Source organism: Amycolatopsis sp. NPDC031561 (genome assembly GCF_055580625.1).
In genome coordinates, this window is record NZ_JBVILA010000018.1 from 1 (window position 1) to 56,134 (window position 56,134).

The window sequence follows — 56,134 nt, forward strand, 5'->3', positions numbered from 1 at the left end:
AGATCAGTACGCTACCAACCACTGACCAACCCAAAACTGTCCGACATGTGCTGAAACACATCTGTCCGTGAGGCCCTGAAACAGGACAGACGGTTAGAACCGTCCTTACCACTCACGAGTTTTCATGGGCGGCAGCGGTACAGGTCTCCCGGCCCCTCCTCGGCGCCGTACGCCGTGGGCGGCACGGCGACACACGTCATCCGCACGAACTCGTACTGGCCCTTTTCCTCCGGCAGAAGCAGGACGTGGGCGACTTCGCCGCGTTCGATCCACTCCCGGAGCCGGTCCGGCGCCGGTGCCGGATCGCGGTTGGTGAAGCCCGCCATGCCGATCACCACCCGGTCGGTCGCCATGATGAACGGCGCGGCGGTATCGGCTGTCTCGACTGCGAGGGCCACCCGCGTGTCACCCGACTCTCGTTCCACATAACCGAGAAGTGCCTTGCCGGTTTCGTCGAGAGTCCCGGCCGAAGCCCGGTAGTCACGGGCGCCCCAACCGCCGAGGAGCCCCCTCAGATCGTCGCGGATGGCGGGTTCGAGGTAGTCCGTCTGCAGGGAAACCGGGCCGGCGGCCGGGAGCATGGGCAAACCGGCGGAATATCCGACGCTCGTCGCCGTCGACCAGACCACCGGCGCGGCCGAGATCGCCACGAGCCCGATCGCGAACCCAGGAACGGCGACGCGGCGCGGTCCGAGCTTGCCGAGGACGAGGAGACCGACGGCCAGTGCCGTCGCGGCGGCCACGACGATTCCCGTCCAGCCGTTCCACTCCGGCGCCCGGTTCACCAGGAGCCAGGCCCAGAAGCCGAGCGCGGCGACGACCGTGGGCAGCAATGGCCACCAACGCCCCTCCGCCCGGTATTGCCGCCACAGAGTGGCCAGGGCGGCCGCGGACAGCGCGGCGATCGCGGGCGCGAGTTCCGCGGTGTAGTACAGCAGCCAGATTCCGCGCATGAAGCTGAACACGGCGACGCACGCGAGAAGCCAGCCGCCCCAGAGCACCCATCCCGCCACCGTCCGGCGCGGCGGCCGCCTGCCGAGGATCACCAGGACGACGGCCGCCAGCACCGCCGCCAGCGCGAGCGGCAACAGCCAGCCCGCCTGGCCGCCCAGCGACGTCCCCAGCAGCCTTCCCGGCCCGGGATCGCTCTGGTAGAAGGACTTCCCGTGCTCCTCGGCGTAGCTCGCCGCCGCGGCGAAGTCCTGGCCGACGATCCGGCCCAAGCCGTTGTACCCGAAGACGAGATCACGGGCGGAGCCGTCGGCGCTGCTGCCGATGTACGGCTTCGGGCTCGGCCACAGGTCCACCACCACGACCCACCAGAACGACGTGACGGCGAGGACTCCGGTGGCCAAAGTGGTCGTCAGCGCCTTCGCGCGGGCTCCCGACGACGAGCCCACCAGGTAGGCCAAGGCCAAGGCGGGCAGGACGAGCCACGCCTGGACCATCTTCGTGGTGAACGCGCAGCCGAGGAACACCGCGGCCAGCAGCATCCAGCGGCGTTCGCGTCCGGAGTCGTCGATCGCCCGCGTCACCGCGTAGGCCGCGCTCACCAAAAGCAGGAACAGCAACGGATCCGGCATGTTGTCGCGGATCACCGCGACGACGATCGGTGTGCAGGCGAACAGCGCGGCGGCGAGCAGCGCGACCCGTTCACCCTGCCAGCGCCGGACGGTCAGGAACAGCACCCAGACCGTCGCCACGCCTTCGAGCACCTGCGGCAGTATCAGCGCCCAGCCGTGGAAACCCAGTGCCTGAACGGAAAGCACCTGGACCCACAGTCCCATCGGTGGCTTGTCCACCGTCACCACGCCGAGCGGGTCCACCGAGCCGAAGAGGAAACCGGTCCAGCTGCCGGACATCGAGTCGACAGCGGCGCTGTAGTACGGATAGCCGTAGCCGAGTTCCCAGATCCCCCAGCCGTACCAAGCGGTGGTGACGAGAAGGATCGCGGCCAGGGCGAGCCGGTGTCCTCTGCCGGGTGAACGGGCTGGGACTTCTGCCGGAGTGTCCACGGAAGGGGAAAGGGAAGTGCTCATGTGTGGTCGAACCCTTACCTGGAGTTAGTTAGGTAAGGCATAGCTAACCATAAAGCAGACGAAAAAGGCCACGAGCTGAGGGCTCGTGGCGTTCTTCGTCGTGCTGGTGATCAGACGGCCTCGGCGCGGGTTTTCCGGCGCAGGACGTGATAGGCGACCGCGAAGGCGACGCCCACGCCGACGATGATCGCGGCGAACACCGGATGCATGTCCTTGGAGAGGCTCTGTGCGCGTTCGGGGCCGATCGCCCAGAGGGCCAAGGGTGTGGCGTAGGCGGCGGTGAGGGCGATCGCGCCCCAGCGGAGCGCCTTGAGGCGGGCGTCGCGCAGGGTGCCGATCAGCACGAGGGCGACCGGGACGATGGCGATCATCGCGAACTGGCCGAGGACCATGACCGGGACGGCCCAGGCCGAGATGATGACGGAGCGCGGGGCGCGGCGAACGGTGGTTTCGCGGTCGAGGGTCTGCGTGGACATCGTTTCTCCTAGGGGTTTCGGGCTGGCTCGGGTGTGGTCAGCAGTGGGATTCGGCGGCGGCCTTGAGGTCCTTCAACCAGGCTTCGAGACCCCAGCCGAGGAACTGGGTCGCGGTGGGGACGTCGGCCTCGACCTGGGCGCCGGACCAGTTCTCCTCGGTGCGGACGAGCACGCCGCCCTTGACCTCGGTGAAGTTCCAGACGTGGATGCCGTTGTCGATGCTCAGGCCTTCGCCGGCCGCGGGCCCGCTCCAGCGGATGCACTTGCCGCGCTGGAGCTGGTGGACGGTCGAGGTGATCGACAGCGTGGTGGCGGGCGTCGTGGCGGTGGCCGGTGCCGGGGTGGTCCAGCGGAACCGGGAGTTCGTCCGGAGTGGGCCCCAGTCCAGGCGCTTGGAGCTCAGCACCGGCTCCTGCCAGGACGGCCAGCGCTCGACGTCGGTCTGCAACCGCCAGATCTTGCTCAGGGGAGCCTTGATCAAGGCCTCGGTCCGGTAGTGGATCGGGGCCTTCGTGTCGATGGTCTTGCCCTGGCAAGACAGCGGCGCGGGGGAGGCGGGGGTGGCCGCCTGAGCGGGGGTGACGGCGCCGCCCAGGAGTCCGATGGCCAGCGGGAGGGCGAGCACCGCGGCGCGGGCGGCGATGCGGCGGCGGGTCTTCGGGGCGGGCTGGGTGTCCGTCATGGTCCTTCTCCTTGTCCGGGGCGGCTGGTTAGTGCCGCTTGCGATAGTTAGAAGCTATAACCATAAACGCGTGAGTGTCAATAGGAAAAGTGATAACCTCTAACTAGACGCGGCGACGAGCTCGGAAGGAGTGGCCGATGAAGACCTCACGTGAGCGCTACCGGACCCAGGTGCGCGTGGAGATCAAGCAGTACGCGTGGGAGCAGCTGGCCACGACGGGCGTGTCGGCGCTGTCCCTCAACGCGATCGCCAAGCACGTGGGCATGAGCGGCCCGGCGCTGTACCGGTACTTCGCCAGTCGCGACGACCTGATCACGGACCTCGTCCGCGACGCCTACCGGAGCCTCGCCGATGTCGTCCAGGTCGCCGCCGAGTCGGGAGGCGTGGCCGAAGTCGCCCACGCCATCAGGGAGTGGGCACTGGCGGACCCGCAGCGATACCTGTTCGTCTACGGCACGCCCATCCCCGGCTACCGCGCGCCCGGCGACACCACGAAGATCTCGAACGAGATCATGGCCGTGCTCGTCGACGTCCACTCCGCGTGTCCCGAGGAGAGGCCTGCGACGCCGTTCGACGTCCATCTCGAAGGCCATCGCGAGTGGGCGGGCGATCCGTCGGTGCCGTCGGCGGTCCTCCGTCGTGCAATGACGTTCTGGACCCGGCTCCACGGCATCCTGTCCCTCGAACTCGCTGGTCACTTCGACGGCATGGGATTCGATCCCGCCGTGCTTTTCGCCGCCGAACTGGACGCCCTCTCCGCTCGCGAGTAGTCCACAAAGGACGGTTTCCGCTGAGCGGTGCATCCCGGACCGCTTTCCCGCTGTGTGAACGTTTTCGGTGCTCGCTGTGCTAACTTCCGGGGCATGCGCGGAGGATCCAGGGTTCCTTTCGGCCGGACGCTCGCGGTTGTCGCGTCGGCGCTTCTGGTCTCGTTGGCCGGCCCCGGAGCCGTCGCGAACGCGTCCGGCGGGCATCCGCCGCGGCACGGCTGCGAATGCGCGACCCCGTCGATCGACCGGTTGCAGCAGTGGCTCGCGTCCGGTGAGGGCACCACGGTTCCGCCGACCGGCAGCCTGCTCGTCCGCGAGCGCGGTGGCTACGCGGCCAAGGTGGCGTTCCTCAACGCCGAATGGCACGTCGTGGTCGTCTGGCTGGGGAATCAGTTCGAGGCGCAGGCCGATCTTTCGAAATCCGCCGGATTCTGGATGACCTACAGCGCGACCGACGACCTCTACGTCCAGCTTCGCCCCGCCTCGCACTGGAGCGGCGGCGACAAGTGGCTCACGAAGGTGCCGTCGACGGGCGGGAAGCTCGTGAAAAAGTTCTTCAGCTTCGCGTCCGACGCGTGGACGACACTGCCCGAGCTGGGCAAGCCCGCGTACTCCTTCGCCTCGGCCCTGACCGAAGCGCGCGGTCTGGTCTTCGTCGGCAAGACCCCGAACCAGCTCGATTTCCGCGGCCTGGCGATCGATCGGTACCGGCCGCCCTGCCTCTGAGCGCACCGACCCACCTGAAATGCCAGGTGAGGCCCTATTCGATCGTGCGGCGGTACGTCGTCGGTCCTCCTCGGGCGCATCGTCCCTTGTGGACGGTTAGCTGCCCCGTCGCACGGTGTGACCGATTTGTCCTGTACTGTGAACTTTCAGCCGCCTCCGCACGACCGATCCGAGGAGTACCCCTGATGAGCCTGTTCGACTCGCTGAAGGAGAAGGCCGCCGAACTGCTGGGTGGCGCGGGCGACAAGGTCAGCGAACTGACCGGCGTCGACCTTTCCGGTGCCGCCGACCAGGCCACCCAGTCCGCCGGAGACCTGGCCGAGACCGGCCAGGGTCTCGCCGAAGGCGCCACCGCCGCGGGCCAGGGCGCCGTCGACTCGGCCACCGCGGCCGGTCAGGGCGTCGTCGACTCCACCGGCGCCTTCGGTGACGCCGCCACCGGACTGGCGGGCGGCGTGATCGACCCGAACGCCCGGGGCTGACCGCCCCCGGTCTCCCCGGTATCCGCGACTCGCGGATACCGGGGATCCGTCATGTCCGCGTCCTCGCGGTGTGATCAGGCGCACTTTCCGCCGGGCCTCCGGTGCGCCGCCGTCCCGGCAGGCCCCGCGCCCCGCCGTCCGCCGCTGTCGAACACGAGGACGTCGGAGCTGGCAGGCGTGGATACTCCGGCGGGACGACGGCCGGGTTTCGGCATGACGATCTTCCGTTTTCCTTGCCCAGCAAGGGGATTCTCGCCGGATCGGCGAAAAGGGAAACGGTTGTGGTAACCCGGTGGCCGACGGGAATCTCGGTTCGTGATCGTCAAACGACTGAGGCCGATCGGCCTGTGCGCCGTGCTGACCGCGCCCGCGCTCGTCCTGCGGTTCTCCGGCGCCGAACCGGGCGCGGTGGCCGGTCTGCTGCTGTTCGGGCCGGCCGTCGTCGCGGCGTCGTTCCTCCTCGCCTGGGCCGCGGAGGCCGCGCAGGTGGACATCTCCGGCGGGCTCGCGATCGCCGTCCTGGCCGTCGTCGCGGTGCTTCCCGAGTACGCGATCGACCTGTATTTCGCCTACACGGCGGGCTCGAATCCCGAATACGTCGCCTACGCCGCGGCGAACATGACCGGCTCCAACCGGCTGCTGCTCGGCCTCGGCTGGTCCACCGTCGTGCTGATCGCGCTCGCCGTCGCCAAGAAGCGCGGCGGTGCCACGGTCCGGGAACTGGTCCTCGATTCGCCGTACCGGATCGAACTCGGTTTCCTCGCGATCGCTTCGATCGTCGCGTTCGTCATCCCGGGGACCGGGCAGATCTCGCTGGTCCTCGGCTTCGCGCTGCTCGGTTTCTTCGTGTTCTACCTGTGGAAGGTCTCCCGCGCCGAACCCGGGGAACCGGAGCTGGCCGGCCAGTCCGCGACCCTCGGCGGCCTGGCCAAGCGGCCTCGCCGGATCCTGGTGACGGCGCTGTTCGTGTTCGCGGCCGTCGTGATCCTCGCGAGCGCGGAACCGTTCGCACACAACCTGATCTCCGTCGGGACCGAACTGGGCATCGACCGGTTCCTGCTCGTGCAATGGCTCGCGCCGCTGGCGTCGGAGGCGCCGGAGTTCATCGTGGCGATCCTCTTCGCGTTGCGCGGCAAGGGCGACGCGGCGATCGGCACGCTGATCTCCAGCAAGGTCAACCAATGGACGCTGCTGGTCGGCAGCCTGCCGATCGCCTACGTCCTCGGCGGCGGAGGAACCGCGCTGCGCCTGGACGCCCGCCAGATCGAGGAATTCCTCCTCACCGCCACCCAGACCTTGCTCGGCGTCGCCGCCCTGCTCGCGTTGCGTTTCCCTCGCTGGGCCGCCTGGACCCTGCTCGGCCTGTTCGCGGTGCAGTTCGCGCTGCCGGGCCAGACCGCGCGCTACCTCCTGTGCGGGGTCTACGCGGTCATCGCGCTCGCCGCCCTGATCCGCAACCGCCGCCACCTCCTGCCGACCCTGGCGGCGCCGTTCCGCCGAATGCCCATCAGTGAGGAAAAGGATGCCCGCCCGCGGGCCGTTCGACGCTAATCTGGTGGAAACTGACTGATCTGCGGGGGAGCGGACATGGTCGGCATCTGGATAGGGCTCGGGATACTCGTTCTGGTGATCGGCGTCGCCGTGGTCACCGACCTGCGCGATCGGGGGCGAGGCGGAACCCGCAAGATCAGGCTCCCGGGCTGGGCCTCGCGGCGCGCGGACTACACCGAGAACGACCTGGTCCACGGGCGATGGGTGGAGAAGTCGCCGCGCGAGCAGGAAGAAGAACTCCGGCGCCGGTACAAGTCGGGCGACGAATGAGCCGGACCTAGCCCGCGCCTACGCGGCGGTCCTCGTCCAGCGCCACGCGTCGCGCAGGACGGCGATCAGGGCTTCGTCGTCGGCGAAGGTTGGGTCTTCGCCGATCGGTAACCAGGTCCGGTCGACGACCTCGCCGCGCTGGCTGCGGACCACGGAGATCCCGGGATACGACAGTGCCGCGCGGTCGCCGGCGGTCACGTGCCGGGGCTCCCAGCGCAGCTGGACAACGCGATCAGTGCTCATCGACCACAACTTTCCGTACTTGCGTACTGGGTAAGTCGTCTGTCGGGGCCCGCGCGTTTCACTGCCGCCTCGTGAGTGGTAGGGACGGTTCTAACCGTCCCTACCACTCACGAGTCACTGGAGACCGGCGAACCGGCTCAGCGTCTCCTCGCGTCCCAGCGCCTGGGTGATCGAGTGCAGGTCCGGGCTCCGGGTCGATCCCGTGATCGCGATGCGGATGATCTGCGAAGCCTCGCGGATGGAGCCGGGGAAGCCCTCGGGGTTCTTCTTGAGTTCCTTGGCGTTCTTCGCGAAACCGTGCTTCGCGGCCACGTCGCGGATCTGCTGGAACCACTCCTGGCCGTCGTCGAGCTGCTGGTAGTTCCCGACGAAGTCGCGCACCACGGCCTGGACGACGTCGCGGTCGACGCCGAGGGCGGTGATCCGCTCGTCGTCGGGGCTCTCGACGGCGGCGTGCAGCTGCGGGAAGAAGAAGCCGTAGACGGCGCGGAACTCGCTCCACTTCTTCAGGTCCTTGCGCGGGTTCTCGGCCCCGTCACGCTCGACGGCGAGCGCCCGGATCGCGAGGTCGGGCTCGGCGTCGAGGACGGTCCGCAGCGCGGGGTCGAACCGCTCCGCCCAGGCGCGGACCTCTTCGAGGATCTCGGCGCCGGACAGCGTGGCGATGTGGTCGGCCGAGATGTCGTCGAGTTTGACCAGGTCGACCAGCGGACCGGCGACACCGCACTCGTCCAGGTTGATCGGCTCGGACAGGGCCTGGTCGAGCGGCATTTCGGCGAGACGGCCGTTCGCGAGGCCGCGCAGGTAGTAGAGGACGGCCTTGGTGGGGTAGCCGGACTCGATGTAGAAGTCGACGCTCGCTTCCGGGTCCTTGCGCTTCGACAGCTTGCGCTTGCTGCCGCCCTCCTGCTTCATCAGCGGCGCGATGTGCGCGTAGGTGATGGGCTCGAAGCCGAGCGCGTCGAACAACTGCTGGTGCGTGGGCACCGACGAGATCCACTCGTCGCCGCGGATGACCAGGTTGACGCGCATGAGGTGGTCGTCGACGGCGTGCGCGAAGTGGTAGGTCGGCAGCCGGGGGCTCTGGTCGGAGCTCTTGAGGATGACGACGTCGTTGCGGTTGGCCTCGGCCTCGAGCGGGCCGCGGATGGCGTCGGTGAACCGGGCGCGGGCGCCGGTGTCGTCCGGGGCGCGGAACCGCACGACGTACGGGTCGCCTGCGTCGAGCTTGGCCTGGACGTCGGCAGGCTCGGCGTCGCGCCAGATGGCCCATGAGCCGTAGTAACCGGTCGGCAGCTTCGTCGCCTGCTGCCGCGCGGTGATCGCGGCGAGTTCGTCCTTGGTGGCGAAGTCGAGGTACGCGCGGCCGTCGCGGAGCAGGTGACGGACGTAGGTCAGGTAGATCTGCTCGCGCTCGGACTGCTGGTACGGGCCGTAGTCGCCGCCGCGGTGGATGTCCTCGTCGGCGGCGAGGCCGAAGTAGGCGAAGCCGCGCTCGAACTGCTCGATGGCGCCTTCGACCTCGCGGGACCGGTCGGTGTCCTCGACCCGGACCAGGTAGCGGCCGCCGCTGCGGCGGGCGACGTCCTGGTCGATGGTGGCGACGTAGACGCCGCCGATGTGGACGAATCCGGTCGGCGAGGGGCCGAAACGGGTGACCCGGGCGCCCTCGGGGAGCTCGCGGGCGGGGTAACGCTGTTCCCAGTGCTCGGGTTCGGGCAGGTCGGCGGGGAAGAGGGCGTCGATGACTGCTCGGTCCAGCATGGCGGTTCAGATCTCCCGGCGTCGTGGTGCATGGCTGTTTTCGCCACCGAAGAGCCTAACCGTTCGGTCTCCCGGCCTGGTGAGGGCGGTCTCGAAGTGGTGGGGAAGCCGAATCGAGACGTGCTTTTCCGTCGGTGTGTCCCGGTAAAATGGGCCTCGCCGGACATTCGGGGAGGAAATCGGTGACCACCGATCGCTCGCTTCGTGAAGAACCCCAGCTCACCATCGGACCGAAACCCTCGGCGTTCTTCCTGCGCCGCCGCTTTCTCCGCACTTTCGGGCCCGCGCTGGCCCTCGCCGTGAGCGGCCTGGTCCTGCTGCTCCTGACCGGGACGGTCGTGGTGCCCTTTCAGCAGACGCTCGTCCTGCGCGGCAAGATGGGCTCCAAATCGGATCTTTTCGAAGACCCGAGGATCCAGGAAATCCTGATGCGCCATCACATCCGGGTCCATGTGACCCGGGCGGGCTCACGGGACGTCGCCTCGCACGACCTCAGCCAGTACGACTTCGTGTTCATGTCCGGCGAGCCCGCCGCGAGTCTCGTCCGGCGGTCCAGGGCGAACCAGTGGACGGGCAGCGCGCGCCAGCCGTTCACCAGCCCGATCGTCCTCGCCACGTATCGCCGCTACGCGGAAACGCTGGCGCGCAGCGGGATCGCGTCGAAACCGCCGGGACAGGACCCGTTGTACTACACGCTGGACACCGAGAAGTTCATCCAGGCGATGAAGGGGAAAGCGACCTGGGACTCGCTGGGCGTCGGTGACTTCGGCGCGGCGAACGGGAACCAGGTGCTCGCGCAGACCTCGAACATCTGCGATGCCAATTCCGGTGCCACGTATCTGATCTTGCTGGCGTTCCTGGAGAACGGCCGCCATGTCCCGGTCGTCGATCCGCAACCCGCAGGCGCGCCCGCCGGACCGCCGAACCTGTCGAGCGCGAAGGAACTGGCCGGCCGGGTCAAACCGCTCGTGGCCGCGCAGGGTTTCCCGTCGGCCGACCTGTCGGAGTCCTACGCGAACCTGGCCGAGGGGGACAAACCGATCGTCGTCATCTACGAGCACCAGTACCTCGCCATGCAGTTGCGAGCCAAGGAGCAGAGCGGGCAGCCGGACCCGGACCGAGTCCTGCTGTACCCGAAGGACAACATCCTGACGAAGCCGCAGTTCCTCGCCCTGAAACCGGAAGCGGAACGACTGGGCGAACTGATCACCTTCGATCCCGAGCTGCAACGCCGCGCGATGGAGCTCGGGTTCGGCGTCGCGACTCCGGCGGGCAGCACGAAAAGCGCGCGGCTGTACGACTTCCTGCGTGAGCAAGGCCTGCCGACCCCGGAGATCGCGGACAACGACAGCACCACGCCGCTGCCGGACAACCTGGTGCTGGAAGAGATGATCAAGACCGTCGGGGACTGCCCGTGAAGCGGGCCCTGGTGTTCTTGTGCTGCCTGCTCCTGGTGGCCGCCGCATGCACCGGCGGTGGGGAAAAGGTGAAACTGCGCGTCCTGGCCAGTCCCGAACTCGCCGATCTCGGGCCGCTTCTCGGCGACCTCCGCGAGGAAACGGGAATCGAACTGGAAATGGATTTCCAGGGAACCGTGAACGCGAGTACCGCGCTCATCCCCGGAAGGGCCTCGCACGATCTCGCCTGGCTTTCCACCGACCGGTTCTTCCAGCTCGACTTCCGGCGGGCCGCGGACAAGGGCGAACGGCCGCTCGCCACCAAGACGATGATCTCGCCGGTCGTCGTCGGGATGACCCCGGCGAAGGCGGCGGAACTGCGCCGCGGCAAACCGGACGGCAAGCTGTCCTGGGCGGACCTCGCGGACGCCGCCGCGAGCGGATCGTTCCAGTTCGCGATGGCGAACCCCGCCACGGCGACCAGCGGGCTCATCTCTCTCGTCGGGGTGGCGACGGCGGCCGCGGGCACCGGGGCGGCACTGCGGCTCGAGGACGTGAAATGCGACAAGCTGCAGGGCTTCCGCACCGGGCACACGGTCACCGCGGACACGGCGGCCGCGTTGGCCGACCGGTTCGCCGAGCACCAGGAAGTCGGCGCGTTCATCGGCTACGAGTCCACTTTGCTCACGCTGAACGGCAGCGGCAGGCTCAAGGCACCGCTGGAACTGGTATACCCGCGCGATGGCATCGTCCAGGCGGACTACCCGATCCTGCTGCTCGACCCGGCCAAACGAGAGGCGTACGACAAGGTCGTGTCGTGGGTCAGAAGCCCGGCGACACAGAAGAAACTGATGGAAAGAACCCTCCGGCGTCCGGTCGTCGGTGACGTGGCGCTCGATGCGAGGCTGCCCGCCTCGACCGGGAATTCGCTGTATTTCCCCGACGATCCCGCCGTGGTGGACGAACTGCTCGGCGACTACGCCGATCCCGCGGGCTGGAAACCCGGGCGGGTGATCTTCGTGCTGGACTTCTCCGGTTCGATGAAGGGATCGCGGATCGCCGCGCTCAGGGCGACTTTCGCCGGGCTGAGCGATTCGGGCGGCGGGTTCGACCGCTTTTACCGCGGCGAGCGGCTCACGGTCCTCCGGTTCGGCGGGAAAGTACTGGGGGACAAGGAGTTCACGATCAACGGGCCGCAGGATCTCGACGCGCTGCGGGCCTTCATCGCCACCGAAGACTTCGATGGCACCACCGCTGTCTGGTCGGCCCTCGGCGAGGCGTATGCGAAGGCCGGCGCCCATCGCCGGGCGGAACCCGGCCAGAACGTTTCGATCGTGCTGATGACCGACGGCGAAAGCAACGCCGGGCCGGGCATCGAGGAATTCCTGCGCGCGCCAAGGGAATCCGGCGTGCACACGTACACCGTCCGGTTCGGCGAGGCGAATCCCGCCGAACTCGCCCGCGCGGCCGAGGCCACCGGTGGCCACATGGTCGACGCGAACTCGACCTCCCTTCTCGACGCCTTCAAGGAGATCCGTGGCTGCCGGTAATCTGTGGTGGGAAGTCTGGGGACTGTGGCTGGCGGTCTGGGTGCTGACCTTGGCCGCCATCGTCACCACGATCGTGATCTTCGTGAAGCATTGGCGCCGCGCGCGTTCCGACGGCGATCAGGGGATGATCCGGGGGATCGGGTTCTACCTGCACACGAAGTCCGTGATGGGTCTCTACCAGTTGCATCGCTACAACGAGGCGCTGGAACAGGAGGTGGAGAAACGCCGGAGCCGGGGCTGGCGGTTCTGGGGATCGGGTGGATTCGGTCCGCTGAAAGGGGAAGCGGAGCGCACCGACACCGACGAGGAGTTCCGGCGGTACATCCGCAAGGCCGAACCGATCACGGTGATCGGCATCGTGATGAAGGTGCTGGAGAAGCACCACGACATCATCTACGTCGATCTGGCGAAGCAGGAACTGGTCCACAATCGCGCGCTGGTCAAGGAACTCGGCTGGGCGGACGGTCCGGAGAACACCCGGCAGCTCAAGACGCGGCTGCGTGGCGTCGAGGCGTTCGTCTCGGTGAAGGGACTGTTCCGCAAACGCTCCGAGACCGAAGACGAGACGGTTTTCGTCGCACCGTACGGAAACCCGGACGATTCGGACCAGAGCAGGCGGATCCGGTTCACCTGCTTGACCGGCGATCTGCGGGACACCGCGCCCGCCGGCGCGTTCCGGGCGCGGTGCCTGGGCAAGGTCGAGGACTGGGACCCCGAAACCGGGGAACTCGTCGTCCACCCCATCGCCATCTTCAAGTAACCCCGCCACGGCCGAATGGAGCAGACGAAAGCCACACGTCGTCCATGGCGCTTCGCACTGTCGGCCCATGGCCCCGAACCTGCACGATTTCGGTACACCACCGCAGGTTCGACAGGGGAGACTTCCAATGAAGACCGCCGTTTCCGACGAAATCCGTTCGTTCTTCGCCGACTCCGGTGTCGACTTCACCGCGGCCGGGCAGGCCGAAGTCGACGTCGTGATCGATCACTTCGACAACTGGAAGAACACGTCAAGCGGAGGGGCCTTCGGCTGCTTCACCGGCGCCTGCTGTCTCATGGCCTGAGTGTTCCGAGCAGAAGCAGCCGACACCCTTCGGGATCCAGTCCCGGCCCTCCCAATCGGGATGGCGTTCGATCATCAGCGCTTCGACCTCCGCGGCGATCGTCTCTTCGGTAAGAGCCGAGTCACGCCGTGTCCAGGTCTCGTCGCGCAGCAGTTCGAGGTACTCGCGGACGTCGGTCAGGATCCGGCGTCCGGAGACGTCGCCGTGGCCGGGGACGACGAGGTCCGGCCCGGCGGCGGCCAGCCGTCGCAGCACTTCGATCCACCGGAGTCCCGAGACGTCGGTGTCGTACGGCGGGAACCACGGGAAGATCGCGAACTGGCCCGTCTCCACCAGATCCCCGGTGAACAGCACACCCGCGTCGGGGACGGTCACCACCTGGTCGCCCTTGCTGTGGGCGCGGCCGGTGGCCTCCAGCCGGACGACCCGTCCGCCGAGATCGAGGTCGTACCCGTCGTCGTAGACCACGTCGGGAGCGACCAGTTCGACACCATCGAGGTCGCGGGCGACCGGTGCGCCGAGGCCGCGGAACATTTCGAGGTAGCCCGGTCCTTTGTGGACCAGGTCCGCGGCCTGCGCGCTGTTGACGAGGTAGGTCGCCTCGTCCGCGAAGACCTGGGCGCCGAACGCGTGCTCGGGGTGGAAGTGCGTCGTGGTCAGGTACAGCCTGCGGCCGCGGGCGTGCTCGGCCGCGAAGGCGAGCACCTTCGCGGCGTTGCGCGGACCCAAACCGGTGTCGACGACGAGCACCGAGTGCGAGCCGCCGATGACGCCGATGTTGGGGACGAGGTCGATCCCGAGATTCGGGATCACCACGAGGTCGCGGGCGATTTCGCGGGCCTCGCCGGGGTTGACGGAGGGCTCGTGGGTGAGTGGTTCGAAGGGCATGATCACACTGTCCCGCCGGTGCTCGCCCGCCGTCCAAGTCCGATTCCGGCGTACCGATACCGGCTGGGTATCATCGCCGGTGATGGAACTCCGTCTGCTGCGCTACTTCGTGGCCGTCGCCGAGGAGAGACACTTCGGCCGGGCCGCCGCGCGGCTGCACATGACGCAGCCGCCGCTGAGCCGGGCCATCCAACAGCTGGAGAGCGACCTGGGGGTCGTGCTGCTGCTTCGCTCGGCCGCCGGCGTCGAGCCCACCGCGGCCGGGACCACCCTGTACGCCGAGGCCCGCACCCTGCTGGACCAGGCCGAGCGGGCCCGCGCTCGGGTGGCGGCGGTGGCAGGCCCCGCGACGCTCACCGTCGGCACCCTCGCCGACGGAGCGGGGGAGGCGGGCACCCGGCTGGCCGAGGCGTTCCGGCGGCGTCATCCCGAGGTCTCGATCCGGTTCCGTGAGGCGGATTTCACCGATCCCACCACCGGTTTGCGCGCCGGGCTGGCCGACGTCGCGTTGACCCGGTCGCCGTTCGACGAGACCGGCATCAGCGTCCGCGTCCTGCGCTCCGACCCGGTCGGGCTCGTTCTGCGCACCGGGGACCCGCTCGCCGGTCGTGAATCGCTCCGGCTGGCCGACGTCGCCGACCGGCCCTGGTTCCAGCTGCCGGACGGGACCGACCCGCTGTGGCGCGCGTACTGGAACGGGGCGGCGCCCGTCGGGGAGCGGCGCGCCGGGCCGGTGGTGCGGACGGTCGGCGAATGCCTTCAAGCCGTCCTGTGGAACGGCTCGGCTGGAATCGCGCCGCTCGGTCACGCCCTGCCCGAAGGGCTCACCTGGGTGCCGCTGGCCGACATGCCGCCGAGTCCGCTCGTCGTCGCGTGGGTGACCGGGCAGGAGAGCCCGCTGATCCGCTCGTTCGCCCGGATCGCCGTCGAAAGCCACCGTTGAGGGTGGTGTGAAACCGCCTGGCCCGGGGAATCAACGGGCATGCCGGAAACACCTTCAGAATCCGACGACACGACCGTCGACGCCGTCGGAAAGCTGGTCGCCGCGCTCGAAACGGTCGAGCAGGCGCGGGGACATCTGTACGCCTTCCATCACCTGACGGGAAGCGCCGACTTCGCCCTCGACGAGGCCGCCGAGGCGCTCCGGGAGGCCGGGCACCCTGAGTGGGCCGAGCGGATCCGGACCGAGCTGATCGGGCTCAACGTGCTGCCGGAGCGGTGGACCTTCCAGCTGATCGAGGAGTACGACGACGGCTACTACGCGGCCTTCCGCGAGATGACCCGGGACGTCACCGGTGACCTGACCGGTGGACGGCGGCATCTGCACGAAGAGCGGATCAAGCGGCGTCGGCGTACCGAGGGACGGCCGGGACACGAGATGGGGCGGCCCAGCGGCTAGAAGATCGACCAGCCGGTCAGGGTGGTGAACCGGTCCAGCGCCGCGACGCCCGCGACGGAGTTGCCGCGCGCGTCCAGTCCGGGGCTCCACACGCAGACCGCGCACCGGCCGGGGACGATCGCGACGATGCCGCCACCGACGCCGCTCTTGCCGGGAAGCCCGACGCGGTAGGCGAATTCGCCCGCCGCGTCGTAGGTGCCGCAGGTCAGCATCACCGCGTTGACCCGCTTGGCCGCGCTCAGCCCGAGCAGCCGGGTGCCGTCGTTGCGGACGCCGTGGCGGGCGAGGAACACCGCCGAGCGCGCGACGTCACCACAGTTCATCGCGATCGAGCACTGGCGCACGTACTGGTCGAGGACCTCGGGCACCGGACGGAGCATGTTCCGGTAGGACGCCATGAAGTACGCGAGCGCGCGGTTGCGGTCGGCGTGCCCGGCCTCGGAGGCGGCGACCTCGTCGTCGATCCCGATGTCCGCGCGACCGCTTTCCTCGCGGAGGAAGCGAAGCAGGGTTTCCGCCGCGTCGCCGTGGTGGGCCAATTCGTCGGTCACCACCAGCGCGCCGGCGTTGATGAACGGATTGCGGGGGATTCCGTCCTCGTTCTCCAGCTGCACCAGCGAGTTGAACGGGTTGCCGGACGGCTCGCGGCCCACCCGCGTCCACACGCCGTCGCCGTGGGAGAGCGCGAGCGCCAGGGTGAAGACCTTCGACATGCTCTGGATGGAGAACGGCGTCTCCCAGTCGCCGGCCCCGTGCACCGCACCGTCCACTTCGGCCACCGCGATGCCGAACCGCCGGGGATCGACCCTGGCGAGGGCGGGGATGTAGTCCGCGACGGCGCCGCGGCCGATCTCGGGCGCGACGTCGTCCGCGATCAGGTCCAGCAACGCCGCGAGGTCCACGGCCGTAGCGTAGGAGGCCGTCTTCGCGCGCGAAGATCGGGGTTCGCGGGTGAATTTGTCAAATCGAAAAGGGAAATACCGGTAAAACCCCTAGAGTGACGTCCCGCACACCTTAAGTCTTCCTTAGCACTGTTGGTGACCTGCCGCACACGCTCTAGCGTCTGGCAACCATGGATTCCTCGCTGCTCACCGAAAAAGGTGAAAGCTACTCAAAAGCACTGGGCAACCGCCAAGTGCAGATGATCGCCATCGGCGGCGCGATCGGCGTCGGGCTGTTCCTCGGTGCCGGTGGCAAGCTCCAGCAGGTCGGGCCGTCGCTGGTCCTGTCGTACGCGCTCTGCGGCATCGCCGCCTACTTCGTGATGCGCGCGCTCGGTGAGCTCGTGCTGCACGAGCCGACTTCCGGCAGTTTCGTCACCTATGCCCGCAAGTTCATCGGGCCGTGGGCGGGTTTCGTCTCCGGCTGGATGTACTGGGTGAACTGGGCGATGACCGGGATCGCGGAGATCACCGCGGTCGCGATCTACGTGCACAAGTGGCTGCCCGACGTGCCGCAGTGGATCACCGCCCTGGTCGCGCTCGGCGTCCTGATCCTGGTGAACCTGCTCTCGGTGAAGCTGTTCGGCGAGCTGGAATTCTGGTTCTCGGTGGTCAAGGTGCTGGCCATCGTGGTCTTCCTGGTCACCGCGATCGGGCTGGTGCTCACCAGCGCCGACATCGGCGGCACCACGGCAGGCGTGCACAACCTGACCGCCCACAACGGATTCTTCCCGGCGGGCATCGGCATCGCGCTGATGACGCTGCAGGCGGTCATCTTCGCGTACTCGGCCATCGAGGTCGTCGGCATCGCGGCGGGCGAGACCAAGGACGCCCGCAAGGTGCTGCCGAAGGCGATCAACGGGGTGGTCTGGCGGATCGGCGTGTTCTACGTCGGTTCCGTGCTGATGTTGGCGATGCTGCTGCCGTGGCCGTTCTACAACGGCGGTGAGAGCCCGTTCGTCACCGTCTTCTCGCGGCTCGGGATCCCGGGCATCGGCGACGTGATGAACGCGGTCGTGCTCACCGCCGCGCTGTCGAGCTGCAACTCCGGGCTCTATTCGACCGGCCGCATCCTGCGCGCGCTGGCGGACAAGGGCGAGGCGCCGAAGTTCGTCGGCAAGATGAGCAGCCGTCACGTGCCTTACGGCGGGATCCTGTTCACCTCCGCCGCCTACGTGCTGGGCGTGGTGCTCAACTACCTGGTGCCGAAGGACGCTTTCGACATCGCGATCGCGATCGCCTCGCTCGGCGTGATCACGACGTGGGCGACGCTGATCTTCTGCCAGATGCGGATGCGCCAGGCGGCACTGCGCGGGGAGCTGGAACGGCCGTCCTACCGGATGCCGTGGGCGCCTTACAGCGGCTGGGCGACGCTGGGCTTCCTCGCGCTCGTCGTGGTCCTGATGGGCTTCTCCGACGGCGCGGAGAAGATCGCGTTCTACTCGATCCCGGTGCTGGTCGTCGTGCTGGCGGTCGGGTGGCGGGTCGTCGGGAAGCGACAGCAGCAGGTGCGCTGACCCCCCTCTCGCAATTCGTCCTCTGGTTGCGGTCCTTGCGTGTGCAACTACCGAAACCAGAGGACGAATTGCGGGGGTCAGCTGGAGGTCGGGAAGTGGAAACCGGCGGTGGTGTGCGGCCACCGCGTCGTGACGACCTTCGCCCGGGTGTAGAACCGGACGCCCGCCGGGCCGTGGATCGGGCTGTCCCCGATGAGGGAGTCCTTCCAGCCGCCGAAGGAGTAGTACGACATCGGCACCGGGATCGGCACGTTCACCCCGATCATCCCCACCTTGACCTCCCGCTGGAACCGCCGCGCGGCTTCACCGCTGCCGGTGAAGATGGCGGTGCCGTTGCCGTAGGGGTTCGCGTTGATCAGCGCGATCGCCTCGTCCACGCTTGCCACCCGGACGATGCCCAGTACCGGCCCGAAGATCTCGTCCTGATAGGCGGACATCTCCGCGGTCACGTTGTCCAAAAGGGACGGTCCGACGAAGAAACCGTCCGGATGGGTCTCGACCTGGAGCGCCCTGCCGTCGACGACCACGGTCGCGCCCTGCTCCGCGCCGCGGGTGACGGAGTCGATCACCCGTCGGCGCGCGGCCTCGGTGACCACCGGGCCCATGTCGTTGCCGTTCTCGTCGCCGGGACCGACCTTGATCTCGGCCGCCTTGCGCTTGAGGATCTCGACCAGCCCGTCGCCCGCCGAACCCACGGCGACGCCGAGGGAGATCGCCATGCAGCGCTGACCGGCGGAACCGAACGCGGCGGCGGTGAGGTGGTTCGCGGCGTATTCGAGGTCGGCGTCGGGCAGGACGACGGCGTGGTTCTTGGCCCCGCCCAAGGCCTGCACGCGTTTGCCGGTGGCCGTCGCGCGTTCGTGGACGTACTTGGCGATCGGGGTGGACCCGACGAACGACACTGCGGCGATATCGGGGTGCTCGAGGATCGCGTCGACCGTGACCTTGTCCCCGTTGACCACATTGAACACGCCGTCGGGAAGGCCTGCCTCGGCGTACAGTTCGGCGACCAGCCGGGACGCGGACGGGACCCGCTCGCTGGGCTTGAGCACGAAGGTGTTGCCGGTCGCGATGGCGATCGGGTGCATCCACAGCGGGACCATGATCGGGAAGTTGAACGGCGTGATGCCGGCGACGACCCCGAGCGGCTGCCGGAAGTCGTGCACGTCCACGTCCCGCGAGACCTGGTCGGAGAAGCCGCCCTTCAGCGCATCGGCGATCCCGCAGGCGTACTCGACGATCTCGCGGCCGCGGACGATCTCGCCACGCGCGTCGTCGATCACCTTGCCGTGTTCGGAGGAGATGATCCGCGCGAGTTCGTCCTCGTGCTTCACCAGCAGCTCGCGGAAGGCGAACATCACCTTGGTCCGCTGCGACAACGACGAATCGCCCCACGACTCGAAAGCCTTGCCCGCGGCCGCCACTGCGGTGTCCACATCGGACGGTTCCGCGAGGAGCACTGCCGCCTGAGGACGCCCCGCGGCCGGGTCGTAGACGAGAGCGGTGCGAGTGGAGCCCGCCGTGGTCGCGGTGCCGTTGATCCAGTGGTCGATGGTCTTCACTTGTCGTCCTCCACAGGTGTTCACAGCAATCCGACGGCCGTGTCGACGGCCTTGGCGACGTCGCCGTCGTGCGGGTAGAGCAGGGAGCGGCCGACCACGAGGCCCTGCACGGTCGGCAGCGCGAGCGCCCGTTGCCAGGCGGCGAACGCGGCGTCGGGATCCTTGACCTCGCCGCCCAGCAGGACGGCGGGCAACGTCGAGGCGGCCAGCACGCGTTCCATGTCCTCGACCACCGGCAGCTTCAGCCAGGTGTAGGCCGACGAGCGGCCGAGACCGGAGACGATGGTGACCGAGCGGATCACGGCCTCGGGGGAGAGGTCGTTGCGGAGGCGGCCGTCGACCCAGTCGGACAGGAACGGCTCGACCATCGCGATCAGTTTCCGGTCCGCGAGCTCGTTGATCGCCTTCGCGGTGTTCTCGAGGACGCTCGGCGTCGCCGGGTCGGTCAGGCAGATCCTGGTGAGCGTCTTACCGCCGTCGAACCGCATCCGCTCGATCGCTTCGGCGTCGTAGCAGGCGAAACGGTCGTCGATCTCGAAACTCGACCCGGCGAGGCCGGTGCGGTTCATCGAGCCGATGACGGTCTTGCCCTCGAGGACGCCGAGGAGCAGCAGATCGTCGACGATGTCCGGCGTCGCCAGCACCCCCGTGACACCGGGCCGCTCCAGCGCCAGGCCGAGGCGATCCAGCAGTTCGCCGCGGTCGGCCATCGCGAGCGGGTCGGAACCGACGCCGTTCGCGCCGCGCGCCGGATGGTCCGCGGCGATGATCATCGTGCGGCCCTTGTCGTTGAACGGCGATTTCGCCCGGACCCGGGTGGCCGCGGCCACCGCGATGGCCTCCGGATCGCGCACCCGCGCGGCGACTACCCGGCGTACTGTTTCGGACACCCGTTGTTCCTTCCGGCTCGCTTGACCTTTCGACCCTCGCAAGAGCCCGAAGACTTTGTCAAGACATATGGACATAAGGTCATAGGTATCGCCCGAGGTAGGCTCCGCGCATGAACCCCTGGGCGCCCGGCGAGATCGTGGTGGATCCGAACGGCCCGGAGCCGTTGTACTCGCAGGTCGCCCGGCAGCTCGGCGCCGCGATCGAAGACGGCAGGTTGCCGAACGGCGCGAGGCTGGACAACGAGCTGGACCTGGCCGCGCGGCTGCACCTGTCGCGGCCGACGATCCGCCAGGCGATTCAATCCCTGGTCAACCAGGGGTTGCTGGTCCGCAAACGTGGTGTCGGCACGCAGGTCGTCCGCACCAAGGTCGCCCGCCCGCTGCGGCTGAGCAGCCTCTTCGACGATCTCAGCGAACTCGGGGACAAGCCGGAGTCCGTCGTCCTGGTCAATCAGGTCGAACCCGCCGGCGAAGAGGTGGCCGAGCGGCTCGAGACACCGGGCCTGACCCACGTCCGGCGGCTGAAGCGGGTGCGCTCGACCGGCGGCGAACCGCTGGCGATCATGAACAACCACCTGCCCGACGGCATCATCGACCCGGCCGACGACGAACTACGGGACAAGGGGCTCTACCAGCTACTCCGGTCCGCGGGCGTCCGGCTGCACGCCGCCCAGCAGAACGTCGGCGCCCGGCAGGCGACAGAGGAGGACGCCGAACTGCTGCACGAGAAGCCGGGGGCTGCGCTGCTCACCATGCGGCGCACCACCTACGACGACACCGGCCGGGTCGTCGAGTACGGATGGCACGTCTACCGCGCCTCGCGCTACTCGTTCAACCTTTCACTGACCAACAACGTCTGACGGTTCGCGTTCCAGGTCGGACTCCAGCGCCGCGTACACCGACGGGCGGAACCTGCGCAGCCAGACGGCGAGCGCGAGCCCGGCCAGCGCGACGATCAGCAGCAGCCACGGCAGAAGCGGGACGACGCCGTTGCTGGATCCGGCGAGGGTCGGGAAATTGAGGATCGCCAGCGTCACGATGAGCCCGAGACCCACCGCGCCCAGCCCGGGAGCGAGCAGCGTCTTCACGATCCGGCGGTCCCGCGTCCGGCGGAAATGGACCAGGATCGCCACCGCCGCGAACAGCTGCAGGGTGAGAATGCCGAGGGTGCCGAAGCCGGTCATGCTCGCGGTGAGGTCGGCGACCGGGTCGAGCCCGGCGAGCCGGAACGCCACCGCCACCAGCGAACCGAAGGCCAGCTGGACGATCGAGGCGTAGCGCGGCGCGCCGTTGCGCGGGTTGGTCTTGCCCAGCAGCCGCGGCAGCACGCCGACCCGTCCCAGCGCGTAGAGGTAACGCGTGGCCGAATTGTGCAGCGCCAGCAGCGCCGCGAACAGGCTGACCACCAGCAGTAGCAACATCACCTTGGTCAAGGTGTCGCCGAGATACTCCTGGGCGACCGACTGCACCAGGTCACCGGTCGAAAGGTGCGCGGCGGCCACGTCCTGCGCCTGCTCGGCGCCGATCGCGCTGACCACTGCCCAGGTCGTGAACGCGGCGAACACCCCGATGAACCCGATCGCGATGTAGGTCGCCCGCGGGATCGTCCGCTTGGGATCCTTGGCCTCCTCGCCGAACAACGCCGTCGCCTCGAACCCGATGAAAGCGTTGGCGGCGAACAACAACGCCAGTCCGCTCGCGCCCTGGAACATGACCGACGGGCTGAACGCGGCGAAGGAGAAGCCGTGCCGGAACAACACGCTGAAGTCCATGATCAGCAGGATCGACACTTCGAGGACCAGCGAGACTCCCAGCACCTTCGCGCTGACCGCGATTCCGCGTCGGCTGAGCAGCAGGACCAGCACGACCGAAAGCGCGCTCCAGAAGAGCCAGTCGAGCTTCAGCCCGAAGACGGTGTCGATCGCGGTGGAGGTGAAGAATCCGCTCGTGCCGATCGCGCCCGCCACGAAACAGTTGTAGCCGAGCATCGCGATGAAACCGGCGACGAGACCCGGTGTCCGGCCCAAACCCTTGACCACGAAGGCGTAGAAGCCGCCCGCGCTGGTGAGGACCTTCGACATCTGCGCGTAGCCGACCGCGAACAACAGCAGGACGACCGTGGCCAGCAGGAACGCCGCGACCATCCCGCCGCCGTTCCCGACCGCGATGCCGATGGCCGCGATCACGACCATCCCGGTCAAGGGCGCGACCGCGGCGAGCACGAGGAAGACGATGCCTGGCACGCCCAGGACGTTCTTGGCGAGCGACGTGTCGTCTCGGCTCATTCGCTGCTCCTCTTGTTCGCTGGACGGCCAGTATGGGAGCGGGCGGGGGTGCGGGCTTTGCCTTTGCGCGCTCGGCGCTTGTTCGCCAGTGCCCGGTCTGGGTGCTCGCCGCGGAGGTGGTCTCGGGCCTCGTGAGTGGTAAGGGTTAGAACCGTCTTTACCACTCACGAGGCTGACTATTTCCGCGGCTTTTTTCGTCGTGTCACATAAACGTTTGATAGCACAGGTGTTCGACTGCTGGTATTGTTGATGTCGTGGCCAGCGAAGACGTATCCCGGACGACACCCGCCGAGTGGTGGCGTGTCGATACCGCTGTGCTGCATGCCCGCAAACAAGAACTCGAAGTCCTCAAGCGCCAATTGGATGCGGAGCAGAACGCGATCCTCGCGGAAATCAATATCCGCGGGGTTCGTGGGTGTTCAGGTCATGCGACGTTGTCGGCGATGATTTTCGAGGACTTCCACGTCACTGGCAAGGAAGCCGATGTCCGCGCCGACCGCGTCCTGGCGTTGCACGCCGGTGTGGCGGTGGGTGGTGATCGGGTGCCGCCTCTCGCACCCCTGACGGCTGACGCTGCTGCGGAGGGCGCGATCGGCGGCTCGCAGATCGACGCGATCATCCACACCCTCGCCCGCATCCCGTCCACTGTCCCGGAAGAAGACGTTCGAGGCGGGGAGAAGATTCTTGTGGATCTGGCCCGGCACGCCGGGCCCCGTCAGATCAACCAGGCCGGTCGACGGTTGCTGAATGACCTGGACCCGGACGGAAAAGAACCCCGGGACGAGAACCCCAAGGACGCGCGTCCGGAGTTGCGGTTCGTCCAGCACCGCAACGGCACCTTGGGATTGAAGGGCACGCTCGATCTGGAGACCTACGCGCGGTTGAAGTCCGACCTCGACCCGATGGCCAAACCGCACAAGGCCATCGACGGAGTCCGCGACTCCCGCACTCAAGACGAGCGCTACGGCGACGCTTTTACCGACTACGTCCGGTTGAAGACCACCAGCCGGAACCTTCCCGGCCAAGCAGGCGAGGCCACCCACATCCTCATCACCATGTCGTACGAGGACCTCATCCGGGACATCGGTGAAGCGCATTTGGACCTGGTCGGGCCGATCAGCGCCACCGACGCCCGCATCCTGGCCTGTGATGCCCGTGTCCGGCCCGGAGTTCTCGGCACCGCAGGCGAACCCCTCGACATCGGCCGTTCGAAACGAACGGTGTCATTGGCCCAGAAGTACGCACTCACCATCCGCGACGGTGGCTGCGCTTTCCCCGGCTGTGACATGCCCGTGCCCCGTTGTACGGCTCACCATATTGTTTTCTGGCGACACCACGGCGAAACGAAGATCGACAATCTCGTGCTGCTGTGTACCAAGCATCATCGGTTGATCCACCACAGCCAATGGAAAGTCCAGATCGCACAGGACGGCCTCCCGGAATTCACCGCACCTGCCTACCTCGACCCCACCGGAGAACCGAGGCGCAACACCATGCACCTCAGGACATAGGCCGACGCTGGGGCGCGATAGCCGAGGTCAGCCGATTCGCCGGTCAAGCGTCTCGGTGGACAGCTGTGGCCATGACCTGGCCCATCGCTCGAGCGTGCTCACCGTCAGCTGAGCCGTCGCGCGCAGGGTTTGCCGCGGGCGGAAATGGACGGTCGTCCCGGTCGTGCCGTCATCGGCGATCGAGGTCAGGTCGGTGACGCACTCATGCAGGAATTATCGCAGCCAGACGGCCTCTCACGATCGCGGCTCAGGGAAGGAAGGCCATCGGTGCGGCCGCTCCAGAACCTCGATGGTCGCCTGGTCGACCAGGAAGTACTGCCCGCCGTCCTCCCGCGGGTTCGTATAGGCGGCCGTCGCGATCGACCGGCCGAAGTCGGCCATCACCGCGATGGGATAGCCGCCGTCGAAGATCTCGCCGTGCGCGGCCGTCGCGACGGTCCCGGTCTCGTACCAGGTGACGAAGTACTGCGCCGGCCCGGTTTCGAAGACGCGCAGCGTCGTCTCCTTCTGCCGGACGCCGGTGAATTCGCCGGACACGCCGGTCCAGATCATCGTCGTCCTGTCCGCGTAGTGCTGCTCCAGCACGTTTCCCGAGCCGTAGTGGAAGTTCGCGCGGAGCCCGACGAGATCGTTGCTGAGCTGGTGGGTGCCGGTCACGGGGAAGAAGCGGACATCGAGTTCCACGGGCTGAACCTCCGGAAGGATCGCTGGTTCCGAAGGTTTAGCACCGGGGGCTGCGGGAATCGTTGTCCGGCAAGGCAGTCCTGTTGTCGGTGAACGCGGGGCTCAGCCGAACATGCCGGGCTGGTAGTCGCCGGCCGGGGTCCCGGCGATGACGTTGAGCCGGTTGTACGCGTTGATCGTGGCGACCAGGGAGATCAAGGCGCCGATCTGCTCGTCGTCGTAGTGCTTGCGCACCTGCGCCCAGGTCTCGTCGCTGACGCCGTGGTGCGCGTCGGAGATGCGGGTGCCCTCCTCGGTGAGCGCGAGTGCCGCGCGCTCCGCCTCGGTGAACACGTTCGCTTCCCGCCAGGCGGCGACCAGGTTGAGCCGCACCGAAGTCTCGCCGGCGTGCGCGGCGTCCTTGCTGTGCATGTCGGTGCAGAAGCCGCAGCCGTTGATCTGGCTGGCGCGCAGCTTCACCAGTTCCTGGGTCGCGTGCGGCAGCGAGGACTCCTCGATCGGGCGGCTCGCGGCGCCGAGACGCTTGACGAACTTGAGGGCGACCTCGTTCTCGAACAGGTTGATGCGCGGTTCCATGATCTTTCCTCTCCGTCGGTTTCTGCACACATGACGATCCGGCCGGAGAGGTTGTGACAGCTTTCGGCGTGACGCCGGTCACCCGTGCAGGACGTCCGCGAGGAGCTCCGCGCCGTCGACGACGCGAGGGCCCGGCCGGTTGAAGTAGGCCGGGCCGTCGAGGATGTGCACGGCGGGGATGTCGCTCCAGCCGGGAAGGCCGGTCAGCAGGGGGAGCTCCGCCTCGGTCCGTTCCGGTGGGAAGCCGCAGAAGATGAGCAGCAGGATGTCGGGCCGTGCTTCGACGACGGCGTCCCACGGGATCGGCCGGGTGTGTTCGCCCGCGGCGGCGAGCAGCGGGGTTCCGCCCGCCGCTTCGATCTGTTCGGGGACCCAGTGCCCGGCGGGCCAGAGTGGGTCGAGCCATTCGAGGGCCGCCACGCGCGGGCGAGGCCGCCCCGCGACCCGGGCACGGACGGCAGCTAGCCGTTCCTTAAGGCGGCGGGTCTCGGTGGCCGCCCGTTCGGGGACGCCCAGCACCTCGCCGAGTGTGGTCAAGCAGGTGAAGATGCCTTCCAGTGTTCGCGGTTCGAGGCTGACGACCCGGGTGTCGCCCTCCATGGCGCGCACGGTTTCGGAGACCTGCCGGTAGGAGATCGCGCAGACGTCGCAGAGGTCCTGGGTCAGCACGACGTCGGGTTCGGCGGCCGCCAGCAGTTCGGAGTCGAGGGAGTACAGGCCCGAGCCACGATGCTCGCCGCCGACGGCCGCCGAGATCTCCCGGCTCGACAGCACGTCGTGGTCGATCGCGCTGCTCGTGACCACCGGGACGTCGTCGAGCGCGCCGGGCGGCCAGTCGCATTCGTGGGTCCGGCCGGTCAGTGACGGCAGCAGTCCGAGGGTCGCGACGAAGTCCGTCGCGGCGGGGAGCAACGAGACGATCCGCATCCGTCCACGGTAGGTGACCAGCGCATCCTGCACATCTGAGCGGGTCAAATGCGTGAAACTGCACTCTTGGAGCATTGACGTTGCACAAAACTGCACCTAACGTGACAGCTATTGCGCACAACTGGCACGGATGGGGAGTTCATGAGCGGGACCTTCATGGCGGCGGAGATCGCGAGCCAGCCCGGCTGCTGGCGGGACGCGGCGGCGCTGGCCTCGGCGAACAGTGATCTGCTGCCGCCGCCCGGCGCGCGGGTCGCGATCGTCGGCTGCGGTACGTCGTGGTTCATCGGCCAGGCGTACGCCGTCCTCCGCGAGTCCGCCGGGCTCGGCGAAACCGACGCCTTCGCCGCGTCGGAGTTCCCGGTGGGCCGCGGCTACGACCACGTCGTGGCGCTGACCCGGTCGGGTACGACCACCGAGGTCCACGCCCTGCTGGCGAAGCTGCGGGGCAAGACGCCGACCATCGCGATCACCGGGGTGCCCGGCGAGATCGAGAACGCCGCCGACACCATCGTCGACCTGTCCGTCGTGGACGAACGCTCGGTCGTGCAGACCCGTTTCGCCACCACGGCCTTGGCGATGCTGCGGGCGCACCTCGGCGAGGACTTGAACGCGGCCGCGGACCAGGCCGAACGCGTCCTGGCCGAACCGCTGCCCGACGAACTGGTCACCGCGGAGCAGTTCAGCTTCCTCGGCACCGGCTGGTCGGTGGGCATCGCGAACGAGGCCGCGCTCAAGTTCCGCGAGGCATGTCTGCTGTGGACGGAGTCGTACCCGGCGTGGGACTACCGGCACGGGCCGATCAGCATCAGCGAACCCGGCCGCGTGACCTGGATGTTCGGGCAGGCGCCGGACGGCCTCGCCGACGACGTCGCCCGCGCGGGCGGCCTGTTCGTCGAGAGCGGCCTGGACCCGCTCGCCGACCTGGTCCGCGCGCAGCGGGTGGCCGGAGCCATCGCCGCCCGCAAGGGGCTCGACCCGGACAACCCCCGCAGTCTCACCCGTTCCGTCGTCCTGACCTGAGGCCACCGTGATCGTCACCGTCACGCCGAACACCGCGCTGGACGTCACGTACACAGTGGACGGTCTGCGGCCCGGTGAGGTGCACCGGGTGCGCGACGTGCGGTACCGGGCGGGCGGCAAGGGCGTCAACGTCGCCAGGGTGCTGCACGCGCTCGGCGTCGACGTCCGCGCGGTCTTGACCGCCGGTGGTGCGACGGGATCCGCCGTCGTGGCGGACCTCGCGGCGGTGGGGGTCGCCGCGGAGGCCGTCCCGATCGGCGGGGAAACCCGGCGCACCACCACGGTCCTGGCCGGCGACGGATCGGTCACACTGCTGAACGAACCCGGCCCCAGGCTCACCGAAGACGAATGGCAAGCGTTTGCGGCGGCCGCCCGAAACCGGAAACCGGACGTGCTCGTCTGCTCGGGCAGCCTCCCACCGGGAGCCGGGGGATACGCCGGGCTGCTCGGCGCTTCACCGTCCATCTTGGACACTTCCGGTCAAGCCCTGCTCGACGGCCTGGCCGGGCGGCCGTCCGTGGTCAAACCGAACGCCGACGAACTGCGCGAGGTCACCGGCCTGCGCGATCCGGTGGCCGCCGCGGCCGAACTCCGCAAGGCCGGGGCGGGCGCAGTTGTCGTCTCCCTCGGCCCCGAGGGGCTGCTGGCGGTGACCGGATCCGGCACCTGGCACGCGGCACCGTCCACGGTGCTGCGGGGCAACACCACCGGCGCGGGCGACGCCGTCGTCGCGGCGTTGGCACTGGGCCTGAGCCGGCGCGAACCGTGGCCGGACATCCTGCGCCGGGCCGTCGCCCTGTCCGGCGCGGCCGTGCTCGGCCCGCTCGCCGGGGACGTCGACCTCGCGCACTACCAAGCCGAACAGGGGCTGGTCGCCGTGCGCGCCCGCCCGGATTAGGAGAAGTCATGCCTCTGGTGGGAACCGGGGAGATCGTCGGTGCCGTCGCGGCGGCCCGGCACGGCTGCGGCGCGTTCAACGCGATCCAGCTCGAACACATCACCGCGATCATCGACGGCGCCGCCGCGGCGGAGGCACCGGTGATCGTGCAGCTGAGCCAGAACGCCGTGAAGTACCACGGCTCACTGGCGCCGGTCGGCACGGCGGCGCTCGCCGCGGCCAGGGGCGCCGTCATCCCGGTCGCGGTGCATCTCGACCACGCCGAATCCGCCGACCTCGTCCGCGAGGCCGTCGCGCTCGGCTTCGGGTCCGTCATGTTCGACGCGTCCAAATTGGACTATGCCGACAACGTCCGGGCGACGCGTGAAGTCGCCGCGTACTGCCATGACCACGGAGTGTGGGTCGAGGCCGAACTCGGTGAGGTCGGGGGAAAGGACGGTGTCCACGCGCCCGGCGCGCGCACCGATCCGGACGAGGCGGCGGAGTTCGTCGCCTCCACCGGCGTCGACGCGCTGGCGGTGGCCGTCGGCAGTTCGCACGCCATGCTCACCCGTGACGCCGCACTGGACTTCGAGCTGATCGCACGGCTCCGGGAACGGGTGCCGGTGCCGCTGGTGCTGCACGGCTCGTCGGGTGTGCCCGACGACGGGCTGGCCGAAGCGGTGCGGGCCGGGATGACGAAGATCAATATCGCCACCCAGCTCAACAAGGTGTTCACCGCGGCCGTCGCGGACGACTGGCGCGCGCATCCCGAGCGCGTCGACCCGCGGAAGTACCTCGGCGCCGGGCGTGCCGCGGTCGCCGTCGAGGTGCGGCGGCTCTTGGGAGTGCTCAAGCTTGATCATGTTGAACCGGTCAAGGTGACGATTGAGCAGAGTTTGCGCGATTGAGTGTTGACATGTGCGTGAAACCTCACAAAACTGCGCAAGAACAAGCAGAACTTGTGTGATCTTCGATCCAGGTGGTGGCGGATGCGGGTAGGCAGGCTCACGGCATTGACGGCAGGGGCGGCGCTCCTGCTCGCGGGATGCGGCGGCGGGGACACGGCCGGTGGCACCGGCGAGAACGCGCTTCCGGGCGTCGATCAGTTCCTCAACGCGCCTTGTCCGGAAGCGGCGGTGAAACCCGCGACGGACAAGGAGTTCACGTACTGGTCCATGTGGACGGCCGACGAGCCGCAGGGCAAGGTCCTGCAGAAGGCCTTCAAGTGCTTCACGGAGAAGACCGGCGTCAAGGTCGACGTGCAGTGGCTGGGCCGCAAGGCCTACACGCAGAACCTGGTGCCCGCGCTGAACACCGACGCCGTGCCGGATCTGTTCGACCAGGACGTCAGCAAGGTCGGCGCGGCGATCATGACGCCCGGTGGCACGCAGAGCGTCGACGACGTCTTCGCGATGAAGGTCGGTGAGGGCGACAAGACCGTCAAGGACGTGCTTTCGCCCAGCTCGTACGACTTCCCGCAGAACAAGGACCGCGAGGGCCACAACTTCATGGTCCCGTACACGATCCAGTCGAGCGCCTGGTGGTTCAACAAGGACACCGCGGGCGACATCCAGCAGCCGAAGACGATGGACGAGCTGATCGGCCTGTTCGACAAGGCGAAGACCGACGGCAAGGCCGCCATCAGCCTCGACGGCGACATCCCGTTCTACAACATGTACTACTACACCCAGCTCGCCGAGCGGTACGTCGGCGCGGGCGGGCTCTACAAGGCGGCGACCGACAAGACCGGCCAGGCGTGGAAGACCGAGCCCGGTTTCCTCAAGGCCGCCGTCGAAACCGCGAAGCTGCCCAAGCACTTCATCGACGGGTGGGACGCGGCGAAGTTCCCGCAGGTGCAGCAGCGCTGGGCCGACGGCGACTCCCGCTTCCTCTACGTCGGCAGCTGGGCGCCGAGCGAGACCCGCGAGTACCTCGACAAGCAGGGCTCCGGGACGAAGATCAACTATGGCTCGTTCCAGTTCCCGATGCCCGCGGGCGCCACGCACGACACCGTCGAGCAGATGTCGATCGGTTTCTCGGTGACCAAGAAGGCCAAGCACGCCGAGGGTGCCAAGGCGTTCATCGCCTACTTCCTCAACAAGGACCTGCTTTCCGGGATCCCGGCGGTGGCCGACAACCTCGTGCCGCGCGCCGACCTCGCCGTGCCGGACGACCTCAAGCAGGTCAAGGCCGCGCTGGACGACCCGAAGAAGGAACACGTCCTGCAGTACGACGGCATCGACGGGATCGCCGGCGGCAAATGGCAGACCGACGTCTTCGACCCGGCCGACATCGCCCTGCTGAAGGGGCAGATCACCCCGGAGCAGTTCGTGGACCAGCTCGCCACCAAGGGCGCCGAATTCTGGAAGAACCAGGGCTGATGGCCACGGTCACGACCAAGGCGGCGCGGCCTTTGAAGGCCGGGGCCCACTTGCATCGCAAGAAACGGCTGTTCTGGCCGTTCGCGGCCCCGGCGCTGGCGCTGTACCTGGCCTTCCTGGTGCTGCCGACGATCGCGACCGTGGTGCTGAGCTTCACCAGCTGGGCCGGTGCGGGGGACACGCCGAAACCCAACGGCGTCACCAACTACACGCAGATGGTGTCGAGCGACTCGTTCCAGTACGCCTTCGGCAACACGCTGATCTACGTGTTCCTCGGCGGGATCGGCACGTTCGCGCTGGCGTTCCTGTTCACCATGGTGCTGCGGGACATGAAGGGCGGGAAGACCGTCCGCGCCATCCTGTTCTTCCCCAACATCGTGGCGCCGGTGGCGCTCGGGATGTTCCTCGGCTTCGTGTTCAAGTACCAGCCGGGGAAACAGGGGCTCGCGAACTACGTGATGGAGGGCCTCGGCGCCGACGCGGCGAAGTTCCTCGCACCGTCCAATGTGACCGGTGTGGTGACGGCGTCGCTGATCTGGGCCAGTTCGGGCTTCTACATCACCATCCTGATGGCCGCGGTCGACCGCATCCCTCCGTATCTCTACGAGGACGCCGAACTGGGCGGCGCGTCACCGTGGCAGAAGTTCCGCAACATCACGCTGCCGATGACCTGGGACGTCGTCGGCGTCGCCGGGGTGCTGTGGACGATCAACGCGCTCAAGATCTTCGAGCTGGTGTTCGTGCTGGCCGGGCCGGGCACCTACGCCCCGCCCAACGAGGCGTGGACGCTGGGGATCTATGTGTTCGACCGGACCTTCGGCTCGAACGGCACCCCGGACTTCGGTGCCGCCTGTGCCTGCGCGGTGGCGATGATCGCGCTGGTGTCCGTGCTCGTCGTCCTGCTCCGTCGTTTGATGCGCCGTGACGCGATCCAGTTCTGAGGGAGACGAAATGTCCGTCACCGACGTCGAGGCGCCCGCGCGCCCGCCGGCGAAACCGGTGCGCAAACCACCGCGCAAACCTCGTCCGGCACCCGGCTCGAAACGGTTCAGCCCGTTGCGTGTCCTGGGTTCCACGATCGTCTGGCTGTTCACCGCCGGCAACATCCTGGTGCTGTACTGGCTGCTCACCGCGTCGTTCAAGACACCGGTGGAGATCTTCACCAAGCCGTTCGCCCTGCCGTACCAGTGGTTCAAGAACGGCAAGCCGTTCCGGAACTTCGTCTACGCCTGGAACAACGCCGGTTTCGGTGACGCGGTGCTGACCACCGTGGTCCTGGTCGGGCTCGCGACGGTCGTGACGGTCGCCGTTTCGGCACCCTGCGCGTACGCCCTGACCAGGCTCGGCGTCCGCGGCTCCGGTCCGATGACGAACGCCGTCGCGATCGGCATGGGCGTGCCGTTCCAGACCGTGATCATCCCGCTGTTCGTGGTGCTGAGCAAGATCCACCTGGACAACGAGTACGGCCTGTTCGTGCTGTACGTGGCACTGTCCATCCCGTTCACCGTGTTCCTGATGACCGGCTTCTTCCGGTCGCTGCCGGACGAACTGGAGGAGGCCGCCGCGCTCGACGGCGCTTCGCCGACGCGCACGTTCTTCTCGGTCATGCTGCCGCTGACGCGCGGCGGCATGATCACCGCGCTGACGCTGAACGCCATCGGCCTGTGGAACGAGACGCTCCTGGCGATCGTGTTCCTCAAGGACCAGGCGCATTTCACGCTCTCCCGCGCGCTCTTCACCTTCTACGGGGCCGCGAGCTACCAGTCGGAGTACGGCGGCCTGATCGCCGGTGTGGCGATCGTCGTGCTCCCGATGCTGGTGCTCTACCTCGTGCTCGCCCGCCGGATCATCACCGGCCTGACCCTCGGCGCCGGAAAGTAGGACCTGATGGCCACCGTGACCTTTTCCGACACCACCCGGTTCTACGCCGGGGTCGAACGCCCGGCCGTCGACGGCCTCGACCTCGAGGTCGCCGACGGCGAGTTCCTCGTCCTGGTCGGCCCGTCCGGCTGCGGGAAGTCGACCACGCTGCGGATGCTCGCCGGGCTGGAGGGCGTCGACGACGGCTCCATCCACATCGGCGACCGCGACGTCACCGAACTGCCACCGAAGGACCGGGACATCGCGATGGTGTTCCAGAACTACGCGCTCTACCCGCACATGACGGTGGGGGAGAACATCGGCTTCCACCTGAAGCTGGCCAAGATGCCCAAGGCCGAACGCGAACGCAAGGTGCGCGAGGCCGCGGCCGTGCTCGACCTGACCGAGTACCTGGACCGCAAACCCGCGAAACTGTCCGGCGGGCAGCGGCAGCGCGTCGCGATGGGCCGGGCGATCGTGCGCGAGCCCAGTGTGTTCCTGATGGACGAGCCACTGTCCAATCTGGACGCCAAACTCCGGGTGCAGACGCGGACCCAGATCGCGTCCCTGCAGCGGCGGCTGGGCATCACGACGCTCTACGTCACGCACGACCAGGTCGAAGCGATGACCATGGGCGACCGGGTGGCCGTGCTGAAGGACGGGATCCTGCAGCAGTGCGACACTCCCGTCGGGCTGTTCGCCAAGCCGGTCAACGTGTTCGTCGCCGGGTTCATCGGCTCGCCCGCGATGAACCTGCTGGAGACCACTGTGGACACCGATGGTGCCGTCGTCGGCGGGACGCGGCTGCCGCTGACCCCGGCACAGCGGTCGGCGCTGACCGGTCCCGGCATCGTCGTCGGCGTCCGGCCCGAGGGCTGGACGATCGGCGACGGCGGTTTCGAGGCCGTCGTCGAGGTCGTCGAAGAACTGGGCAGCGACCAGTATCTCTACTGCCGGGACGGCGACCGCGTGCTGACGGTCCGCACCCCGGGCATGGCGCCGTGGCAGCGTGGCGAGCCGATCTCGCTGGCCCCGCAGCCGGGCTCGGTGCACCTTTTCGACGCCGCCACCGGTGACCGGCTCCCGGACGCATGACCCGCCTGTACCGCACCGGGCTGGTGCTTCCGGCGGCCGAACTGGGACCGGAGAACCCGTTGCCGCCGCTCCGGAAGCCGGAGGCGGTGGCCAAGGTGTCCAATGTGGACGAACTGCCGCCGGATCTCGCGGAGGGCGTCGGATACGGCCGCCTGGACACCACGTTGCCGTGTCTGCTGCAGGACGGCTACACCCGCGACCGCGTCGAACGCGAGCTCCCGGCGTTGGTGCTGGAGAACGACAAACTCCGGGCGACCGTGCTGCCTTCGCTGGGCGGACGGCTGTACTCGCTGGTCCACAAGCCTTCCGGGCGTGAGCTGCTCTATCGCAACCCGGTGCTCCAGCCCGCGAACCTCGCCCTGCGGGACGCGTGGTTCGCGGGCGGTGTCGAGTGGAACCTCGGGAGCACCGGCCATACGACGCTGACCTGCGAGCCGATGTTCGCCGCGGAGATCGAGGGCCCGGACGGCACGCCGGTGCTGCGGCTGTGGGAATGGGAACGGACTCGCGACCTGCCGTATCAGGTCGACTTCTGGCTGCCCGAAGACTCGGACCAGCTGCTCGTGGCGGTGCGGGTGCGGAATCCGCATCCCTACGACGTCCCGGTGTACTGGTGGTCGAACATCGCGGTGCCGCAGAACGAGGGCACCCGCGTACTGGCTCCCGCGACGCAGGCCTGGCACTACGGCTATTCGGGACGGCTCGACCTGGTCGACGTTCCCGGCGAGCTGACCTACCCGGCCCGCGCCGAGGCCGCGGCGGACTACTTCTTCGAGGTGAACGGAAGACCGTGGGTCGCGGCCGTCGAGGAGGACGGGACGGGGCTGGCGCAGCTGTCCACCGACCGTCTGCGCGGACGGAAGCTCTTCCTGTGGGGCGAGTCCGCCGGCGGACGCCGCTGGCAGGAATGGCTGGCGCCCGGCGCGGGCGGCTACCTGGAGATCCAGGCGGGCCTGGCCCGGACCCAGCTGGAGCACCTGCGGTTGCCGCCGGGCGAGAGCTGGGACTGGCTGGAGGCATACGGTCCGGTCACCGCGGATCCGGCCGCGGTGCACGGCGAAGACTGGACGACGGCTCGTGAGGCCGTCGCCGCCGGTCTGCCTTCGGCGGAGGTTCTGGACGAATACCACGACGCCTGGCGGAAGATCGCCGACGTCACCCCGGAATCCTTCCTGGCCACCGGCTCCGGCTGGGGCGCGCTGGAGAACCGGCGGGCGCCGATGTGCCTGCCCGGCACACCGTTCCCGGACGACTCCCTCGGGCCGGATCAGGAGCCGTGGCTCGCCTTGCTCGACGGAACGCCGCCGGACGGGGACCCACTCGCCGTCCCGCCGCCGACGCTGGTGAACCGGTACTGGGCGGATCTCATGGAGTACGCCCCGAAGAACTGGCTGACCTGGTATCACCGCGGCGTCGCGCACTGGGCGGCCGGACGGCAGTCCGACGCGGTCGGTGCCTGGCGCGAGTCCGTTTCGGCGAACGAGAACCCTTGGGCGCTGCGGAATCTCGCGGTCGCCACGGCCGGGCACGAAGCCGCCTGGCTGTACCGGCGGGCGGTCGCCCTCGCGCCGTCGCTGCGGCCTCTGGTCGTGGAGGCGATCGCGGCGCAACTCGCGGCGGGACTTCCGGACGAAGCGGGCGCGCTGCTCGACGGGCTGCCGCAGGAGGGGCGGATCGCCTTGCTGGCCGCCCGCACCCACCTCGCGCGAGGAGATCTCGCCGCGGCGAAGGCCGTGTACGACACGGGTTTCGAGGTCGCGAACCTCAGGGAAGGGGAAACGTCTCTTTCGGACACCTGGGCGGCGGTTTCCGACGAACCGCTGCCGGAACACCATGACTTCCGGATGAAGTGAACGGCCGGGCCACTCGACCGGCGTGCCGCTCGCGGCGGACAACCGCGATGCAGCATACTGCTCGAAACAGTGGCCAACAGCGCAACGTCATGCGCGATAGGCCGCAGCGAGCTAGGAGTGGCGCGGATGGCCCGGCACGAACGGCTGAGCACCCTGCTGGACCTGCTGGGGCAGCGGGAAAAGATCGACGTCGAAGACGTGGCCGAGGAGTTGAACGTCTCCGCGGCCACCATCCGGCGCGACCTCGACCACCTGGCGGAACAGCAGTTGCTCACCCGCACCCGTGGTGGCGCGGTGGCCAACGATCTCGCCTACGACCTGCCGTTGCGTTACAAGACCGCGCGGCACGTGCCCGAGAAACAGCGGATCAGCGTCGCCGCGGCGGCGCTCGTGGCGCAGGGCATGGTGGTCGGCCTCAACGGCGGGACCACCACGGCCGGGGTCGCGCGTTCACTGGCGACGCGGTCGGATCTGGCGGGCCTGCGGGATTCGCCGGGGCTGACGGTGGTCACCAACGCGCTGAACATCGCGCACGAACTGGCCGTGCGGCCGCATGTGAAGATCGTGGTGACCGGCGGAGTCGCGCGCCCGCAGTCGTTCGAACTCAGCGGTCCGCTGGCCACGCGAGTGCTCAGCGAGTTGACGATCGACCTGCTGTTCCTCGGTGTCGACGCGTTCGACGCCGAGGCCGGCGCCTTCGCACACCACGAGGGCGAGGCGAGTATCAACCGGCTGATGGTCGAGCGGTCGGAACGCGTCGTCGCGGTCGCCGACGGGTCGAAACTGGGCCGCCGCGCGTTCGCGCGGATCTGCTCGACGCCGCAGGTGCACGCCCTGGTCACCGATTCCAACGCCGACCCGAAGGTGCTGCGTGCCTTCGAGGCCGCGGGGGTCGAGGTCCAGGCCGTCTGACCCGGCCGCTCCCGAGTGTCATGAAAGGGGCTTTCAGGACGAATTCTGTCCTGAAAGCCCCTTTCATGACGTCCGGGGCAGGAAGACTCCTTGCCGCATAAGGATCTTCGAACGACCCGACGAAAGTCGGCAGCACCGCTTCGGCGGATGACTTTGCGCGAACCGTGCGCTATACAGAGACCATATTGCGTATTCATGCGCGAAAGGTGTCTTGAATGAGCAGAGTTGCGCAATCCCTGAGTTGTTTGGCCGCAGTGGCCCTCCTCGGACTCTCCCCGGTCCTCGCCCACGCCGATCCGGCCGCGGCGGCGTCCGGCAAGCTGGGCGATCTGACCGGGATCTCCGCCGAAGGCCCCACGGTCACCCTGAAATCGGGAAGCGCCGCCGTGCGCGTCAGCTTCCCGGCCGAAGGCGCCGTCCGCGTCTGGCTGGCGCCGGACGGCACGTTCACCGATCCGGCCGGGAGCAAGATCGTGCTGCCGCGCACGGGCGACCCGGTCACGCCGAAGAAGACCGACAAGGGGGACTACTGGGCGGTTTCCACGGGCAAGGCGACGCTGCGGGCGTACAAGCACCCGATGCGGCTCGCGTTGTACGACGGCGCGGACCGCAAGCGGCTCTGGGAGGAGTCGGCGCCGCTGTCCTGGACCGACAAGGCGACCACACAGACCCTGGCGCGGACGGCGGCCGAGCAGTTCGTCGGCGGTGGTGAGCAGAACGGCCGGTTCAGCCACCGCGACCAGACGATCCGGATCTTCGCCGACTACAACTGGGACGACGGCGGGGCACCGAACTCGCAGCCGTTCTACGCCTCCACGGCGGGATACGGCGTGCTGCGCAACACCTTCGCCCAAGGCACCTACGCCTTCACCGAGCCGGTGCGCACCACGCACGACGAGCGCCGCTTCGACGCGACCTACGTGGTCGGCGACGGGCTCAAGGACGTCATCACCGGCTACACCGATCTGGTCGGAAAGCCTTTCCTGCCACCGCTGTACGGGCTCGAGCACGGTGACGCCGACTGCTACCTGCACAACGCCAACCGCGGCGAACGGCACACGCTGGACGCGGTGAAGGTCGCGGAGGGGTACACCGAGCACGGGATGCCCAACGGCTGGATGCTCGTCAACGACGGCTACGGCTGCGGGTACGAGAACCTCCAGCAGACGGGCGAAGGCCTGCGCAAGAACGGGATGCAGCTCGGGCTGTGGACCGAGAACGGCGTGCCGAACCAGGTCGAAGAGGTCAAGGCCGGGGTCCGGGTCCGCAAACTCGACGTCGCGTGGGTCGGGCCTGGCTACCAGTTCGCACTGGACGCTTGCGACACCGCGCACAAGGGCATCGAGGACAACAGCGACGCGCGCGGGTTCGTCTGGACGCCGGTCAGCTGGGCGGGCGCGCAGCGTTGCGGCGTGCTGTGGAGCGGCGACCAGGCCGGCTCCTACGACTACATCAAATGGCAGATCCCGACCTACGCCGGCGCCACGACCTCCGGTATCGCCTATAACACCGGCGACATCGACGGCATCTTCGGCGGCAGCCCGCAGACCTATGTCCGTGACCTGCAGTGGAAGTCGTTCCTGCCGGTCTCGATGACGATGGACGGCTGGGCCGCGTCGGACAAGCAGCCGTGGCGGTACGGCGAACCGTTCACCTCGATCAACCGCAAGTACCTGCTGCTCAAGGAGCGGCTGCTGCCCTACACCTACAGCCATTCGGTGGAGGCGCACAAGACCGGCGTCGGCCAGGTCCGCCCGCTCGCGCTCGAATACCCGGACGACCCGAACGTCTGGAGCGAGAAGGCGAAGTACGAGTTCCTGTCCGGCAAGGACTTCCTGGTCGCGCCGGTGTACGAGAACTCCACCGTCCGCAACGGCATCTACCTGCCGAAGGGCACGTGGGTCGATTACTGGAGCGGCAAGACCTACACCGGACCGACCACTGTGGACGGTTACGACGCGCCGCTCGACACGCTTCCGCTGTTCGTCCGCGCCGGGGCCGTGGTCCCGATGTGGGCCGAGGGCACGAAGTCGTGGCAGACCCGGGACAAGGGCGTGCTCGATCTCGACGTCTACCCGCAGGGCAAGGGCTCGTTCACACTCACCGAAGACGACGGTGTGACCAGGGCGTACAAGAACGGCGACCAGGCCAAGCAGACCTTCACCGTGGACGCGCCGAAGTCGGGTCTGGGCACGGTGACGGTCGGGATCGGTGCCAGTTCCGGTTCCTACGCGGGGAAGCCCGCGGCGCGGAACTATCAGCTGACCGTCCACACGGGAAGCAAGCCCGCGACCGTACTGGCCGGGACCTCGATCCTGCGGCAGTACGGCAGCAAGGCCGAACTGGACGCGGCGCCGTCGGGCTGGTGGTTCGATCCGGCGACCGGCGGGGTCGCGCGGGTCAAGACCGGCAAGATCGGCGCCGGTGACCGCCAGGACGTCCGGCTGTTCGGCACGAGCGCGGTCGGCGGGATCTTCCCCGAAGACCGCAATGGATCGGTCGCGCTGTCCGTCCCGGCGGTCGCCGGTCCCGGGCAGACCGCGGAAGGCACGCTGAGCTTCACCAACGGTACGCCGCTGCCGGTGCGGGACGTCAGTTTCTCCCTGCCCGCCAACGGCTTTCGCGCCGAGATTCCCGCCGGTCCCCGGTTCGTGATGCCCGGCCAGACCGTGAAGGTCCCGGTGAAGGTGACGCCGGACGCGGGGATCAAGCCGGACGACTACCAGCTCACCGCCTCGGCGTCGTACAAGGCGCGGCTCGGGGAGAACCGGGTCACCGACTCGGTGACGGTCACCGTCCCGCACGGTTCGCTGGCCGCGGCCTACGGCAACGTCGGCGTCACCGACGCGGCCCACGTCGCGGCGGGGGACATCGACGGCGGCGGCAGCAGCTTCCGCGCCGAGGGCCTGGCCGAAGCGGGGCTCAAACCCGGCGCGGGCTTCACCGCTCTCGGTGCCCAGCTGACCTGGCCGAAAACCGGCGCGGGCGAGAAGGACAACGTCCTCGCGTCGGGCCAGACGGTGGCGGTGCGGGGGACGGGCTCCAAGCTGGTGCTGACGGGAACCGGTACGGGCACGGCCAAGGGCACGGTCGTCGTCCGCTACGCCGACGGGAGCACGAGCCAGGCCGAACTCGGGTTCCCCAACTGGTGCTGCGCCGATCCCGCCCAGTACGGCGCGACGACGGTGGCGACCGTGCTGGGCAAGAACACCCGCACCGGGGCGGCGTATCCGACCACGCCGTACCGGGTCTTCGCGAACTCCGTCCCGCTGACCGCGGGCAAGGAGGTCGTCGCGGTGACCTTGCCGTCGAACAGCGCGATGCACGTGTTCGCGGCGGGAATCGGCTAGCTCTCGTGAGTGGTAAGGACGGTTAGAACCGTCCTTACCACTCACGACCCCCGCATGGGCGGCCCGCGCTCAGGCCGCCACCGGTGTCCACAGCGCGTCGATGGCCCGTTCGGCTTCGGCCTGGCTGGCGTCGGCCAGCGGGATCAGGTCCGCCATCGCCGGGTTGACCTTCGCCAGGGTCAGTTCGGCGGTGACGAACCGCGGTTCGAGTCCGGTCAGGGACACACCGTGCGTGATCCAGCTCTGGGCGTGGTCCCAGCCTTCGCGCGGGGTGCCTTCGCCGTAGCCGCCACCGCGCGAGGCTAGGACGATGAAGTCCCGCCCGCCGAGCAGGCCCTCGTGGGTCTCGGCGTCGAACGAAAGCCCGGGCACGATCAGGTGGTCGACCCAGGACTTGACCGTGCTCGGCGCCCCGAAGTTGTAGAGCGGCAGGCCCAGCAGGATGGTGTCGGCGGCCTTGACCTCGTCGATCAGCGCCGAGATGAGCCGCCAGGCTTCGGCCTGCTCCGGGGTGTGCTGCTCCGGAGGCGCCGACCTGGCCGCGTTGCTCGCCGCGTCGAAATGGGGCAGCGGTTCGGCGCCCAGGTCGCGGTAGGTGACCGTGCCGTCGGGATGCGCCGCGCGCCAGGCCGCGGCCGCCCGCGCGGTGAGGCGGCGGCTGGCCGAGTGCTCGCCCGTGATGCTCGAGTCGATGTGCAGGAGATGCGTCATACTGATTATCTTGCACAGATAGTTTGTGTAACGCAAACCATTGATGCTGTGACGGCCATTATGTGGGAACGTACACTTGACGAGTGTCCGAACTCCCGGTCGTGAACCAGCCCCCGCATCGCTGCGGCGCGCTGCTCGACCACGTCACCCGCCGGATCCGGCTGCGCAGCGAGTCGGTCCTGGCCCCGCTCGGCCTGCGGCCGCGGCATCTCGTCGCGCTGACCGTGCTGCGCGATCTCGCGGGTTGCTCGCAGCAGGACCTCGCGAAGACGCTGGAGATGGACAGCACGAACGTCGTCGGGCTGCTCAACGACCTCGAGTCCGCGAACCTGATCGAACGACGGCGTTCACCGGAAGACCGGCGCCGTCATATCGTCGAACTCACCGACGTCGGCGCCAAACAGCTCGCCAAGGCGGAGTTCGCCCTCGCCGGAGTCGAGGACGACGTGCTCGGCGCGCTGGACGGTGATCAGCGCGAGGCGCTGTACAACTTGCTGTACCAGGCGACCAGCCGGACCGAGACCGGCGCCTGCGTCGAAGCCGCCCACATTGACGACTGCTGATCAGCGGTAGGCCGGCTGCTCCCGCGCGGGATCGGCGAGCACGACGTCCAATCGGGGATCGGTGACGAGCCGATCGAGGACGGCGTTCGTGGCCCCGATGCCCGCCCAATGCGGGTCGACGTCCTTGGTTACGCACCACGCGTGATCGGCGGGCCAGACGAAGGCGGGCCCCGGTGTCCCCCAGAAGCCCGCTTCTTCGAGTTCGCCGCGGAACAGGAAGTAGTTCCGGTGGGGGACAACGACCTTGGGTGCACCGGATAGGTCGCCGTAACCGTCCCAGACGCAGAAATAGCACTCGCCGGGTGTTCCGGTGCCCGCGGCGAGGATTTCGAAGAGGACACGCAAGTGGTCGTGCTCCGGAGCGCTGGGAGCGGCGTCGTTCTCGCTCTGGCCCTCGAACACCGGGTCGGGGATGAACCGCAGTCGCGCGTACCCGTCGAAGCCCGCGGGCCCGAAGGTCACCAGCCGCTGCCACGGCAGGTCGTTCGAGGCGAGCCAAGCGGCGGGAGACAGATCGGAGCACGGGATCGGGGCCACGCCTTCGGTTGTACCGCAGTGTCAAGAGGACGGCATCCCGAGTTCGAACAGGTCGTGGAGCTGTTTCGTGGCCTCGGCGCCGTACATGACGCTCCCGACCGGGACCTCGCTCCCCACCGTGTCGATCACCCGAGCCGTCCACACAGGACCGAAGGCGCCGCAAAGCTCGATCAGCTGAGCGCCTTCGGACACGAGCCGTTCGGCCGCGGCCACGACCTGGTCCACCCTGCCGAGGCCGACCAGGACCGTCAGGCAGTCTCCGGTGTCCACACGGGACACGTCACGTGCCGGGTCGCAGCCCTCGGCCAGATACACGAAACCCCACTGTCGCATCGCGGTTCTCCTTCGTCGTTCGCTGAACCACGAGGAAATCGCGGAGCCGGGACCTTGTCCACGAGGCGGATCCTCACGGTCGTTCGGAGACACCTCAGACGCGAGGTCGAGCGGACGCGGGCCGGAAACCGTTGTGGGCACGGTCATACCGCGAGACGTGACACCAGCTTCGCCAGCCGGTCCGCGGACTCGTGCGCCGGGTCCCACACCAGCGCGTGCCGGACGACGGGCGGCGTACGCAGCGGCAGCCAGTGCAGACCCTCGGCCGGATCTTCCCGCGGGCGCAACGCGACGACGTCGCCGCCGTGCCGCAAGTCCGCGACGAACAGCGACCGCCGGGGCGGGCCGGTCCGTACGTGAGCGGGCCGCCAGCCCGCCGCCGCGCAGTCCGCGAGCAGCGCGTCGTGGTAGCCCGGTGCCAGCGCCCGTTCGTACAGAAGGAGGTCCAGCCCGGCGGGGTCGTCCCAGCCCAAGTCGTCGAAACCTGCCAGCGGGTGGGTGTCGGCGACCAGCACGCCCAACGGTCTCTCGCTCACCTCGGCGACCCGGAGACCGTCCACCTCCTCCGGCAGGGCGATCAGACCGGCGTCGAGCGCGCCGCGGCGCAGGAGTTCGAGCTGGCGTGCGGCGGCGAGGTCCTCGACCTCCACAGCTTCCGCGTACAGGACGGGGAGTGCGGTCGGTGGCGCGCCGGGTGTCACGCCGATGCGGAGCGGACGGCCCACGGTGTCACGGACGGCCCGCACGCCGAGGTCGGCCTCTTCCAGCATCCGGCGGGCGTGGGGGAGCAGCGCCCGCGTGGCTTCGGTGGGCGTCATGCCCGACTGGGTCCGGACGAACAGGTTCGCGTCCAGTTCCCGTTCCAGCGCGATGATCTGCTGGCTGAGCGACGACGGCCGGATACCGAGGCGTTCCGCCGCGCGAGTGAGATGCTCCTCCTCGGCGACGACACACAAATACCGAAGACGTCGTAGCTCCACAGCCGCACAGTAGCCGTTCACCGGGCAGAATCGTCGATGTGCGCACTGGAATCACGGCGGCGGCGCTGTCCGTCCTCCTGCTGGCAGGCTGTTCGGGCGGCGAACCCGAGCAGCCGCCCGCCAAACCCGTCTACGACCTGCCCGCGCGGGAAGTCCGGCCGGACGAGACCGCGCTGCACCTGCCGCCGGCCCTCAACGGCGAGACCGAGTTCTCGCTGATCGGGCTGGCCGCCGGACTTCCCAGCCTCACCGGCAGTCATACCGAGTTCGAGGCGAAGGGCCAGTTCGTCCGGCTCCGGCTGGTGGTGACCGGAAAGGGCGTGTCCGGAATCCTCTTCGACACCCGGCGCCAGCAACTCGTCACCGATTCCGGCGCCGTGATCGCGGTCGACAACCAGGCCATGACGATCAAGCGGCAGCCCGACAAGGTCGAACTGGGACGCGGTGTGCGCGTCGAGTTCGACCTCTACTTCGACCTCCCCAAGGAGGCGAAACCCTTGGTACTGCGGGCTTTCGGTGGTCCGACGCTGACCGACATGAAGAACCTCACCGGCACCGACATCAAGCTGACGTGAAAGGGGCCCCGCCGCGGAAGCGACGGGGCCCCTCCCAAAAGGCGTCAGACGCCCAGGTCACCACCGAGGTAGGCGGCCCGCACCTGCGGGTCGTCCAGCAGCTCGGCACCGCGGGCGCTCTTGACCACTTCACCGGTCTCCAGCACGTACGCGCGGTCGGAGAGCTTCAGCGCCTGCTGCGCGTTCTGCTCCACCAGCAGGACCGTGGTCCCGCGCTTGTTGATCTCGCGGATGATGTCGAAGATCTGCGCGATCAGCATCGGCGCCAGGCCCATGGACGGCTCGTCGAGCAGCAGCACCTTGGGCTTGGTCATCAGCGCGCGGCCGATGGCGATCATCTGCTGCTCGCCACCGGACATCGTGCCGCCGAACTGGGTCTTGCGTTCGTTCAGCCGCGGGAACAGCTCGTAGACCTCGTCGAGGTCGGCCTTCAGGTCGTCCTTCCGGGTGTAGGCACCCATCAGGAGGTTCTCCTGCACCGTCATCCCGGGGAACACACCCCGGCCTTCCGGTGACTGGCCGATCCCGAGCTCGACCCGCTTGTGCCCCGGGGTCTTCGAGATGTCCTTGCCGTCGAAGAGGATCCGGCCGCTGGTCAGCGGACGCAGGCCCGAGATCGTCTTCAGCGTCGTGGTCTTGCCCGCGCCGTTGGCCCCGATGAGCGAAACGATCTCGCCCTCGCCGACCTCGATGCTCATTCCCTTGAGCGCGGCGATCTTCCCGTAGTGGACGTTGATGTCCTGAACCTCAAGAAGCATCTTCCGCCACCCCCAGGTAAGCCTCGATCACCTTTTGGTTGTTCTGCACCTCGTGGGGGAGCCCTTCTGCGATCTTCTGGCCGAAGTCGAGCACGGCCAGCCGGTCGGCGATCTGCATGACCAGGCCCATGTCGTGCTCGATGAGCAGCACGGTCCGGCCGTCGTCACGGATCTTGCGGATCAACTGCTGCAACGAGTTCTTCTCCGCCGGGTTCATGCCGGCGGCGGGCTCGTCGAGCAGCAGCAGCTTCGGGTCGGTCGCGAGCGCACGCGCGATCTCCAGCCGGCGCTGGTCGCCGTAGGAGAGGTTCTTCGCGGTGTTGTGCTCGACCCGTCCGATGCCGACGAAGTCCAGTAGTTCCCTCGCCAGTTCCCGGCCGCGCTTCTCTTCCTTGCGGTGCACGGGAAGACCCAGCGTCGCCGAAATCGCGCCGGTCTTGTGGTGCGAGTCCGCGCCGACCATCACGTTCTCGAGCGCCGACATGTTGTGGAACAGCCGGATGTTCTGGAACGTGCGGGCGATACCGGCCTGGTTGATCTTGAACCGCTTCATCCCGTCGACCTGCGAGCCGGCGAAACGGATCTGGCCTTCGGTCGGCCGGTAGACGCCGGTGACCACGTTGAAGACGGTGGTCTTCCCCGCGCCGTTCGGGCCGATCAGGGCGAAGATCTCACCCGCGTTGACGGTGAGGTTGACTTCCTTCAGGGCCGTGACGCCGCCGAAGCGCATCGTCACGTTGTCGAACTCGAGCAGTGCGCTCATTTCGTCACCTCCGACGAAGCCTCGGAATCCGGACCCGCGACTTCGGCGCCCATGGCACCCATCCCGCCCGTTCCTTCGTGTAGTTCCGCCTTGCGCTGCCGCGAAGGCAGCAGACCCTCCGGCCGCAGCGCCATCATCAGCACCAGCACGCCACCGAAGATCAGGATGCGGTACTCGGACAGGAACCGGAACCGCTCCGGGAGCCACGCGACCAGGAAGGCCCCGAGGATCACGCCGGGCAGGTTTCCCGCTCCACCCAGCACGACCGCCGCGAGGATGGTCGCCGACAGGATGAACGGGAAGTTGTTCGGTTCGATGAAGACGGCCTTGCTGGCGTAGACCACACCGGCCATCCCGCCGAGCATGGCGCCGATGGCGAACGCCAGCAGCTTGAACTTGAACGTCGGGACGCCCATCAGTTCGGCGGCGTCCTCGTCCTCGCGGATCGCGGCCCACGCGCGGCCGACGCGGCTGCGGTGCAGCCGGACCGAGAAGACGATCGCGACCACGATCGCCGCCAGGATCAGGTAGTAGTACGGCGCCGGGTCGAGCAGGAACTCGGTCCCGAAGATGGGCTCCGGGTGCGGGACGTTGGTGATACCGCGGGCGCCGCCGATGGCGTCGGTGTTCGTCGCGGTGATGCGGACGATCTCACCGAAACCGAGGGTCACGATGGCCAGGTAGTCACCGCGCAACCGGAGCGTCGGAGCACCGAGGATCACCCCCGACATCGCCGCCAGGAAGATGCCGAGCACGAGGCATCCCCAGAAACTCCAGCCGTATTGGGTGCCCATCACGGCGAGGGTGTAGGCGCCGATCGCGAAGAACGCGACGAAACCGAGGTCGAGCATGCCCGCGTGACCGACGACGATGTTCAGGCCGATCGCCAGCAGGATGTAGACCCCGACCGGGAAGATCAGGACGGTCGTCCAGTCCGAGTCCGGCGACATGAACGAGCCGATCGCCGGCGCGGGCAGGATCAGCGCGCCGATGATCAGGGCTATGTAGACGCCATAACGCTGCCAATGCGGAGCGCGGGCCCACCAGTCCCGAAGACCGTCGACGGGGTGAAACCCGGCGCGCGCGGGCGTTCCGTTTTCTGTAGACACTTCTTCGTCGCCCTTCATGCGCGTGCCCGCTGCAGCGATTCACCGAGGATGCCGGTGGGTCGGAACATCAGGACCAGCACCAGTACCACGAAGGCGGTGACGTCCTTCCATGCTGAACCGAAGAAGATGGAACTCCAGTTCTCCACCAGCCCGAGGACGATGCCACCGAGCAGAGCGCCGCGCAGGTTTCCGATACCTCCCAGCACGGCCGCGGTGAACGCCTTGATGCCGAGGAGGAAGCCGATGCGGTAATCGGTGTTCTCGTACTCCATGACGTACAGCGCGGCGGCGACACCCGCCATGGCGCCACCGAGCAGGAAGGTGAGCCGGACGATCTTGTCGATGCTGACACCCATCAGCACGGCGGCTTCGGGATCCTGTGCCGTGGCACGGATACCGCGGCCGATGCGGGTGCGGCTGACCAGCTGGTCGAGCACGACCATCATGATCACGGCACCGACGACGACGAACACGTGGTCCGTGCGCACGACGCCGTTGCCGATGTGGAACAGCGGGTCGTGCGGGATGAACCGCGGCGCGTTCTGTTGTACACGCCCGGACTTGTCCGTGATCCATTCGATGATCTCGAGGCCGAACAGTTCCTGCAGGAACAGCGAGGCGCCGATGGCGGAGATCAGGGCGGCCAGACGGGTCGCGCCCTTCTTGCGGAGCGGCCGATAGGCCACTTGCTCCAGCAGGACCGCCGCACCACCGGACACGGCGGCCGAAGCGATGATGATCAGCAGCAGGACGGCGATCATCCCGAACACGCCGAGCGTGATCGGGGCGGTGCCGCCCGCGATGGTGATCAGGATGAACAGGGACGTGACCGTCCCGATCATGAAGATTTCGGAATGTGCGAAGTTGATGAGCCGGAGCACGCCGTAGACCATTGTGTAGCCGAGGGCGATGAGGGCGTAGATGCTTCCGGCGACCAGTCCGCCGATGGTACTACCGAGGAACTGGGCTTGCAGATCTTGAAGCATGACGTGGATGCCTTACGGGACGGGGCGGATTCTTTCGCCACATTTGCGGGAAGCGGGGGTGCTGTGCACGCACAGCGCCCCCGCTTCCGTTAGGTGTTCCTACCTGCTCCGTCAGCCGTTGAGCTTGGCTTCGGTCGACACACCGAGGTTCTTGAGGACGCCGCCGGTGACCTGGTAGACGTTGATCGCGTCCGTGGACGGTTCGCCGTTCTCCTTGAACTTGATCTGCTTCGAGGCACCCTTGAAGTCGATCGTCTTGAGGGCCTCGTTGATCTTCTCCGAGGTGGTGTTGCCCGCCTTGACCGCGTTGATGATGGCGGTCGCGGCGTCGTAGCCCTCGCTCGAGTAGATCGCCGGGTCGACGTTGAACGCGGCCTTGTACTTGGTGCTGAACTCGTCGGTGGAACCGGCGTCCGGAATGTTGCAGGGGCAACCGACGACGGCCTTTTCGGCGGCCGCGGCACCCGCACCGCTGATCAGCTGGGCGTCGAGCGAACCGTCACCGGTGGCGAAGGTGGCGGTCACCTGGCTGTCACGCAGCTGCTTGAGCAGACGGCCACCCTGGGCGTAGTAGCCACCGAAGAGGATGATGTCCGGGTTCGCGGCCTTGACCTTCTGCACGGTCGAGGAGTAGTCCGACGCGTCCTTGGCGAACTTGTCGCGCTCGCTCGGGACGTTCTTTTCCTTCAAGGTCTTCTCGAAGTTGTCGGCAAGGCCGACACTGTATTCCTGGTCGTCCGAGATGATGTACGCCTTCTTGGGCGACTTCGCCGTGATGAGGAAGTTGGCGATGGCCGGGCCCTGGCTGGCGTCGCTCGCGACGACACGGTGCCAGTACTTCCAGCCGTTCGCGGAAAGGCCCGCGTTGGTGGCCGACGGCGAGACACTCGGGATCTTGTTCTGCTCCAGCTGACCGCCGATGGCCTTCGACTCACCGGAGAAGGCCGGGCCGATCAGCGCGGTGATCTTGTCCTGGCCGACGGCGGTCGCGATCAGCGACGTCGCCTGCTCGGGCTTGCCCTGGCTGTCGTACTCCTTCAGTTCCAGCTTGGTAGCCGGATTCGTCTTGTTGTACTCGTCGATAGCGAGCTTCGCGCCGTTGCGGGGCGGGATCACGATCCCGGAGTTCTCACCGGTGAGGTCACCCATGAACCCGATCTTCAGCGTGCTGCTGTCACCGCTGCCGGACGAGCTGCTGCCGCCAGCGCAGCCTGCCAGCGCAAGCGACGCAGCCGCCGCGACGGCGAAAACCCGTCCAAAACGCACTCCTGACACCGACTACCTCCCATGACCAACCAGCCGCCGGTAGGCGTTGCCCCCGACACAGGGGCTAGGTTAGGGACGGAAGATATCCCCCTCCGCCATGATCTGCCCAGACGCCCATCACTCTGTGTCCACATCGTGACGGTCGAAACCAGAACGAATTGCACGAAAAGGCGAATGTTGCCGGTTGACGAGTCTCCGCTGGTCACGCTGGGGATTCACCGCTACCACCTCGATCATGCTTGTGGGTAATGATCATGTTTCGGGCGCGTATCTTGCGCCCTTTCCCGTCGCCAAGGGCGTCCGTTCGTCGTAGCAATGCTGCCCCAAAGGGCGTCAACCGTGCCCTCTCTTCTCTTCCGCCATGACAACCGATGGTTGTCATCGAGGCCGGAACGGCTGTTGGATCAGCACCCTGACCTCGCGGTTAGCTGTTCCCAGAGCCGGAAAAGACCGAGAGGACCTGGGAGAATGACGATGAGCATCGAACTGGACGGGGCGATCGAAGGCGTGGCGGCGGGGGTCCCGTTCGTGGCACTGCCGCCGTCGGACAAGGAGCGCCCGGCGCCGTTGGTGCTCACCTGGCATCTGCTGGGCGCGCCGTTCAGCGAGGCGGCCATGGCGGCGGCGCTGCCGATGCGGGAACTGCACGCGTGGCGGGTGCACCTCGGGTTGCCGCTGACCGGGAAACGGTTCCCCGAAGGCGGTTTCGAGGGCTTCTTCCGCCTCGCGAGCGAGGACAACGTGCTCAACGTCGTCGAGCCGCTCACGAAGCAGGTCGAGGCGGAGTTCCCCGCAGCGGTGGCGGAACTGCGCTCACGGTTGTCCATTGAGGACGGTCCGGTCGGGCTGGTCGGCGGTTCGCAGGGCGGCGGGGTCGCGCTGCAGATGCTGACCCACACCGAGATCGAAGTGGCGGCGGCAGCCCTGGTGAACCCGGTGACCCAGCTGGCGCCGGTGATCGCCGCGAACGAGCGGGTCTACGACATCACCTATCCCTGGTCCGACCGGTCCCGCGCGGTCGCGAACGAGTACGACTACGTGCGCCGGGCCGGGGAACTGACCGCACCGGTGCTGCTCGTCATCGGCGGGGAGGACGACGTCTCGATCACGGAACCGGCCGAAGCACTGCACAAGGTGCTGGGGGAGCAGCGATCCGAACTCGTCACCATCCCGGGGATGGCGCACGAATTCGCCGAGGCGCCGGGGCTCGAACCCGCTCCGCAGACGGAACACGCGAAGCTGGTCGATGCCGAGCTCACGCGCTGGTTCGCCCGGCACCTAGCTGTCTGAGGTCGTCGTCGGGCAGCCACGACCGCTCGGGATCGTAGGCGCACCAACCCTCTTCGTGGCTGGTCCGGCCCGCGAGCGCCAGCAGGCGCCGCAGGGCCGGACCTTCGCCGCGCCGCCACACCACCGACCAGGGGAACAGCGGCGACGGCTCGAAGGGCAGGACCGCCAGGTTGAGGTCGGAGGCGAGGTCCATGTCGGCGCCGGCGAGGGTGACCCGCTGCTTGCCGTAGCGGGTCTGTTCCAGAGTGTGCCGGAGGTCGTAGCTGACTCCGGAGTCGTCGATCGGGACGTCGAATTCTTTGCATAGGCGTTGCAAATAAGAAAGCCACTCGATCGGACCGCCCAATTGCGGGATCCAGATGCCTTCGCTTCGGAGATCGGACAGTTTCAGCACTTCGTTGCCGGCCAGCGGATGTTCCGGAGCGAGAAGGGCGACCAGCGGCTCGAGCCGGACGAGCCGGTGTTCGAGTTCCGCGGGTACTTCGCGGCCGAGGTCAGCGACGCGGCCGAACGCGAGGTCGATCTCGCCGCGGACCAGCGGGTCGAGGGCGTTGGCCAGCCCGCGCCCGGCGATCCGTTCGACGGCGAGCGCGGGGTCGCGCTGGGCGATGCGCCGCAGCATGTACATCGGGGAGAGGCGCGGGTCGATGACGTCGAGGCGGGGTGGGCGGTCCTGGAGGCCCATCGCGGCGACGGCGGCGTCCGCCGCGCGGATCAGCTCGCGCGCGTGCGGAAGGAAACGGCCGCCGTCGGAGGTCAGCTCGACGGACCGGTTGGTGCGCCGGAAGAGCGGGACCGACAGTGCGTCCTCGAGCTTCCGGATCCGTTTCGACAGTGCCTGCTGGGTGAGGAACAGGGATTCTGCCGCGCGACCGAAATGGCCGTGGTCCGCGGTCGCGACGAACGCGCGCACCTGGGCCGTGTCGAGATCCACGCCTGCTCCTGCCCTGCTGGATGTCATGAAAGGGTCGTTCAGGACATCTTTCGTCCTGAACGACCCTTTCATGACACTTCGAGGGTCAGGCGCTCAGGCGCCTGGCGGACGTTCCCGCACCACGCAGGTCAGCCGCGCCGTGCAGGAGCGGCGCCCCTGGTCGTCGGTCAGCACGATCTCGGCGGTGACGGTCCCGCGTCCGACGTGCACCGGGGTCGCGACGCCGGTCACCCGCCCGGAACGGACCGCCCGGTGGTGGGTGCACGAGAGTTCGAGCCCCATCGTCGCCTTGTCGGTGCCGGCGTTGAGCGCGCAGACCATCGAGCCGAGCGCTTCGGCGACGACGGCGTTGGCCCCGCCGTGGAGGAGGCCGTAAGGCTGGAGGTTGCCCTCTACCGGGATGCTGCCCACGACGCGTTCGGGACCGAATTCGCTGATCTCGAGCCCGAGCTTGTCGTTGAGCTGCTGGCCGGCGAAGGCCGGGTCGATCCCGGCGAAGGATTCGAGGGCTTGTTCGGTCACGCAGAGCTCCTTAAACGACACGACAGGTAGGACTGTCAGACCCTCACCCTAGACTCGCTCCCGTGAGCCCGAGTGAGAACACGACCGTTGCCAACGCCACACCTGCCACCGCACAGGCCGAGCGGCCCAAGCTGCTGCTGATCGACGGCCATTCGATGGCGTATCGCGCGTTCTTCGCGCTGCCCGCGGAGAACTTCAAGACGAAGACCGGGCAGACGACGAACGCGGTGTTCGGGTTCACCTCGATGCTCATCAATCTGTTGCGCGACGAAGCGCCGACCCACCTCGCGGTGGCGTTCGACCTTTCCCGCAAGACGTTCCGCTCGGAGACGTTCAAGGAGTACAAGGCCAACCGCAGCGCCACCCCGGACGAGTTCAAGGGCCAGGTCGGGCTGGTCGAGGACGTGCTCAAGGTCCTCGGCATCCCCGCGCTGACCAAGGAGAACTACGAAGCCGACGACATCATCGCCACGCTCACGACACAGGCGACCGCCGAAGGCTTCGACGTCCTCATCTGTACGGGTGACCGTGACGCGCTCCAGCTGGTGACCGACCAGGTCACCGTGCTGTACCCGAAGCGCGGCGTGTCGGAGATGACCCGGTTCACCCCGGAGGCGGTCGAGGAGAAGTACGGCCTCACCCCGGCCCAGTACCCGGACTTCGCCGCGCTGCGTGGCGACCCCTCGGACAACCTGCCCAGCATCCCCGGCGTCGGCGAGAAGACGGCCGCGAAGTGGATCAGGCAGTTCGGCTCGTTCAACGAGCTGATCGACCGGGTCGACGAGGTCAAGGGCAAGGTCGGCGACGCGCTGCGCGAGCACCTCGGCGCCGTGATGCTGAACCGCCAGCTCACCGAACTGATCCGCGACGTCGAGCTGGAGCTCGGCCCGACAGGTCTCGAGCTGCGCCCCTGGGATCGCGAAGCCGTCCACGCGCTGTTCGACGAGCTCGAGTTCCGCGTCCTGCGTGACCGTCTCTTCGCCACCCTGCAAAGCGCCGAGCCCGAGGCCGAAGAAGGCTTCGAGGTCAGCGGCGCGAAGCTCGCTCCGGGCGCGCTCGCGGGCTGGCTTTCCGCGCACGCCGGGCAGGGCGAGCCGGTCGGCGTGGCGTTCCGCACCACCGGTGCCTCGGTCCGCTCGGACCTGCGGGCCATCAGCTTCGCGGCGCCGGACGGCGAAGGCGCGTATGTCGACGTCACCGAGATGGACGCCGAGGACGACAAGGCGCTCACCGCCTGGCTCGCCGACGAGAAGATCCAGAAGATCGGCCACGAGCTCAAGGTCCCGCTGCACGCCGTCCGCGCGCGCGGCTGGACGTTCGCCGGGCTCGTCATGGACACCGCGCTCGCGGCGTACCTGGTCCGGCCGGGGCAGCGCACCTTCGAGCTCGACGACCTGGCCCTGCGGTACCTGCACCGCGAGCTGCGTTCCGAGGCGGACACCGGCGACGGGCAGCTCTCCCTGCTCGACGGCGGCGGCGCCGAGGACCTGGAGCTGAAGGAGATCCAGGCCGAGCTGGTCAAGGCCCGCGCGGTCGCCGAACTGGCGGGCGCGCTGACCAAGGAGCTCGAGGAACTCGGCGGCGCGCAGCTGCTCGTCGAGCTGGAGCTGCCGCTGCTGCAGGTGATCACCGGACTCGAAGCCGCGGGGATCGCGGTCGACATCGAGCACCTGACGAATCTGGAATCCCACTACCTCGGCCGGGTCACGCAGGCCGCGGACGAGGCGTACGCGGTCATCGGCAAGCAGGTCAACCTCGGTTCGCCGAAGCAGCTGCAGGTGATCCTGTTCGACGAGCTCGGCATGCCGAAGACCAAGCGCACCAAGACCGGGTACACCACCGACGCCGAGGCGCTGCAGAGCCTGTTCGAGAAGACCGAGCACCCGTTCCTGCAGCACCTGCTGGAGCACCGGGACGCGACCCGGCTGCGCACCACGGTCGAGGGCCTGATCAAGGCGGTCGCCGACGACGGCCGCATCCACACCACGCTGCTGCAGACGATCGCGGCCACCGGGCGGCTCTCGTCGGTCGACCCGAACCTGCAGAACATCCCGATCCGCACCGAGGAAGGCCGCCGCATCCGCGACGCGTTCGTCGTCGGGGACGGGTACGCCGAGCTGATGACGGCGGACTACAGCCAGATCGAAATGCGGATCATGGCGCACCTCTCGCAGGATGAAGGGCTGATCCAGGCCTTCAACAGCGGTGAGGACCTGCACACGTTCGTGGCGTCGCGCGCGTTCTCGCTCCCGCCGGAGGAGATCACGCCGGAACTGCGGTTCCGGGTCAAGGCGATGTCGTACGGCCTGGCGTACGGGCTTTCGGCGTACGGGCTTTCGCAGCAGCTGCGGATTTCGACCGAGGACGCCAAAGAACAGATGGAAGCGTATTTCTCCCGTTTCGGCGGCGTGCGCGATTACCTCCATTCCGTCGTGGGCGACGCGGCGAAGGTCGGTTACACCGAAACGATCTTCGGTCGCCGCCGGTATCTGCCGGATCTCAACAGCGACAATCGCCAGCGCCGCGAAATGGCCGAGCGGATGGCGCTCAACGCGCCCATCCAGGGCAGCGCGGCCGACATCATCAAGGTCGCCATGCTCAACGTCCACAAGGCGCTGACCGAGGCGAAGCTGAAGAGCCGGGTTTTGCTGCAGGTCCACGACGAACTCGTCCTCGAGGTCGCCGAAGGCGAGCGCGAGGAGCTGGAAGCGTTGGTGCGCCAGGGAATGGGCTCGGCGTACGAACTGGCTGTCCCGCTTGAGGTCTCGGTCGGGTACGGGCGGTCCTGGAACGACGCCGCGCATTAGGCCTCGTGAGTGGTAATGACGGTTCTAACCGTCATTACCACTCACGATCGGTAGGGTCTCCCGGGTGACTTCCGAGCGCAGACGCTGGCGGGTGCGGCTGCGCGATCATCGTGGGCGGATCCTGGGCGCCGGGACCATGCTCGACAATGAGCATCTCCTCACCTGCGCTCATGTGATCGAAGGCCACGACGACGTCACGGTGGATTTCGTGGCGCTTCCCGGTGTGGAGCCCGGAATCGCCACGATCGTCGCGCGGGCGGACCCCATCGGCGACGACGGCGGGGACGTCGCGCTGCTCCGCCTGCGGCACCCCGAGGAACAGATCACCGGCGCCCCGCTCCACCGGACGGCTCTCGAAGACAATCAGTGCGTACGCGCGTACGGCTTCCCGTCCGGTTCGGACGGCATGTGGTCGCTGGCGACCGTCGTCGGCGACGGCGGGCACGGTCTCGAGCGCGTCCAGCTGCACCGGACCCCCGACGCCGAGCCGATCACCCACGGGTTCAGCGGTTCCGCGGTGATCGCCGACCGGACCGGGCACGTCGTCGGCATGGTCGCGACCCGGTACGCGACCGAGGCCGCCCGGGTCTCCTGGATGATCCCGGTCGAGACCATGCTCGGCTACCTGCCGGAACTGCGCCGCTGGGCCGAGGGCAGCCCGGCGATCGACCCGAGTTTCGTCCACTATCCCGAACCGCCGGTGATCGACGTGCTCTTCGCCCGTGAATTCGCCGGCTGGCTCGGCGGGCACGGCCGGTCGGACGTCCGGGTGATCATCATGGGCGCGGACGATTCCGCCGTCGCGGGCTCGTTGCGCCGCGCGATCGTCCTCGCCGACCGCGAACACGGCGCGGGGCGGAGCGCGTCCGGGCCGACGGTGCCGCCAGTGGGCAGTGTCGTCCTCGCCGTCGACGCGGTCGGCAAGACCGCCGACGAGGTCCGCCGCCGCATCTCCGAACGCCTGGACGTCGCCGCGGACTCGCCCGCCGGCCGTCACGGGACCGGCCGGACGGTCGTCGTCTACGGGATCGACGAGTCGGCCGACCCCGACGAACTCGTCGGCGAGGTGCTCCTGCCGCTGGCCCAGCGTGCGCACGAACTCGGCCTGCGGCTCGCGCTGGCCTTCCGGAAGGAAAGTTCGCCGGGGGTGAGCGTGGTCCGGTCGGGCACCGACATCCTGCCCGCCGGTGAGGATGACATCGAGGGCCGCCTCTCCGCACTGGAGACCCGGCTGGACGAACTCGCCCGGTTGGAGAAGGACAACCTGAGCGACGCGCCCCGGTTCTTCGACGCGCCGGAGGCCCCGGCCAGGGTGCGACGGCTGAAAGGCGCGTTGACGCAACTGCGTTCGGCGGAGCGGGACGGAGAACCCGAATGGGTGAAACGGCATCTGCCCGCCTGCGAGCGGACCGTGGCCAGGGCCGGGCAGCGGGCCCGCGACCTCCGCCGTCTCCTCGACGAGAACCTCGCCCGGCGCGCGGAACTCCGTGCCCGGCTCGACGCGTACGGCGAGATGGCCCGTAACAGCGGGCTCGTCGAGGACGTCGAACTGGACGCCGCCTACGCTCCCGCCTGGCGGAGGCTCTTCGAAGGACCGTGCGACCTCGGGGCCGCGGCGGCCGCCGTCGAGCGGTACGCGGACACCGTACGGAAACGGATCGACGGATGACGGCCTGCGAACAGGACGGTTGCTCGGGCAAGCTCGCCAAGACCGGCTTCTGCAAGGTCTGCGGGCTACTACCCGGAACGTCGGAAGAGCTCGTTCCACGGGAAAAGCCGACCCTGGTGATCCCCGGTCCCGGTGAAGCGCCGACCAGGATCACCAGCACGGTGGTCACCCGTTCTCTGCAGATGGCGGGCCACGCGACCGCGGATGACCGGGTCCCGCTACCGGTCGTCGAACTCCCCGCCATCGCCGGCCGCCTGCTGACCGAACCGCACGTCCCGGAGGAGGAACGGTTCTGCGGCAAGCACGGCTGCACCGGCACCCCGGTCGGCCGCTCGGTCGGCGGCGGGATCGCGCCCGCCGAGGGATTCTGCCCGGTCTGCCGGACACCGTTCTCCTTCTCGCCCAAGCTGGCGGCGGGCGACGTGGTAGACGGCCGCTATCACGTACTCGGGTGCGTCGCGCGCGGCGGACTCGGTTTCGTCTATCTCGCGACGGATTCCGGACTCGGCGGGATGCACGTCGCGCTCAAGGGCCTGATCAACACGAACGACACCGCCGCCGTGCGCATCGCGGAAACCGAGAGTCAGGTCCTCACCGCGCTGGAACATCCGAACATCGTCCGGATCCTCAACGTGGTCGGGCACGACGGTTTCCGCTACATCGTCATGGAATTCGTCGACGGTCTTTCCCTGCGGGAGATCAAGAACCGCGGCCGGGCCGGGCTGGATTCCAGCGAGGGACGCCTGCTCGTCGAGAACGTCGTGGCGTACGGCCGGGAGATCC

At 68.2% G+C, this 56,134-nt stretch carries 54 protein-coding genes (1 of these 54 cut by a window edge); 30 read left to right on the forward strand and 24 right to left on the reverse strand.

The window, feature by feature from the left end; translation table 11 throughout:
- Positions 1-122: 122 nt before the first annotated feature.
- From ACZ5IK_RS29370 to ACZ5IK_RS29380, 3 genes are all read right to left on the reverse strand, one after another.
- Positions 123-2,039 carry an ArnT family glycosyltransferase gene (locus tag ACZ5IK_RS29370; protein WP_465490656.1) on the reverse strand — a complete coding sequence of 639 codons (1,917 nt, stop codon included), beginning with the start codon at positions 2,037-2,039 and terminating at the stop codon, positions 123-125.
- 110 nt (positions 2,040-2,149) lie between these two features.
- Positions 2,150-2,515: a hypothetical protein gene (locus tag ACZ5IK_RS29375; protein ID WP_465490657.1), complete on the reverse strand. Its 366-nt coding sequence runs from the start codon at positions 2,513-2,515 to the stop codon at positions 2,150-2,152.
- Between the two features lie 37 nt (positions 2,516-2,552).
- Entirely contained in the window at positions 2,553-3,197 is a 645-nt protein-coding gene (locus ACZ5IK_RS29380) for an SRPBCC family protein (RefSeq protein WP_465490658.1), read from the reverse strand.
- A 137-nt stretch (positions 3,198-3,334) separates the two neighbouring features.
- Between ACZ5IK_RS29380 and ACZ5IK_RS29385 the strand changes: the two genes are divergently transcribed.
- From ACZ5IK_RS29385 to ACZ5IK_RS29405, 5 genes are all read left to right on the forward strand, one after another.
- Positions 3,335-3,967, forward strand: a complete 633-nt coding sequence (locus ACZ5IK_RS29385) for a TetR/AcrR family transcriptional regulator (RefSeq protein ID WP_465490659.1) — start codon at positions 3,335-3,337, stop codon at positions 3,965-3,967.
- Between the two features lie 93 nt (positions 3,968-4,060).
- Entirely contained in the window at positions 4,061-4,693 is a 633-nt protein-coding gene (locus tag ACZ5IK_RS29390; RefSeq protein ID WP_465490660.1) for a hypothetical protein, read from the forward strand.
- Between the two features lie 185 nt (positions 4,694-4,878).
- The gene (locus tag ACZ5IK_RS29395; RefSeq protein WP_101608877.1) at positions 4,879-5,175 is read left to right on the forward strand and encodes a hypothetical protein; all 297 of its coding nucleotides are present in this window, start codon (positions 4,879-4,881) and stop codon (positions 5,173-5,175) included.
- Positions 5,176-5,490: 315 nt separating this feature from the next.
- Positions 5,491-6,726: a sodium:proton exchanger gene (locus tag ACZ5IK_RS29400; protein ID WP_465490661.1), complete on the forward strand. Its 1,236-nt coding sequence runs from the start codon at positions 5,491-5,493 to the stop codon at positions 6,724-6,726.
- Between the two features lie 36 nt (positions 6,727-6,762).
- Positions 6,763-6,996 carry a hypothetical protein gene (locus ACZ5IK_RS29405; RefSeq protein WP_465490662.1) on the forward strand — a complete coding sequence of 78 codons (234 nt, stop codon included), beginning with the start codon at positions 6,763-6,765 and terminating at the stop codon, positions 6,994-6,996.
- 18 nt (positions 6,997-7,014) lie between these two features.
- Here ACZ5IK_RS29405 and ACZ5IK_RS29410 read toward each other — a convergent pair whose 3' ends face one another.
- Entirely contained in the window at positions 7,015-7,239 is a 225-nt protein-coding gene (locus tag ACZ5IK_RS29410; protein ID WP_465490663.1) for a hypothetical protein, read from the reverse strand.
- Between the two features lie 114 nt (positions 7,240-7,353).
- Positions 7,354-9,003, reverse strand: coding sequence for a glutamate--tRNA ligase (locus ACZ5IK_RS29415; protein ID WP_465490664.1), 1,650 nt, complete (start codon positions 9,001-9,003; stop codon positions 7,354-7,356).
- Positions 9,004-9,185: 182 nt separating this feature from the next.
- Between ACZ5IK_RS29415 and ACZ5IK_RS29420 the strand changes: the two genes are divergently transcribed.
- The 4 genes from ACZ5IK_RS29420 to ACZ5IK_RS29435 all read left to right on the forward strand — a co-directional run bounded on the left by ACZ5IK_RS29420 (position 9,186) and on the right by ACZ5IK_RS29435 (position 13,014).
- A complete protein-coding gene (locus tag ACZ5IK_RS29420) occupies positions 9,186-10,421 on the forward strand; it encodes a hypothetical protein (RefSeq protein ID WP_465490665.1) in 1,236 nt (411 codons plus the stop codon).
- Entirely contained in the window at positions 10,418-11,950 is a 1,533-nt protein-coding gene (locus tag ACZ5IK_RS29425) for a vWA domain-containing protein (protein ID WP_465490666.1), read from the forward strand. The genes ACZ5IK_RS29420 and ACZ5IK_RS29425 overlap by 4 nt, the downstream gene beginning before the upstream one ends.
- The gene (locus tag ACZ5IK_RS29430; protein WP_465490667.1) at positions 11,937-12,710 is read left to right on the forward strand and encodes a hypothetical protein; all 774 of its coding nucleotides are present in this window, start codon (positions 11,937-11,939) and stop codon (positions 12,708-12,710) included. Before ACZ5IK_RS29425 ends, ACZ5IK_RS29430 begins: the two co-directional genes overlap by 14 nt.
- Positions 12,711-12,837: 127 nt before the next feature.
- A complete protein-coding gene (locus tag ACZ5IK_RS29435) occupies positions 12,838-13,014 on the forward strand; it encodes a hypothetical protein (protein WP_465490668.1) in 177 nt (58 codons plus the stop codon).
- Here the strand turns inward: ACZ5IK_RS29435 and ACZ5IK_RS29440 are convergent.
- Positions 12,961-13,902, reverse strand: a complete 942-nt coding sequence (locus ACZ5IK_RS29440) for an MBL fold metallo-hydrolase (RefSeq protein ID WP_465490669.1) — start codon at positions 13,900-13,902, stop codon at positions 12,961-12,963. The two genes, ACZ5IK_RS29435 and ACZ5IK_RS29440, sit on opposite strands and share 54 nt — an antisense overlap.
- 82 nt (positions 13,903-13,984) lie before the next feature.
- Here ACZ5IK_RS29440 and ACZ5IK_RS29445 point away from each other — a divergent pair, with 82 nt between their 5' ends.
- Both ACZ5IK_RS29445 and ACZ5IK_RS29450 read left to right on the forward strand, forming a co-directional pair.
- Positions 13,985-14,845: a LysR family transcriptional regulator gene (locus ACZ5IK_RS29445; protein WP_465490670.1), complete on the forward strand. Its 861-nt coding sequence runs from the start codon at positions 13,985-13,987 to the stop codon at positions 14,843-14,845.
- Positions 14,846-14,884: 39 nt separating this feature from the next.
- Positions 14,885-15,301, forward strand: coding sequence for a hypothetical protein (locus ACZ5IK_RS29450; RefSeq protein ID WP_465490671.1), 417 nt, complete (start codon positions 14,885-14,887; stop codon positions 15,299-15,301).
- On the opposite strand, the gene ACZ5IK_RS29455 is transcribed toward ACZ5IK_RS29450, so the two are convergent.
- The gene (locus ACZ5IK_RS29455; protein ID WP_465490672.1) at positions 15,298-16,203 is read right to left on the reverse strand and encodes a glutaminase; all 906 of its coding nucleotides are present in this window, start codon (positions 16,201-16,203) and stop codon (positions 15,298-15,300) included. The genes ACZ5IK_RS29450 and ACZ5IK_RS29455 overlap by 4 nt on opposite strands.
- Positions 16,204-16,373: 170 nt before the next feature.
- On the opposite strand from ACZ5IK_RS29455, the gene ACZ5IK_RS29460 reads away from it, so the two are divergent.
- Positions 16,374-17,759: an amino acid permease gene (locus ACZ5IK_RS29460; RefSeq protein ID WP_465490673.1), complete on the forward strand. Its 1,386-nt coding sequence runs from the start codon at positions 16,374-16,376 to the stop codon at positions 17,757-17,759.
- A gap of 77 nt (positions 17,760-17,836) precedes the next feature.
- On the opposite strand, the gene ACZ5IK_RS29465 is transcribed toward ACZ5IK_RS29460, so the two are convergent.
- Together ACZ5IK_RS29465 and ACZ5IK_RS29470 are read right to left on the reverse strand one after the other, a co-directional pair.
- Positions 17,837-19,321 carry a CoA-acylating methylmalonate-semialdehyde dehydrogenase gene (locus tag ACZ5IK_RS29465; RefSeq protein ID WP_465490674.1) on the reverse strand — a complete coding sequence of 495 codons (1,485 nt, stop codon included), beginning with the start codon at positions 19,319-19,321 and terminating at the stop codon, positions 17,837-17,839.
- A gap of 20 nt (positions 19,322-19,341) precedes the next feature.
- Positions 19,342-20,211 carry a Cgl0159 family (beta/alpha)8-fold protein gene (locus tag ACZ5IK_RS29470; protein WP_465490675.1) on the reverse strand — a complete coding sequence of 290 codons (870 nt, stop codon included), beginning with the start codon at positions 20,209-20,211 and terminating at the stop codon, positions 19,342-19,344.
- A 110-nt stretch (positions 20,212-20,321) separates the two neighbouring features.
- On the opposite strand from ACZ5IK_RS29470, the gene ACZ5IK_RS29475 reads away from it, so the two are divergent.
- Complete coding sequence (locus ACZ5IK_RS29475) at positions 20,322-21,071, forward strand: GntR family transcriptional regulator (RefSeq protein ID WP_465490676.1); 750 nt, start codon at positions 20,322-20,324, stop codon at positions 21,069-21,071.
- On the opposite strand, the gene ACZ5IK_RS29480 is transcribed toward ACZ5IK_RS29475, so the two are convergent.
- The gene (locus tag ACZ5IK_RS29480) at positions 21,051-22,496 is read right to left on the reverse strand and encodes an APC family permease (RefSeq protein WP_465490677.1); all 1,446 of its coding nucleotides are present in this window, start codon (positions 22,494-22,496) and stop codon (positions 21,051-21,053) included. The two genes, ACZ5IK_RS29475 and ACZ5IK_RS29480, sit on opposite strands and share 21 nt — an antisense overlap.
- A gap of 254 nt (positions 22,497-22,750) precedes the next feature.
- Here ACZ5IK_RS29480 and ACZ5IK_RS29485 point away from each other — a divergent pair, with 254 nt between their 5' ends.
- A complete protein-coding gene (locus tag ACZ5IK_RS29485; RefSeq protein WP_465490678.1) occupies positions 22,751-24,007 on the forward strand; it encodes an HNH endonuclease signature motif containing protein in 1,257 nt (418 codons plus the stop codon).
- A 234-nt stretch (positions 24,008-24,241) separates the two neighbouring features.
- Here the strand turns inward: ACZ5IK_RS29485 and ACZ5IK_RS29490 are convergent, their stop codons facing one another.
- From ACZ5IK_RS29490 to ACZ5IK_RS29500, 3 genes are all read right to left on the reverse strand, one after another.
- On the reverse strand, positions 24,242-24,691 hold the full coding sequence (locus tag ACZ5IK_RS29490; protein ID WP_465490679.1) for a MoaF C-terminal domain-containing protein: 450 nt from the start codon (positions 24,689-24,691) through the stop codon (positions 24,242-24,244).
- A gap of 102 nt (positions 24,692-24,793) precedes the next feature.
- On the reverse strand, positions 24,794-25,267 hold the full coding sequence (locus tag ACZ5IK_RS29495) for a carboxymuconolactone decarboxylase family protein (RefSeq protein WP_465490680.1): 474 nt from the start codon (positions 25,265-25,267) through the stop codon (positions 24,794-24,796).
- 78 nt (positions 25,268-25,345) lie between these two features.
- Positions 25,346-26,194 carry a cobalamin-binding protein gene (locus ACZ5IK_RS29500; protein ID WP_465490681.1) on the reverse strand — a complete coding sequence of 283 codons (849 nt, stop codon included), beginning with the start codon at positions 26,192-26,194 and terminating at the stop codon, positions 25,346-25,348.
- A gap of 141 nt (positions 26,195-26,335) precedes the next feature.
- Between ACZ5IK_RS29500 and ACZ5IK_RS29505 the strand changes: the two genes are divergently transcribed.
- The 10 genes from ACZ5IK_RS29505 to ACZ5IK_RS29550 all read left to right on the forward strand — a co-directional run bounded on the left by ACZ5IK_RS29505 (position 26,336) and on the right by ACZ5IK_RS29550 (position 39,548).
- Positions 26,336-27,217 (forward strand): SIS domain-containing protein, encoded by an 882-nt coding sequence (locus ACZ5IK_RS29505; protein WP_465490682.1) that lies wholly within the window; start codon positions 26,336-26,338, stop codon positions 27,215-27,217.
- A 7-nt stretch (positions 27,218-27,224) separates the two neighbouring features.
- Positions 27,225-28,115, forward strand: coding sequence for a 1-phosphofructokinase family hexose kinase (locus tag ACZ5IK_RS29510; protein WP_465490683.1), 891 nt, complete (start codon positions 27,225-27,227; stop codon positions 28,113-28,115).
- A gap of 8 nt (positions 28,116-28,123) precedes the next feature.
- The gene (locus ACZ5IK_RS29515; protein ID WP_465490684.1) at positions 28,124-29,005 is read left to right on the forward strand and encodes a class II fructose-bisphosphate aldolase; all 882 of its coding nucleotides are present in this window, start codon (positions 28,124-28,126) and stop codon (positions 29,003-29,005) included.
- 81 nt (positions 29,006-29,086) lie between these two features.
- A complete protein-coding gene (locus ACZ5IK_RS29520; RefSeq protein WP_465490685.1) occupies positions 29,087-30,478 on the forward strand; it encodes an ABC transporter substrate-binding protein in 1,392 nt (463 codons plus the stop codon).
- Positions 30,478-31,419, forward strand: coding sequence for a carbohydrate ABC transporter permease (locus tag ACZ5IK_RS29525; protein ID WP_465490686.1), 942 nt, complete (start codon positions 30,478-30,480; stop codon positions 31,417-31,419). Before ACZ5IK_RS29520 ends, ACZ5IK_RS29525 begins: the two co-directional genes overlap by 1 nt.
- 10 nt (positions 31,420-31,429) lie before the next feature.
- The gene (locus tag ACZ5IK_RS29530) at positions 31,430-32,359 is read left to right on the forward strand and encodes a carbohydrate ABC transporter permease (protein ID WP_465490687.1); all 930 of its coding nucleotides are present in this window, start codon (positions 31,430-31,432) and stop codon (positions 32,357-32,359) included.
- Positions 32,360-32,365: 6 nt separating this feature from the next.
- Positions 32,366-33,433, forward strand: a complete 1,068-nt coding sequence (locus ACZ5IK_RS29535; protein ID WP_465490688.1) for an ABC transporter ATP-binding protein — start codon at positions 32,366-32,368, stop codon at positions 33,431-33,433.
- Positions 33,430-35,286 carry a DUF5107 domain-containing protein gene (locus tag ACZ5IK_RS29540; protein ID WP_465490689.1) on the forward strand — a complete coding sequence of 619 codons (1,857 nt, stop codon included), beginning with the start codon at positions 33,430-33,432 and terminating at the stop codon, positions 35,284-35,286. Before ACZ5IK_RS29535 ends, ACZ5IK_RS29540 begins: the two co-directional genes overlap by 4 nt.
- A 126-nt stretch (positions 35,287-35,412) precedes the next feature.
- Entirely contained in the window at positions 35,413-36,198 is a 786-nt protein-coding gene (locus tag ACZ5IK_RS29545) for a DeoR/GlpR family DNA-binding transcription regulator (protein WP_101608850.1), read from the forward strand.
- A gap of 215 nt (positions 36,199-36,413) precedes the next feature.
- On the forward strand, positions 36,414-39,548 hold the full coding sequence (locus tag ACZ5IK_RS29550) for a TIM-barrel domain-containing protein (protein WP_465490690.1): 3,135 nt from the start codon (positions 36,414-36,416) through the stop codon (positions 39,546-39,548).
- A 69-nt stretch (positions 39,549-39,617) separates the two neighbouring features.
- Here ACZ5IK_RS29550 and ACZ5IK_RS29555 read toward each other — a convergent pair whose 3' ends face one another.
- Positions 39,618-40,259 (reverse strand): FMN-dependent NADH-azoreductase, encoded by a 642-nt coding sequence (locus ACZ5IK_RS29555; protein WP_465490691.1) that lies wholly within the window; start codon positions 40,257-40,259, stop codon positions 39,618-39,620.
- Between the two features lie 83 nt (positions 40,260-40,342).
- Between ACZ5IK_RS29555 and ACZ5IK_RS29560 the strand changes: the two genes are divergently transcribed.
- Positions 40,343-40,822: a MarR family winged helix-turn-helix transcriptional regulator gene (locus tag ACZ5IK_RS29560; protein WP_465490692.1), complete on the forward strand. Its 480-nt coding sequence runs from the start codon at positions 40,343-40,345 to the stop codon at positions 40,820-40,822.
- Here the strand turns inward: ACZ5IK_RS29560 and ACZ5IK_RS29565 are convergent, their stop codons facing one another.
- From ACZ5IK_RS29565 to ACZ5IK_RS29575, 3 genes are all read right to left on the reverse strand, one after another.
- Positions 40,823-41,359, reverse strand: coding sequence for a hypothetical protein (locus ACZ5IK_RS29565; protein WP_465490693.1), 537 nt, complete (start codon positions 41,357-41,359; stop codon positions 40,823-40,825).
- Positions 41,360-41,380: 21 nt separating this feature from the next.
- On the reverse strand, positions 41,381-41,692 hold the full coding sequence (locus ACZ5IK_RS29570) for a DUF6506 family protein (RefSeq protein WP_465490694.1): 312 nt from the start codon (positions 41,690-41,692) through the stop codon (positions 41,381-41,383).
- Between the two features lie 143 nt (positions 41,693-41,835).
- The gene (locus ACZ5IK_RS29575; RefSeq protein WP_465490695.1) at positions 41,836-42,672 is read right to left on the reverse strand and encodes a LysR family transcriptional regulator; all 837 of its coding nucleotides are present in this window, start codon (positions 42,670-42,672) and stop codon (positions 41,836-41,838) included.
- A 38-nt stretch (positions 42,673-42,710) separates the two neighbouring features.
- Between ACZ5IK_RS29575 and ACZ5IK_RS29580 the strand changes: the two genes are divergently transcribed.
- A complete protein-coding gene (locus ACZ5IK_RS29580; RefSeq protein WP_465490696.1) occupies positions 42,711-43,247 on the forward strand; it encodes a hypothetical protein in 537 nt (178 codons plus the stop codon).
- A gap of 44 nt (positions 43,248-43,291) precedes the next feature.
- On the opposite strand, the gene ACZ5IK_RS29585 is transcribed toward ACZ5IK_RS29580, so the two are convergent.
- From ACZ5IK_RS29585 to ACZ5IK_RS29605, 5 genes are all read right to left on the reverse strand, one after another.
- Complete coding sequence (locus ACZ5IK_RS29585) at positions 43,292-44,005, reverse strand: ABC transporter ATP-binding protein (RefSeq protein ID WP_016335497.1); 714 nt, start codon at positions 44,003-44,005, stop codon at positions 43,292-43,294.
- Positions 43,995-44,768 (reverse strand): ABC transporter ATP-binding protein, encoded by a 774-nt coding sequence (locus ACZ5IK_RS29590; protein WP_465490697.1) that lies wholly within the window; start codon positions 44,766-44,768, stop codon positions 43,995-43,997. Before ACZ5IK_RS29590 ends, ACZ5IK_RS29585 begins: the two co-directional genes overlap by 11 nt.
- Positions 44,765-45,895, reverse strand: coding sequence for a branched-chain amino acid ABC transporter permease (locus ACZ5IK_RS29595; protein ID WP_465490698.1), 1,131 nt, complete (start codon positions 45,893-45,895; stop codon positions 44,765-44,767). The genes ACZ5IK_RS29590 and ACZ5IK_RS29595 overlap by 4 nt, the downstream gene beginning before the upstream one ends.
- Entirely contained in the window at positions 45,892-46,863 is a 972-nt protein-coding gene (locus ACZ5IK_RS29600; RefSeq protein ID WP_410599219.1) for a branched-chain amino acid ABC transporter permease, read from the reverse strand. Before ACZ5IK_RS29600 ends, ACZ5IK_RS29595 begins: the two co-directional genes overlap by 4 nt.
- A 111-nt stretch (positions 46,864-46,974) precedes the next feature.
- Positions 46,975-48,129, reverse strand: coding sequence for a branched-chain amino acid ABC transporter substrate-binding protein (locus ACZ5IK_RS29605; protein ID WP_410599218.1), 1,155 nt, complete (start codon positions 48,127-48,129; stop codon positions 46,975-46,977).
- 468 nt (positions 48,130-48,597) lie between these two features.
- Here ACZ5IK_RS29605 and ACZ5IK_RS29610 point away from each other — a divergent pair, with 468 nt between their 5' ends.
- Positions 48,598-49,419, forward strand: a complete 822-nt coding sequence (locus tag ACZ5IK_RS29610) for an alpha/beta fold hydrolase (RefSeq protein WP_465490699.1) — start codon at positions 48,598-48,600, stop codon at positions 49,417-49,419.
- Here the strand turns inward: ACZ5IK_RS29610 and ACZ5IK_RS29615 are convergent.
- Together ACZ5IK_RS29615 and ACZ5IK_RS29620 are read right to left on the reverse strand one after the other, a co-directional pair.
- Complete coding sequence (locus ACZ5IK_RS29615) at positions 49,385-50,353, reverse strand: LysR family transcriptional regulator (RefSeq protein ID WP_465490700.1); 969 nt, start codon at positions 50,351-50,353, stop codon at positions 49,385-49,387. The genes ACZ5IK_RS29610 and ACZ5IK_RS29615 overlap by 35 nt on opposite strands.
- Positions 50,354-50,446: 93 nt before the next feature.
- On the reverse strand, positions 50,447-50,875 hold the full coding sequence (locus ACZ5IK_RS29620; RefSeq protein ID WP_038511292.1) for a PaaI family thioesterase: 429 nt from the start codon (positions 50,873-50,875) through the stop codon (positions 50,447-50,449).
- Between the two features lie 62 nt (positions 50,876-50,937).
- On the opposite strand from ACZ5IK_RS29620, the gene polA reads away from it, so the two are divergent.
- The 3 genes from polA to ACZ5IK_RS29635 form a co-directional block, all read left to right on the forward strand.
- Entirely contained in the window at positions 50,938-53,682 is a 2,745-nt protein-coding gene (polA, locus tag ACZ5IK_RS29625) for a DNA polymerase I (protein WP_465490701.1), read from the forward strand.
- A 64-nt stretch (positions 53,683-53,746) separates the two neighbouring features.
- Positions 53,747-55,351 carry a S1 family peptidase gene (locus tag ACZ5IK_RS29630; protein WP_465490702.1) on the forward strand — a complete coding sequence of 535 codons (1,605 nt, stop codon included), beginning with the start codon at positions 53,747-53,749 and terminating at the stop codon, positions 55,349-55,351.
- Positions 55,348-56,134 carry the 5' portion of a tetratricopeptide repeat protein gene (locus ACZ5IK_RS29635; protein ID WP_465490703.1) on the forward strand. The gene runs 1,457 nt beyond the window's last position, so 787 of the gene's 2,244 nt are visible here — the first part of the coding sequence; its start codon is at positions 55,348-55,350; its stop codon lies beyond the right edge, outside the window. The genes ACZ5IK_RS29630 and ACZ5IK_RS29635 overlap by 4 nt, the downstream gene beginning before the upstream one ends.

What these genes read in the sequence shown, in the direction of transcription:
- ACZ5IK_RS29370 (WP_465490656.1), bottom strand. Translation starts at nt 2,039, where the DNA reads ATGAGCACTTCCCTTTCCCCTTCCGTGGACACTCCGGCAGAAGTCCCA.
- ACZ5IK_RS29375 (WP_465490657.1), bottom strand. Translation starts at nt 2,515, where the DNA reads ATGTCCACGCAGACCCTCGACCGCGAAACCACCGTTCGCCGCGCCCCG.
- ACZ5IK_RS29380 (WP_465490658.1), bottom strand. Translation starts at nt 3,197, where the DNA reads ATGACGGACACCCAGCCCGCCCCGAAGACCCGCCGCCGCATCGCCGCC.
- ACZ5IK_RS29385 (WP_465490659.1), top strand. Translation starts at nt 3,335, where the DNA reads ATGAAGACCTCACGTGAGCGCTACCGGACCCAGGTGCGCGTGGAGATC.
- ACZ5IK_RS29390 (WP_465490660.1), top strand. Translation starts at nt 4,061, where the DNA reads ATGCGCGGAGGATCCAGGGTTCCTTTCGGCCGGACGCTCGCGGTTGTC.
- ACZ5IK_RS29395 (WP_101608877.1), top strand. Translation starts at nt 4,879, where the DNA reads ATGAGCCTGTTCGACTCGCTGAAGGAGAAGGCCGCCGAACTGCTGGGT.
- ACZ5IK_RS29405 (WP_465490662.1), top strand. Translation starts at nt 6,763, where the DNA reads ATGGTCGGCATCTGGATAGGGCTCGGGATACTCGTTCTGGTGATCGGC.
- ACZ5IK_RS29410 (WP_465490663.1), bottom strand. Translation starts at nt 7,239, where the DNA reads ATGAGCACTGATCGCGTTGTCCAGCTGCGCTGGGAGCCCCGGCACGTG.
- ACZ5IK_RS29415 (WP_465490664.1), bottom strand. Translation starts at nt 9,003, where the DNA reads ATGCTGGACCGAGCAGTCATCGACGCCCTCTTCCCCGCCGACCTGCCC.
- ACZ5IK_RS29435 (WP_465490668.1), top strand. Translation starts at nt 12,838, where the DNA reads ATGAAGACCGCCGTTTCCGACGAAATCCGTTCGTTCTTCGCCGACTCC.
- ACZ5IK_RS29440 (WP_465490669.1), bottom strand. Translation starts at nt 13,902, where the DNA reads ATGCCCTTCGAACCACTCACCCACGAGCCCTCCGTCAACCCCGGCGAG.
- ACZ5IK_RS29445 (WP_465490670.1), top strand. Translation starts at nt 13,985, where the DNA reads ATGGAACTCCGTCTGCTGCGCTACTTCGTGGCCGTCGCCGAGGAGAGA.
- ACZ5IK_RS29450 (WP_465490671.1), top strand. Translation starts at nt 14,885, where the DNA reads ATGCCGGAAACACCTTCAGAATCCGACGACACGACCGTCGACGCCGTC.
- ACZ5IK_RS29460 (WP_465490673.1), top strand. Translation starts at nt 16,374, where the DNA reads ATGGATTCCTCGCTGCTCACCGAAAAAGGTGAAAGCTACTCAAAAGCA.
- ACZ5IK_RS29475 (WP_465490676.1), top strand. Translation starts at nt 20,322, where the DNA reads ATGAACCCCTGGGCGCCCGGCGAGATCGTGGTGGATCCGAACGGCCCG.
- ACZ5IK_RS29480 (WP_465490677.1), bottom strand. Translation starts at nt 22,496, where the DNA reads ATGAGCCGAGACGACACGTCGCTCGCCAAGAACGTCCTGGGCGTGCCA.
- ACZ5IK_RS29495 (WP_465490680.1), bottom strand. Translation starts at nt 25,267, where the DNA reads ATGGAACCGCGCATCAACCTGTTCGAGAACGAGGTCGCCCTCAAGTTC.
- ACZ5IK_RS29500 (WP_465490681.1), bottom strand. Translation starts at nt 26,194, where the DNA reads ATGCGGATCGTCTCGTTGCTCCCCGCCGCGACGGACTTCGTCGCGACC.
- ACZ5IK_RS29505 (WP_465490682.1), top strand. Translation starts at nt 26,336, where the DNA reads ATGAGCGGGACCTTCATGGCGGCGGAGATCGCGAGCCAGCCCGGCTGC.
- ACZ5IK_RS29515 (WP_465490684.1), top strand. Translation starts at nt 28,124, where the DNA reads ATGCCTCTGGTGGGAACCGGGGAGATCGTCGGTGCCGTCGCGGCGGCC.
- ACZ5IK_RS29520 (WP_465490685.1), top strand. Translation starts at nt 29,087, where the DNA reads ATGCGGGTAGGCAGGCTCACGGCATTGACGGCAGGGGCGGCGCTCCTG.
- ACZ5IK_RS29525 (WP_465490686.1), top strand. Translation starts at nt 30,478, where the DNA reads ATGGCCACGGTCACGACCAAGGCGGCGCGGCCTTTGAAGGCCGGGGCC.
- ACZ5IK_RS29530 (WP_465490687.1), top strand. Translation starts at nt 31,430, where the DNA reads ATGTCCGTCACCGACGTCGAGGCGCCCGCGCGCCCGCCGGCGAAACCG.
- ACZ5IK_RS29535 (WP_465490688.1), top strand. Translation starts at nt 32,366, where the DNA reads ATGGCCACCGTGACCTTTTCCGACACCACCCGGTTCTACGCCGGGGTC.
- ACZ5IK_RS29540 (WP_465490689.1), top strand. Translation starts at nt 33,430, where the DNA reads ATGACCCGCCTGTACCGCACCGGGCTGGTGCTTCCGGCGGCCGAACTG.
- ACZ5IK_RS29545 (WP_101608850.1), top strand. Translation starts at nt 35,413, where the DNA reads ATGGCCCGGCACGAACGGCTGAGCACCCTGCTGGACCTGCTGGGGCAG.
- ACZ5IK_RS29550 (WP_465490690.1), top strand. Translation starts at nt 36,414, where the DNA reads ATGAGCAGAGTTGCGCAATCCCTGAGTTGTTTGGCCGCAGTGGCCCTC.
- ACZ5IK_RS29555 (WP_465490691.1), bottom strand. Translation starts at nt 40,259, where the DNA reads ATGACGCATCTCCTGCACATCGACTCGAGCATCACGGGCGAGCACTCG.
- ACZ5IK_RS29570 (WP_465490694.1), bottom strand. Translation starts at nt 41,692, where the DNA reads ATGCGACAGTGGGGTTTCGTGTATCTGGCCGAGGGCTGCGACCCGGCA.
- ACZ5IK_RS29585 (WP_016335497.1), bottom strand. Translation starts at nt 44,005, where the DNA reads ATGCTTCTTGAGGTTCAGGACATCAACGTCCACTACGGGAAGATCGCC.
- ACZ5IK_RS29590 (WP_465490697.1), bottom strand. Translation starts at nt 44,768, where the DNA reads ATGAGCGCACTGCTCGAGTTCGACAACGTGACGATGCGCTTCGGCGGC.
- ACZ5IK_RS29595 (WP_465490698.1), bottom strand. Translation starts at nt 45,895, where the DNA reads ATGAAGGGCGACGAAGAAGTGTCTACAGAAAACGGAACGCCCGCGCGC.
- ACZ5IK_RS29600 (WP_410599219.1), bottom strand. Translation starts at nt 46,863, where the DNA reads ATGCTTCAAGATCTGCAAGCCCAGTTCCTCGGTAGTACCATCGGCGGA.
- ACZ5IK_RS29610 (WP_465490699.1), top strand. Translation starts at nt 48,598, where the DNA reads ATGACGATGAGCATCGAACTGGACGGGGCGATCGAAGGCGTGGCGGCG.